The sequence below is a fragment of the Arthrobacter sp. 10N410 genome (assembly GCF_056394945.1).
In genome coordinates this window covers 621,786-677,255 of the sequence record NZ_JBFTIP010000003.1, presented here as the reverse complement: position 1 = coordinate 677,255, position 55,470 = coordinate 621,786, and the positions used below count along the sequence as shown (strand labels likewise).

The following is a 55,470-nucleotide window of genomic DNA, read 5'->3' as shown; positions in this document are numbered from 1 at the left end:
CGCATGCTGGGCCCCCTGCTGCGCGCCAGCCTGGAAAACGCCCTCGCCTCGGGAGAGTCGGCGCTGACCGGTCCGGTGGCGCGCGGGGATGTGGGGACTGTCGCCGCGCACTCGGAGGCGCTGCGCGAACTCGACGGCGGCTCCGGCGGCGATATTCTTGAGGCGTACCTGGCCATGGCCCGGGCAACGGCCCGCCGTGCGGGTAGCCGCGGGCTGTTGAAGCCGGAGCAAATCGACGGCATCAGGCAGGCGCTCGAGGCCCCCGACGCCGGCGGCCCGATTCCTGAGGAAGGACCCTGAGATGGCAATCCAGTTGGTGACCACGGCTGCGCAGCTGCGCACTGAAAGCGCGCGGCTGCTCACCGAAAAGCGCGGCACCTCGCAGGGGCTCGTGCCCACGATGGGCGCCCTGCACGAGGGACATGCCCGGCTCGCACGCACCGCCGTCGCGGAAAACGACGTCGTGGTGGCCAGCATCTTCGTCAATCCGCTGCAGTTCGGCGAGGCGGTGGACCTTGACCGCTACCCGCGGACGCTTGAGGCGGATTTGGCCCTGCTCGAGGCCGAAGGAGTAGACCTCGCCTTCGCGCCGGCGGTGGAGGAGGTGTATCCCGGCGGCGAACCCCTGGTGCGGATCACTGCCGGTGTGCTGGCCGACAAGTGGGAGGGAGCCTCCCGGCCGGGGCACTTCGACGGCGCCCTGACGGTGGTGGCGAAGCTGCTGCACTACGGCCTGCCCGCCTTGGGACAGGGCACCTACCGCGCCTATTTCGGCCAAAAGGACGCCCAGCAGCTGACCCTGGTCCAGCGAATGGTGGCGGACCTGAACTTCCCGGTGGAGATCGTCCCGGTGCCGATCGTGCGGTCCCCGGACGGGCTCGCGCTCTCCAGCCGGAACCGTTTCCTCTCGGCCGAGGAACGCGAGGCCGCCCTGGTGCTCTCCCGGGCGCTGCGGCTGGTCGAGGAACGCGCCAACGCCCACGAACCCCTGGACCTGGACTCCGCCCGGGCGCTCGTGGAATCCCAGCCCCTCGTGGAGCTGGACTACTTCGACGTCGTGGACCCGCGCACCCTTGAGCCGCTCGCGGAGAACTGCCGCGAGACGCCGTTCCGCGGCGAAGGACTGGTTCTCATCGCGGCCAAGGTCGGCCCGGTCCGCCTGATCGACAACGTGCCGCTGGACTCCTAGCCCTTCCCCGTCTCGGCCATCAGCTTGAGGTTTGCCAGGGTCTGCTCCCTGGCGCGCTCCTGCAGCCGTTCCACCAGCACCCGGTCGGCGAACTTCCCGATCGCCGCGCCCGGGACGTTGTACTCGATTTCCGCGGTGACCCGGGTGCCGGTTCCCGAGGGCTCGTAGTCCCACGTCTGCCATCCCTTGAGCGGGCCGTCGAATTCGAGCCGGACGTGCTGGCCGCCGCTGGGGGTCGGCTCGTTTTCCAGGACGCGCGTGGTGACCGGGAACGGAACCCCGGCCATCAGGTAGCTGTGCTCGACGACGGTCCCCGCCCGGCCGTCGCCTTCGACCTTCTTCGGCTCGCTGAGGTTCACCCACCACGACGCCCAGTGGTAGGGGTCGACGGCGATCTCGGTGACGCGCCCGACCGGCGCGTCGATCTGGGTGTCGAGCTTGATGTGGCCCATGGATCATCCTCTCGTGGAATAAGCCGGTGGAGTAAGTCGGGGGTGCGGGCGCCCGGAGGGGAGCCTCGGCCCGTTACCAGCCAACGCCCGCCGCCGGAAAGCGGGTAGGGGACAAAGGCCCCGGGCCGAGTTTCCGTCCCGCTGCGAATCGGAATAATTTATCGCCGCCGCCGGGAATTACCGCTGCGGGGGGCGGGTTGGAATTCGTAGTGGCGACCACGTGCGCCGAAACCCACTTCAACTCCCTGAGGGAATCCCCATGCCAGCAGATGCCCCTTCCAACGTCCAGGAGAACCTGGCGCAGCCGCCCCGGACCGCAGCCCTGCCCCCGGCGCCCGTGCAGCGCGCGGAGGCACCGGCGGCCGGGCCGGAGAAGCTGTCCCGGGAGTCCGTCACCATCATCGCCACCCTGCTGGTAGCCACCTTCGTGGTGATCCTGAACGAAACCATCATGAACGTGGCCCTGCAGCGGCTGATGGTGGACCTGAGGGTCGGTGCACCCACCGTGCAGTGGCTTTCCACCGGCTTCATGCTGACGATGGCCGTGGTCATTCCCACCACGGGCTTCATCCTGCAGCGACTCTCCACCCGGGCGGTCTTCATGCTGGCGATGGGGCTGTTTTCCGCCGGCACCCTGCTGGCAGCCCTCGCACCCGGTTTCGAAATCCTGCTTCTGGCCAGAATCATCCAGGCCGGCGGCACCGCCATCATGCTTCCGCTGCTGATGACCACCATCCTGACCCTGGTGCCGGTTGCGCGCCGCGGCGCCGTGATGGGCAACGTGAGCATCGCGATCTCGGTGGCGCCCGCCATGGGCCCGACGGTCTCCGGGCTGATCCTGCAGAATTTCTCCTGGCGGTTCATGTTCGTGTTCGTGCTCCCGATCGCGTTGCTCGCGTTTGCCATCGGAGCCAGGTTCCTGCGGAACATCGGCGACAACGAGAAGACCCGGCTCGATGCGCTCTCCGTCGTCCTGACCGTCCCGGCCTTCGGCGGCGTCGTGTACGGACTGAGCCAGATCGGCGGCGGCCAGGGCGGCCCCGCCACCCCGGCCGTGGCGGCGCTCGCCGTCGGCGTCGTGGCCCTGCTCGCCTTCGTCCTGCGCCAGCTCAGGCTGCAGAAGTCAGACGCGCCGCTGCTGGATCTGCGCGCCTTCAACTTCCGGATGTTCACCGTGTCCGTGCTGCTGCTGGTGGTCGCGATGATTGCCCTGTTCGGCGCCGTGATCCTGCTGCCCCTGTACCTGCAGGAAGTCCGCGGCCTGAAGTCGCTGGAAACCGGCCTCGCCCTGTTGCCCGGCGGCCTCGCAATGGGCCTGCTGGGCCCGGTCATCGGCCGGCTTTTCGACAAGTTCGGCCCATTGCCGCTGACCGTGACGGGATCGGTCCTGATGGTGCTTTCGCTCTGGCAGTTCTCCCGGCTGGACGCCCAGACGCCGGTCGGCTGGATCATCGCGCTGCATGTGACGCTGAGCCTGGGCCTGGCGCTGCTGTTCACCCCCGCGTTCACCACGGGGCTGAACCCGTTGCCGCCGCACCTGTACTCCCACGGCTCGGCCATCATGAGCACCCTGCAGCAGGTCGCGGGCGCGGCGGGCACGGCGCTGCTGGTCTCGATCTACGCGGTCGTCTCGGCGGGGTCCGGCATCGTCGCCGGAATGCACGCGGCGTTCCTGACCGCGGCCGCCATAGCGCTCGCTGCCGTGGTGCTGTCCGTGCTGATGCGCAAGACCGAAGGCGCGGCGGGCCCGGCGGCCCACTGACCCGGCAGCTGCTAGCCGGCGAAGAACTCGCTGAGTTCGGCGATGAGCTTGTCCGGGGCCTTGTTGACGCCGTCGTGGCCCATGCCCGGCAGGATGGTGTAGCTGGAGCCCGAGAGCACGTCGTGGATCTGCCCGCAGGCCACCCCGAAGTACGCCGGGCTCTTCTCGCCCACGATGATCAGGGTCTCCAGCGGCAGCTCCAGGAATGGTTCGGCCGGCATGTCGGCGGCGATGATCGCCTTGATCTCGCGGACGCCGGTCTTCATCAGCTCGCGCAGCTGCTTGCCGACAGGTGTGCCGGCGGTGAGCTTGTTCGCGAGCGTCAGCATGGATAGCGGCATCCGGGACAGCGCGCTTCCGGTCTCGAGGCCGCGGACCAGGACGGCGAGGGCCCGGTCGTCGTCGCCCGCCGCCGTCAGGCGCTCGTACTCTGCGGTCCAGTCCGCCGTGACGCTGTGGTTCACCGAAACGGCCGGGTCGTAGACGGCGAGGCGTTCCACCGGCAGGGTGCGTGCGGCATGCAGCGCCACCGCGCCGCCGAAGCTGTGCCCGAAGACGTCGGTACTGGCGGTGTGCTTCATCACGGCGTCCAGGTCGCGGATGTCCACGTCCAGGGTGTAGTCCTCCGGCTGCGGCGAGGACGAGCCGCGGCCGCGGCGGTTGAAGGTGTGGACCGGCCGGCCCAGCGCGGCGCTGAGCTTCTGCGCGAAACGGGTGTAGTCGGCCGCCGTCACCATCGAAGCCGGCACGACGACGACGCCGGAACCCGCCGCGGCAAGCTCCGCGCCCGTGCTGAAAAGCTCAAGGGTTCCGCCGTCGGGGGTTTTGATGTTCTCGCGGGTCATGCTCCGAGCCTAGCCGAGGCGCCCGGAACCGCACAGCAGGGTGCTGTCAGCTGCCCAGCCGGCCGCCGGAGATCTCGAGGTAGCAGGAGCCGCAGAGTGACTCGTACCAGGCGTCCTGCCCGTCGATGGCCACCTGGTCGCCGTCGAACACCACCTGATCGCCGATCCGGCGGGTGTTGAAGATGGCCTTGCGGCCGCACCGGCAGATGGTCTTGAGCTCCTCGAGCGTGTGCGCGATTTCCAGGAGCCGGAGCGAGCCGGGGAAGGCGCGGGTCCGGAAGTCGGTGCGGATGCCGTAGGCGAGCACGGGAACGTTGTCCAGCACGGCGATGCGGAAAAGGTCGTCCACCTGCTCCGGCTCAAGGAATTGGGCCTCGTCCACCAGCAGGCAGGCCACGGGGGGCGTGTCCACGTGCTGCAGCAACGCGTCGGGGTCATCCCCGTGCGCGTGCGCCGCGAACAGCTTCCGGGCGGACGCCCCGGACGGGATCAGGAAGTCCACCGAGCGGGTCATGCCCAGCCGGGATACGACGTCGGCGTCACCCTTGGTGTCGATGTCCGGCTTGGCGAGCACCACCCGCTGGCCTCGCTCCTCGTAGTTGAACGCGGCCTGCAGCAGGCCCGTCGACTTGCCGGAGTTCATCGCGCCGTAACGGAAGTAGAGCTTGGCCAAGGGGGTCCTTTCGACTTAGGTCGCCCCCGATTCTAGTGCCAGAAGTCAGCGGGCCGGCCGCAGCCGCCGCCGGACCCGGAGCCGCGCCGGGACCGCGTCGCCGTCGAGCAGGAACCTGGCCGCAATCAGCGCCAGCCGCCGGTTGCCGGGACGGATGGGGCCCTCGTGCAGCTGGCCCGGCACCACGGCAAACTCGATTGCCGGCACCGCCGCCGCGAGCTGCCGCCCGGTTTCGGCGAAGTAGTCCGGGCTCCACCCGCCGGTGAGCATCAGCGTGGGCATGGTGATGCCGGCAAAGTCGTCGAGCTCGGCGTCCGCGGCCAGCACCGCGCGCATCTCCTTCACGGCCGTGGGCAGCAGTTCCCGCATCTCCGCGCCCAGGCTGGTCCGGGCCGAGAGGATGCTGAGCATGCGCAGGGCGCCGAGCGGCAGCTTCGACACGGGACCGGCGGTTTCCAGCCCCTGGACCAGGTGGGCCCACGCGTGGTCCAGTTCACCGGCCGCCACCGATCGTTCCAGTTCCGGTCGCCAGCGGCTGGTCAGGTTCCCGGCGAGGGACACAGCCGCGTCGTAGGTCACCAGGCGGCGGATCGGCACGCTGCGTGCGGCCTGCAGCGCCACGAACCCGCCGTAGCTGTGCGCGAACACGTCCGTTGAGCCGGTCTGCCGCAGCACGGCGGCGAGGTCTGCAACCTCCGTGGCCGCCGAGTAGTCCGCGGGCTGCGGTGAGGACCCGGCCCGGCCGCGGCGGTTGTAACAGTGCACCGGGCGGCCCAAGAGCCGGCTCAGGCTCCGGGCGAACGAGCGGTAGAGGGCGTCCGTGACCAAGGTCCCATGTACCAGAACGATGCCGGCCGCCGCCGCAGGCGCGTCCCCGGGCGCCGCGCCGGCGGGCTCCGGGAAGTGCCCGGGCGCTGCCCCCGGGGCGGCTTCCGGCGCTGCTGCCGGGGCGCCCTCCGGGGCCTTTTCCGCGCTGGTCCGGAAGGTGTGCAGCTCGAGGTGCCCCTCGCCGTCGTCGGTCCGAATCGTCCACGTCTCCACAGCTGTGATTGTATTCCCGGTCCATTCCCGCGCCTGCCGCACCGGAGGGGGCCGGATGCCCGGTAAACTTGGGGATTGTGACTTCCCAAAACACCCCCGCCCCGAACACCGCCGAGCACTCCGACGCCAGCGAGCAGACGCTGGTCCGCATGGAAAAGCGCGCCAAGCTGATCGAACGTGGCATCGAGGCGTACCCGGTGGGAGTCGAGCGCACGCACTCACTGACGGAGATCCGCGAAAAGTACGCGCACCTCGTGGCCGACGAGACCACCGGCGACGTCGTCGGCGTGACCGGCCGCATTGTCTTCATCCGCAACACCGGTAAGCTCTGCTTCGCCACCCTCCAGGAGGGCGGCCTCGACGGCAAGGCCGTCCGGCTGCAGGTCATGCTCAGCCTGGCCAACATCGGCGAGGAAGCGCTCGCGGACTGGAAGTCCCTCGTGGACCTCGGCGACCACGTCTTCATCAAGGGCGAGGTCATCTCCTCCCGCCGCGGCGAGCTCTCCGTGATGGCCGAATCCTGGTCCATGGCGTCCAAGGCGCTGCGGCCGCTGCCTGTGCTGCACGCGGAGCTCAACGAGGAAACCCGCGTCCGCCAGCGCTATGTGGACCTGATTGTCCGCGACGAGGCCCGCGAAATGGTCTACACCCGGGCCGCGATCACGCGTTCCATCCGCGAAACCCTGCACCGCCAGGGCTACGTCGAGGTGGAGACGCCGATGCTGCAGCTGGTGCACGGCGGCGCCACGGCCCGCCCGTTCGAGACGCACATGAACGCTTTTGACCAGAAGATGACGCTGCGGATCGCCACCGAGCTGTACCTCAAGCGCACGGTGGTCGGCGGCATCGACCGTGTCTATGACATGGGCCGGGTCTTCCGCAACGAGGGCGTGGACTCGACCCACAGCCCCGAATTCACCACCCTGGAGAGCTACGAGGCCTGGGCCGACCAGTTCGTCATGGCGGACCGCATCAAGGAGATCATCCTGGACGCCGCCGACGCCGCCGGGGTGGGCCGCGTGCTGCAGACCGAGGCCGGCGAGATCAACCTCGACGGCGACTGGGCCTGGATGGCCGTGTACCCGGGACTCTCCGACTTCGTGGGCCAGGACATCACCCCGGAAACCCCCGTCGAGGAACTGCTGGCCATCGCCGCCAAGCACGAGGTCAAGGTCGACGCGGCCTGGGACGCCGAGAAGCTCGTGGTCGAGCTCTTCGGCGAGCTGGTCGAACCGACCCTGCTCAACCCGACTTTCGTCTATGACTACCCGCCCTCCGCGCAGCCGCTGGCCCGCCACCACCGCGAGGACAACCGGCTGATCGAAGCGTGGGACCTGATCATCGGCGGGATGGAGCGCGGCACCGCCTTCTCCGAACTGATCGACCCGGTCATCCAGCGCGAACGCCTCACCGAGCAGTCCCGCCGCTCCGCCGCCGGCGACGTCGAAGCCATGCAGCTGGACGAGGACTTCCTCCGCGCCCTCGAGTACGGCGCCCCGCCGATGGGCGGCATCGGACTGGGCATCGACCGGCTGGTCATGCTCTTCACCGGCGCCGGCATCCGCGAGACCATTCTCTTCCCGCTGCTGAAGCCCGAAGGCCACTGATCATGGAATACATTGCCGTCCTGCTCCCGTCCGTGGTCGTCGGGCTCATCTTCTGGTTCGCCATGAAGGCAATCTTCAATGCCGACAAATCCGAGCGCCAGGCCGAGGCCCGCGCCCAGGCGGAGGCGGCAGCCCGCGGGCCGGAGCAAAATCCCGCTCCCGGGACCGGGCATTCCCCCGAACAGCGCTAAAAGCTGGGGCTATTCCTTCCTGTGGACTTTCTTTGGAAGGGCTTTTCCGCTTTGACTCCCGGCCATAAAAGGATGGATACTTTTTTCAGATACATCCTGCTTTTCTAAATACTCGACCTTTTGAAAAGAGAGTTTTTATGGCACAGAAAGTTAAAATCATCCTTGTTGATGATCTGGATGGGGGATCCGCGGACGAAACTGTCCGGTTTGGCCTTGATGGCGTGAGTTATGAAATTGACCTGTCATCGGGCAACGCATCAGAACTCCGCTCGGCCGTCGAGCGGTACGTGGCCCACGCGCGCAAGACGTCGACCGGGCGGGCAACCCGGACTAAAGTTTCGAGCGGCCGCAATCAGGACTCGGCGCAGATTCGACAGTGGGCCCGGGACAACGGCTATGCGGTAAACAGCCGCGGCCGTATCCAAGCCGAAATTCAGGAAGCCTACCAAAAGGCAAATTCCTAGTACCTGCTTCCCGGAAGGGCGCGTCGGCTCGCCCCTTTCCTTCGACCATGCCCCTGCCCCCGCGGCGGGGGCATTGTCGTGTCCGGACGGCCGGTGCTGGCGGCAACTGTGCGTTCCCGCCCGGTTGCCTCCGGAAAATGCCTCAATAAGCCGAGGACACGCCGTGTCTTCAGGATTTGGGAAGAAGTAACCGGGCGGGAGCGCAGCCCTGACCGGGGCCGAGCCAGGGCCCCGGCCGGCCGGTATCCGTGGACCGCCGTGACGCCCGGGACCCGTCCGGGTTTCCCCCGTGGCGAACAAGCCACAAATCTCGAACTCCGCCACGTAGCATCAAAGTACGTCGTAGCTAGGAGTGTGGCGAAATGTTTGAGCGATTTACGGACCGTGCCCGTCGCGTAGTTGTGCTTGCCCAAGAAGAGGCACGCATGCTGAACCACAATTACATCGGCACCGAACACATCCTCTTGGGTCTGATCCATGAGGGTGAAGGTGTTGCCGCCAAAGCCCTCGAGTCCTTGAGCATCTCGCTCGACGGCGTCCGCGAGCAGGTTCAGGAGATCATCGGCCAGGGCCAGCAGGCCCCGTCCGGCCACATCCCCTTCACCCCGCGCGCCAAGAAGGTGCTGGAGCTCTCGCTGCGCGAAGCCCTGCAGCTGGGCCACAACTACATCGGCACCGAGCACATCCTGCTCGGCCTCATCCGCGAGGGTGAAGGTGTGGCCGCCCAGGTGCTGGTCAAGCTCGGAGCGGACCTGAACCGCGTCCGCCAGCAGGTCATCCAGCTGCTCTCCGGCTACCAGGGCAAGGAATCCGCCGGTGCCGGCGTTGGCTCCGGCCAGGCCGAAGGCACCCCCGCAGGCTCTGTCGTCCTCGACCAGTTCGGGCGCAACCTGACCCAGGCCGCACGCGAGAACAAGCTGGACCCGGTGATCGGCCGTGAGCAGGAAATGGAACGCGTCATGCAGGTCCTTTCCCGCCGCACCAAGAACAACCCGGTGCTGATCGGCGAGCCCGGCGTCGGCAAGACCGCCGTCGTCGAGGGCCTGGCCCAGGCGATCGTCCGCGGCGACGTGCCGGAGACCATCAAGGACAAGCAGCTGTACACCCTGGACCTCGGGTCCCTGGTGGCCGGCTCCCGCTACCGCGGTGACTTCGAAGAGCGCCTGAAGAAGGTGCTCAAGGAGATCCGCACCCGCGGCGACATCATCCTCTTCATCGACGAGATCCACACCCTGGTGGGTGCCGGTGCTGCCGAAGGTGCCATCGATGCGGCTTCGATCCTGAAGCCCATGCTGGCCCGCGGTGAGCTCCAGACCATCGGTGCGACCACGCTGGATGAGTACCGCAAGCACATCGAGAAGGATGCCGCCCTGGAGCGCCGCTTCCAGCCGATCCAGGTCAAGGAGCCCTCCGTCGCCGACGCGATCGAGATCCTCAAGGGCCTGCGTGACCGCTACGAGGCGCACCACCGCGTCACGATCACCGACGGCGCCCTCGCCTCGGCGGCCAGCCTCTCCGAGCGCTACATCTCGGACCGCTTCCTGCCGGACAAGGCAATCGACCTGATCGATGAAGCCGGCGCGCGGCTGCGCATCCGCCGGATGACCGCCCCGCCGGAGCTCAAGGTCATGGACGAGAAGATCGCGGCCATGAAGCTCGAGAAGGAATCCGCGATTGACGCGCAGGACTTCGAAGGCGCCGCCTCGCTGCGCGACAAGGAGCAGAAGCTCATTGCCGAGCGCGCCGAGAAGGAACGCCAATGGAAGACCGGCGGCATGGACGACATCTCCGAGGTGGATGAGGATCTCATCGCCGAGGTGCTGGCGAACTCCACCGGCATTCCGGTCTTCAAGCTGACCGAGGAAGAATCCTCGCGCCTGCTGAAGATGGAAGACGAACTGCACAAGCGCGTGGTCGGCCAGAACGAGGCCATCAGGTCCCTGTCCCAGGCGATCCGCCGTACCCGTGCAGGCCTGAAGGATCCGAAGCGTCCGGGCGGCTCGTTCATCTTCGCCGGCCCCACCGGCGTCGGCAAGACCGAACTGGCCAAGGCCCTCGCGGAGTTCCTGTTCGGCGAGGAAGACGCGCTGATCACGCTGGACATGTCCGAGTACTCGGAGAAGCACACCGTCTCGCGGCTCTTCGGTGCCCCTCCGGGCTACGTGGGCTACGAGGAAGGCGGCCAGCTGACCGAGAAGGTCCGGCGCCGGCCGTTCTCCGTGGTGCTGTTCGACGAAGTAGAGAAGGCGCACGCCGACCTCTTCAACTCGCTGCTGCAGATCCTGGAAGACGGCCGCCTGACCGACTCCCAGGGCCGCGTGGTGGACTTCAAGAACACCGTGATCATCATGACCACGAACCTCGGCACCCGGGACATCTCCAAGAGCGTCGCCACCGGCTTCCAGTCCGGGACGGACACGCAGACCGGCTACAACCGGATGCGCGCCCGGGTCACGGAGGAGCTCAAGCAGCACTTCCGCCCCGAGTTCCTGAACCGTGTTGACGACGTGGTGGTGTTCCCGCAGCTGACCCAGGACGAGATCATCGAGATCGTGGACCTGTTCGTCACCCGCCTGGAGAAGCGCCTCAAGGACAAGGACATGGGCATCGAGCTCACGCCCGCGGCCAAGGTGCTGCTGGCCACCCGCGGCTACGACCCGGCGATGGGTGCCCGGCCGCTGCGCCGCACCATCCAGCGCGAGATCGAGGACCAGCTCTCCGAGAAGATCCTCTTCGGCGAACTGCACGCCGGCGACATCGTGGTGGTGGACGTGGAAGGCGAAGGCGACGACGCGAAGTTCACCTTCGCCGGCAACGCCAAGCCGCGCATCCCGGAAATCGCTCCGAGCGTCTAGGCGCCAAGCGATAACGTTCCAAGTAAAAGGCCCCGGCCGCTTCCTTCAAGGAGGCGGCCGGGGCCTTTTTGCCGCTGGCGCCGCTTGCCGCGGGCGCTTCTTGCCGCGGGCGCTTCTATTTGACGTGGGACGGCCGTGTCAGGCGGTTACGGTGATCCATTCGCCGTCGATAGCCGCCTTCAGCCTGGCCAGCGGCGCCTGGGCCGGACCGTTGATCACGCTGCCGTCGGATCCCTTGAAGGAGGAGCCGTGGCACGGGCACTGGAAGTCTTCCCCGGCGGGGGCCACCGGGCAGCCGGCGTGGGTGCATGCCGCGTCGTACGCCAGGACGGTCTTGTCATCCGGCCGGAAGATCACCACCGTCTTGCCGTTGATTTTCCCGGTGGCCGTGCCGCCCACCGATACATCGCTGAGCTTGCCCACCTTGACCGCGGTGCCGGCCGGAACAGAGGGGCCGGCCGCCGTCGTCGCCGGGGTGCCGGTCGGCGAAGCGGTGCAGGCCGAGAGGGCCAGGGCGCTGCCGCCCAGGGCGCCAGCGCCGAGCAGCAGGGAGCGTCGAGGCAGGGACTTTTCAGGGTTCATGGACTCATCATGCCAACAGTCCCTGAGAGCCCGCTGCGATTTCGGCACCTTTGAATATGAAAGCAGTGTTTCACTCTGAGTGAACGGAGTGTGATCCGGCGCACAAGGGGTGTTGAATCGGGGGCATGGCTTCTTCCGATACGCAGACCCCGGCCGAACACCCCGAGACCCCGTTCCACGACCTGGACCACTACCTCGCCATCCCGAAGGTGAGCGGCTTGGCGCTGAGCCCCGACGGCGGACGGCTCGTCACCACCGTGGCCACGCTCAACGACAAGGGCACCGAATACCGTACCGCGCTGTGGGAGCTGGATCCTGCGGGCAAAAAGCAGGCCCGGCGGATCACGCGCAGTGCCAAGGGCGAGGCCGGCGCCGTGTTCGCGGCGGACGGCAGCCTGTACTTCACTTCTGCGCGCCCGGACCCCGAGAGCCCGGATGCAGAGCCGGTCAACGCCCTCTGGGTCCTCCCGGCCGACGGCGGAGAGGCCCGCGTCGCGCTCTCCCGGGCCGGCGGCATCGGCGGCCTCCTGGCCGCGAAAGAGGCCGACGCCCTCTTTGTCACGGCGTCAGTCCTCGCCGGTTCCACCGACGAGGAAAACGACGAGGAGCGCCGCAAGGACCGCAAGGACAACAAGGTGGCCGCAATCCTGCACAGCGGCTACCCGGTGCGCTATTGGGACGCGGACCTGGGCCCCGCGCAGCCCCGGTTGTTCGCCGTCGAGCCCGGTCCGGAGCCGGAGCCCGGGAAGCCGGTGACGGTCGACGCCCTCCCGCCGGTCAAGCTGCGCAACCTGACCCCCAACGCCGGAAACGGACTCCGTGAGGCGGATATCGCCGTCAGCCCGGACGGGAAGACGGTCTACAGCAGCTTCACCCGGCCGCTCGCCAATGCCGACTCCCGCACCGTGCTCGTGGCCGTCGACGTCGCCGCCGGCACCCGCCGGGTCCTGCTCGACACCGAGGGCATGAGCTACTTCCCCGGCCCGGTCAGCCCCGACGGCCGGACCCTGGTGGTGCTCAGCGAGACAGACACCACCCCGGAGCAGGCGCCCAGGATCGCGCTGCACCTCCTCGATGTCTCGGGCGACAGCGACGGCGGCGATGCGGCGCTGACGCCGCTCGCGCAAGGCTGGGATCGTTGGGGCCACCCCGCGGCCTGGCTTCCGGATGGATCGGCCGTGCTTGTGACGGCGGATGAAGACGGGGCTTCGCCGGTGTTCCGCATCGCCGTGCCCGGCAACGCCGGCGGGGAGGCTGCGCCCGTGCGGCTGACGGCCGACGCGGCCGCCTACACCGACGTCGCCGTCTCCCCGGACGGGCGAAGCGCCTATGCGCTGCGCAGTTCCTACGAATTTCCGGCGGAAGCCGTCCGGATCGACCTCGCCAGCGGCGACGTCACCCGGCTGCCGGCCCCGGCCGGGCGCCCTGCCTACCGCGGCACGCTCGAGCGGGTGGAGACCACCTCGGCGGACGGCAGCCGGGTGCCCGGTTACCTGGCCCTTCCGGAAGACGCATCGGCCGGAAACCCGGCACCGCTGTTGCTCTGGATCCACGGCGGCCCGCTGGGCTCCTGGAACGCCTGGACCTGGCGCTGGAACCCGTGGCTGCTCGTGGCCCGGGGCTACGCGGTGCTGCTCCCGGACCCGGCCCTGTCCACCGGCTACGGCCAGGATCACATCCAGCGGGGCTGGGGCGAGTGGGGCAAGGCTCCGTTCCTGGACCTGATGGCGATCACCGACGCCGTCGAGCAGCGCCCCGACATCGACGAGACACGCACCGCGGCGATGGGCGGATCATTCGGCGGCTACATGGCCAACTGGGTGGCAGGCCACACGGACCGGTTCAAGGCGATCGTCACGCATGCAAGCCTGTGGGCCCTGGACCAGTTCGGCCCGACCACGGACTCAGCGCAGTACTGGCTGAAGGAAATGACTGCGGAGATGGCCGCGGAGAATTCTCCGCACCTGCATGTGGAGAAGATCCGCACGCCGATGCTGGTCATCCACGGCGACAAGGACTACCGCGTGCCGATCGGCGAGGGGCTGCGGCTCTGGTACGAACTGCTCTCAAAGTCGCAGCTGGCGGCCGACGAGAACGGCGAAACCGACCACCGCTTCCTCTACTTCCCGGACGAGAACCACTGGATCCTGCAGCCGCAGCACGCCAAGGTCTGGTACGGCGTGGTCGAGCACTTCCTGGCCAGGAACCTGCTGGACAAGGACATCCCGGTGCCGGACGAGCTCGGTCTCTGAGCCGCCCGGCCCCGCCCCGGCCGGCCAAGGCCGGGCGGGGCGCAAGGGCCCGCGCCGTAGGATTGGGCTGTGACTGAGACGATCCGCATCCGCCCTGCCCGCACCGGCGACGTTGCCGCCATCAAGACCCTGGTGGCACCCTTGGCCGACCAGCGGATCCTGATGGCCAAGGAAACCGTCGCGTACTACGAAAGCCTCCAGGAGTTCCGGATCGCCGAAGCGCCCGACGGCGAGGTGATCGGCTGCGGCGCGTTGCACGTGATGTGGGAGGACCTGGCGGAGGTGCGCACCCTGGCCACCTCGGATGCGTGGCGCGGCAAGGGCGTCGGACACCTGCTGGTGGAACGCCTGCTGGAGGATGCGAAAGCGCTCGGCATCTCCCGCGTGTTCTGCCTGACCTTCGAAGTGGACTTCTTCAAGAAGCATGGCTTCGAGGTGATGGCGGACCAGACGGCCGTGGATCCGGTGGTGTACTCGGAGCTCCTGCGCTCACACGATGAAGGCGTCGCCGAATTCCTGGACCTCGCGCGGGTCAAGCCCAATACCCTGGGCAACACCCGCATGATCCGGACGCTCTAGGCGCTTCCCGCAGCTGCCTGAAACGGGGTCTTCCGCCAAATCAACTTGGTGGATAAACTGATCCCGGCCCGATGGGGCGGGCCGCCAGCTTCCGGAGGCAGAAATTGCAGAATCGCGTGATTTTTCCAGATTTCTCCGCATTCCAAATGACGGTGGACGCCGTTCCGGTGCAGCCGGACTCACCCGGTGGCGACCGCTGCGGGGGCGCCGATGCCGCCGCGCGCCGGCTCCAGCCCCGGGTGGCTCTCGGTCCGGACGCCTGGCCGAGCTTCGCGCCGGAGGCTGCACCCGGGCCCTGAGCGTCCCGGCAGTGGTTGAACCCGGAGCCTACCGCTGGCAGGGCCCCGGTAGTAGGGTCTAAGCAAGCAGCCAGGACAACCATCCAGGGAGCACAGCCATGAAGAAACTCATCAATGATCCCAAGGCCGTGGTCGACGAGTCAGTGGAGGGGTTTGGGCTTGCTCACGCCGACCTTGTGACTGTCTACCCGGATCCCAAATACATCGTCCGCAAGGACGCCCCGGTGGCAGGAAAAGTCGGGCTGGTTTCCGGCGGCGGCAGCGGCCACGAGCCCCTGCATGGCGGCTACGTCGGACTGGGGATGCTCGACGCCGCGGTTCCCGGCGCAGTGTTCACCTCGCCCACCCCGGACCAGATCCTGCCGGCCACGCTTGCAGTGAACTCCGGCGCCGGCGTCGTGCACATCGTGAAGAACTACACCGGCGACGTGCTGAACTTCGAGACCGCCGCCGAACTGGCGCAGGCCGAGGGCGTGGAGGTCCGTACGGTGCTGGTCAACGACGACGTCGCCGTGCAGGACTCGCTCTACACCGCAGGGCGCCGCGGCGTCGGCGGAACCGTCCTGGTCGAGAAGATCGCTGGGGCCGCCGCCGAACGCGGCGACAGCCTCGACGCCGTCGCCGCCATCGGTGACCGCGTCAACCAAAACGTGCGCAGCATGGGCGTGGCCCTGAGCGCGTGCACCGTGCCGCACGCCGGAGTGCCCAGCTTCGAGCTCGAGGACAACGAGATCGAGATCGGCATCGGCATCCACGGCGAGCCGGGCCGGCACAAGATTCCGATGGAGCCCGTCGACGGCATCACCGACCGCCTGCTGGATCCCGTCGTCAGCGACCTTGGCCTCGCCTCGGGGGAGAAGGTCCTGTTGTTCGTCAACGGCATGGGCGGCACACCGTTGAGCGAGTTGTACATCGTCTACCGCCGGGCCGCGCAAAGGCTTGCGGATCAGGGCGTCACCGTGGCGCGCTCGCTGGTGGGCAACTACATCACCTCGCTTGAGATGCAGGGCTGCTCCATCACCGTGCTGCGCCTCGACGAGGAGATGACCGGGCTCTGGGACGCGCCCGTCCACACCGCCGCCCTGCGCTGGGGCGTCTGAACGTGGGGCTGGACGTCGGCTGGGCCGTGCGGTGGCTGACGCTCTCCGCCGAGGCAATGGCCGAGCACAGGGTCGAACTCATTGAGCTGGACCGGCCGATCGGTGACTCCGACCACGGCGAGAACATGGACCGCGGCTTCAAGGCCGTGATGGACAAACTCGCCGAAGCGCCCCCGGAAACTGCCGGGGCGGCACTGAAACTCACCGCCATGACCCTGATGTCGAAGGTCGGCGGCGCCGCCGGGCCGCTCTATGGAACAGCCTTCCTGCGGGCCGCGACGGCCCTCGGGGACGCTGCCGACATTGACGCCGCCACGCTGGCAGCGGCGCTGCAGGCGGCCCGCGACGGCATCGTGGCCCGCGGCAAGGCCGAATCCGGCGACAAGACGATGGTGGATGCCTGGACTCCTGCCGTGGATGCCTCGGCGGCCGCCGCCGGCGACGGCGACGTCCGCAAGGTCCTGGCCGCGGCGGCCGATGCGGCCGAGGCCGGCGCTGTTTCCACCGACCCGATGCTGGCCCGGAAGGGCCGCGCCAGCTACCTGGGGGAGCGCAGCATCGGCCACCGCGACCCCGGAGCCGTATCCAGTGCCCTGATCCTGCGCGCCGCCGTGGGGGCCGCCGGATGACGGTCCGGCTCGTCGTCGTCTCGCACAGCGAAAAGATCGCCGACGGCGCCGTCGAACTCGCCGCCCAAATGGCGCCCGATGTCATGATCGTGGCGGCCGGCGGCACCGACGACGGCCGGATCGGAACCAGCCTGGAGAAGGTGATGGCCGCGCTGGAACGGGCGTCCGGGGGAAGCGGCATCGTGGTGCTCACCGACCTCGGTTCCGCCGTCATGACAGCGGAATCGGCGGTGGAGTTCGCCGCCGATCCGGAGTCAATCCAGCTGGCCGATGCCCCGCTGATCGAGGGACTCGTCGCGGCAGCCGTTTCCGCCCAGACGGGGGCCGACGCCGGAACCGTGAAGGACGCGGCCGAAGCCGTCTACCGCCCGCCGGCCCACCCGCACGGGCCCGAACACGCGCACCAGCAGCCGCCGGATGCCCAGGGCGACTTCGAACTCGTCAACCAGGCCGGGATGCACGCACGGCCCGCGGCGAAGATTGCCGGCGGCCTGGCCGGGATGGATGCCGACGTCACCATCAACGGGGTCGACGGTGCATCCATGACGGAACTTATGATGCTTGGCGCCGGGAAAGGAACCGTGCTGCACATCGAAGCCAGCGGGGCGGACGCGGGCAAGGCGGTCGACTACCTGGGCGGGCTGATCAAGGCAGGCTTCGGCGAGCCCTAGGTGTAGTTGGGACCAGGTCAGCCGGGCAGCCGCAGACCGCCCGGGTGCAGCTCGGCCAGGCCGTCGCTGAGCAGCCCGGCAAGGGCCCGTTCCAGCTGCTCGGGCGCCGGGTTCAGCCGGTGCAGCGCCGCGAGCGGGACCCCGATCCCGTCGGCGTCGAAGCCTAGGTCCGCGGGGGCCTGTTCCAGCAGTTCGCGGGCCACCGGTGATTCGGCCAGGCGCAGGACGGCCATCACGGCTCCGCGCACCTGACGGTCCGTCCCGTGCCAGGCCTGCCCCTTTGGCGTGTAGGTGGGGGGAGGTTCGCCGGCGGCGAGCCAGGCACACGCGCCGCGGACGGGGCATTGACCGCACTTCGGCGCCCGGGCCGTGCAGACCAGCGCCCCCAGCTCCATCACGGCGGCGTTCCAGCGCACCGAGGCGGCATCTTCGTCGGGCAGCAGCTCCGCGGCCAGCCGCATTTCGCCGGCCGTCAGGGCCGGCGCCGGCAGCGCGGTCCCGGTGAACAGCCGAGCGTGGACCCGGCGGATGTTGGTGTCCACCACGGTCGCCCTGCCGCCGAAGGCGAACGCGGCGACGGCGGCGGCCGTGTAGCTGCCCACGCCGGGAAGCTCCAGCAATTCCGGGTAACTGCCGGGAACCGCGCCGCCATGGTTGTCCACGATCGCGGCGGCGGCCGCGTGCAGCCGGAGCGCCCGCCGCGGATACCCCAGCCGGCCCCAGGACCGGACAGCCTCCCCGGCGGGCTCCCGGGCGAGATCGGCCGGCGCGGGCCAGCGCCGCAGCCATTCCTCCCACACGGGCAGCACCCGGACCACGGGGGTCTGCTGGAGCATGATTTCGCTGACCAGCACACCCCAGGCGGAGCAGTCCGCCGCCCGCCAGGGCAGATCGCGGGCGGTGTCACGAAACCAGGAGTCCAGGGCGGCGTGCAGCTCGGCGAGCGGCACAGCCGGCACAGCCGGCACCGGCGGGAGGGCCGCGGCGGCGGGGAGGGCGGGGGAATCGGCTAAGGCTTTGATCGAACCAGCTTAATAGAGACGGGCACCATAGTGCGGCCAGCGGCGTGGTGGGCCGGCATAACCCGCGGCGTTATCTAGCCTAGAAGGATGGTCAGGCAAGGCAACTCAGGAACGCACGGTTCGGGACCGAAGGCTTCCGCCAAGGCAAAGACCAGCGGCAGGCCGGCCCGGAAACCCCTCAGCCCTGTCTACCGCCGACGCCGGCTCTTCGTCGGAGCCGCCCTGGTGCTGGTGCTTTCCCTCGCTGTCGGCGGTTTCGCTGCGATTTCCAGCGTCCTCAACGGCGAAAGACCGGCGGCCACGTCCGGTGACTCGACCCAGACGGCCAAGCCCGGCAGCACCCCCGCCAGCACGGAGGCGTCCGCCGGGGCCCCGCCGACGGCGGGAGCTGGCTGTGACGAGACGCTCCTGAAGGTCACCGCGGCCACGGACAAGGCCGCCTACGCGGCTGGCGAGAACCCGCTGCTGACCCTCAAGGTCACCAACGGCAACAAGGTTTCGTGCGAGGTCAACCTTGGGACCTCGCAGATGGAGTACCTGATCACCAGCGGCTCGGACCGGATCTTCTCGTCCCGGGACTGCCAGGCGGAGAGCAGCGACCTGGTCAAGACCATCCGCCCCGGCGGCAGCGAGACGGCGAACTTCCCGTGGAACCGCAACCGGTCCACTGAGGGCTGCAAGGTCGTGGACGCCCAGCCGGGCGGCGGCGGTGCCTACTACGTCTTCACCGCCAGGCTCGGCAACAAGACCAGCCCCAAGGCCGTCTTCCAGCTCGGCTAGTCCACTTCGACTGCTCCGCAGGTGCCGTTTTGCGGGCCGAAAAGGGCGGTTACGGAGCAGCGGACAGGGGTTAGGCGGGGCCCAAAGGAACCGGTCTAGAGGAACCGGTCCAGCAGGCTGGCCTCGGCCATCCGGCTCAGGCCTTCGCGGACCGTCCGGGCGCGCTGGTCGCCGATGCCGTCCACCGTCATGAGGTCATCAATGGTGGCAGCCATCAGGAACTGCAGCCCGCCAAAGTGGTCCACCAGGCGGTCGGCAACGGCTTTCGGCACCGCCTTGAGCCCGGAAAGCAGGCGGTATCCGCGCGGCTGCACGACGGCGTCGAGGTTCGCCTCACCGCCGGCGAAGCCGACAATGCCAGCGATCTTGCCCAGGTCGATGAGCTCGGTGGGGCCCAGGTTCACCAGGGCCTTGACGGCGTTTTCGATATCCGCGGCGGAGGCGCTGGGGCCCGAGTAGTCCCGGATGATCACGTCGCTGCCCGGCCCTCGGCCTACCGTCAGTTCGTCCAGCTGGAGTGAGAGCAAACGGCCGTCCTCGCCGAGTTCCAGCACATACTGGGAGATCTCCTCGGAGATGCGCCGCACCATCTCCTGGCGCTGCAGGGTCACGGCCACGTCGCGGACCGTCACCATGGCTTCGATCTCCAGGGCCGACAGCGAACTGGTCACCTGGTCCAGGCGGGAGCGGTACCGCTCCAGTGTGGCGAGGGCCTGATTGGCGCGGGCCAGGACCTTCTCCGAGCCTTCCAAGGTGTGGCGCAGGCCGTTGACGTAAAGCGCGATGATCTGCATCGACTGGCTCACGGAGATGACCGGAACGCCGGTCTGGATGGCAACGCGCTCAGCGGTCCGGTGCCGGGTTCCCGTCTCCTGGGTCTCAATGCTCGAATCGGGCACCAGCTGGACGCCGGCCCGCAGGATGTTGCTCGCATCCTTGTCGCAGACAATGGCGCCGTCCATTTTGGCCAGTTCACGCAGCCGGGTGGGGGAGAAGTCGATGCCGATTTCGAAGCCACCCGAACAGATGGATTCGATGGTCCGGTCGATGCCCAGCACGATCAGGGCGCCGGTACGTCCGCGGAGGATTCGCTCCAGGCCGTCCCGCAGGGCCGTCCCCGGCGCCACCCTGGCCAGAGTCGCCTTAAGTGCATCCTCGGGACTCCGAGCCATAGGTATTCCCTTTCAAAGGTGCAGGCCGCAGCCCGCAAGTGCGCCGGTTTTGATGACAAATCCATCAGCGGCCGGCAAGAACAAAAGTGCCCGGTTTCCCGTATGCACCATCATAGGGGCAACGGCGGGCTGTTTCCGCACGGTCAAGCCTCAAAGTGCCCCATTTACGTCTGCCCGGGGGTCCCGCGCAGACGGCCGTCCGCCCGCCGGCGGAACCCGCGTTTTCGGTCGTCCGCCCGGGCCTGCCGCCGCCTGCGATAAACTTGATGCCTAGGGTGTACCGCGGGCTCTCCGCGCCGTGACCCGTTCCCAGCCGCAGCGAAAGTAGCACCGTGTCCCAAGAAGTCCACAGCCCCGCCAGAGTCCACGAGATTCACAAGCAGGCAGCCCGGCGCCGGACCTTCGCAGTCATCTCCCACCCCGACGCCGGCAAGTCCACGCTGACCGAAGCCCTGGCCCTGCACGCCAAGGTGATCGGCACCGCCGGCGCGTCCAGCGGCAAGGCCAACCGCAAGGAAACCGTCTCCGACTGGATGCAGATGGAGAAGGACCGCGGCATCTCGATCAGCTCGGCAGCGCTGCAGTTCGCCTACCGCGACACCGTCATCAACCTGCTGGACACCCCGGGCCACGCCGACTTCTCCGAGGACACCTACCGGGTGCTGGCCGCCGTGGACTGCGCCGTGATGCTCGTGGACGCCGCCAAGGGCCTGGAAACCCAGACCATGAAGCTCTTCGAGGTCTGCAAGCAGCGGAACCTGCCCATCATCACCGTGATCAACAAGTGGGACCGGCCCGGCCTGGACGCCCTGGCCCTGATGGATGAGATCACCGAACGGACCGGCCTGCAGCCCATGCCCCTGACCTGGGCGGTCGGCATCTCCGGCGACTTCCGCGGCGTCTGGGACCTGCGCAACGACCGCTTTGCCCAGTTCAAGCGCAACAATGCCGGCGCCAACATCGCCCTGACGGAGTACTTCACCCCGGAGGAGGCCGCCGCCAGCCAGGGCGGCGACTGGTCCAACGCCGTGGACGAGGCCGGCCTGGTGATCGAATCCAACCTGGCGTTCGACGTCGAGGCCTTCCACGCCGGCAAGGCGACGCCTATCCTGTTCAGCTCCGCCGCGCTGAACTTCGGCGTGAAGGAAATCCTCGATGCCCTCGTGGACTTCGCCCCTCCCGCTGCCCCGCGGCCCGACGTTGAGGGCGCCGCGCGCCCCGTGGACGCCCCGTTCGCCGGGTTCGTCTTCAAGGTCCAGGCCGGCATGAACAAGGCCCACCGTGACCACGTCGCGTTCATCCGGGTCTGTTCCGGCGTCTTCGAACGCGGCATGGTGGTCACGCAGGGACGGACCGGGAAATCATTCGCGACGAAGTACGCCCAGCAGGTGTTCGGCCGCGAACGCGAGGTGATCGACGAGGCTTTCCCCGGTGACGTCGTGGGCCTCGTGAACGCCTCCTCGCTGCGCGTGGGGGACAGCCTGTTTCTGGAGCAGCCGGTGGAGTTCCCGGCGATCCCGCTGTTCGCCCCCGAGCACTTCCAGGTGGCCCGCTCCAAGGACCCCAGCCGCTTCAAGCAGTTCCGCCGCGGCATCGAACAGCTGGAGCACGAGGGCGTCATCCAGGTGCTCCGTTCCGACATCCGTGGCGACCAGGCCCCTGTGCTGGCCGCCGTCGGTCCTATGCAGTTCGAAGTGGTTGAGGACCGGATGGCACACGACTTCAGCGCCCCGATGCGGCTCGAACGGCTGCCCTACTCGCTGGCCAGGATCACGACGGCGGACGCCATGCCCACGCTCGCGAACGTACAAGGCGCCGAGGTGCTGCTGCGTTCCGACGGCGAGTATCTGGCCCTGTTCAACGACGTCTGGGCGCTGCGCCGGATCGAGAAGAACCACCCGGATCTGACGCTGGTGCCGATCGGCACGCACAACCCGGCTAAATAGCCTTCGCGAGCCCCGCCGGGGTCCCGGAAATTTCCCGCCCGCAGGTCTTCCGGAATCCGCATTCCGCGGTAACATAAGTAACCTTGCTAATTTCGCGGGCGCTTGTCGATCTGGCCGGCTTTTGGGACTGCTCTGTCCGATTCCATGTGCGGACCCGTATTGAGGGAACAAGAAAACTCGTTGACAATATCTATGGAATCCGGCCTCCTGCTCAGCGGGCGGTACCGGATCGAGGCCCTCATTGGCAGGGGAAGCCAATCAACTGTTTACCGGGCGCACGACGAACTGCTGCAGCGCGAGGTGGCGGTCAAGCTCTTCCGCAACGACGTGGACGATCTTGAGCACACCCGTCGCCAGGGCCAGGAAGTGCGGATCCTCGCGGGGATGAGCCACCACGCACTGGTGACCCTGTTCGACGCCGGCGCCGACCTCAGCAATCCGGAGTCCCGGCTGACCTACCTCGTGATGGAACTCGTCCGCGGCCAGGACCTGCGCCACCGGTCCCTGCAGGGCCCGCTCTCCGCCGCGCACATGGCCCACATCGGCTACGACCTGGCTGACGGGCTCTCCTACATCCACCACCACGGGATCGTGCACCGGGACATCAAACCGGCCAACATCCTCCTGGTGGACTACAGCAACGACGACCGCCGCCCCCGGGCCAAACTGACCGACTTCGGCGTCGCGGCCATCCTGGGGCACAACCGCGCGGACGACGACGGCGGCACCTCCGGGACCCCGGCCTACCTGAGCCCAGAGCAGGCCGGGGGTGAACCGGCCGGCCCGGCCAGCGACATCTACTCGCTCGGACTCGTGCTGCTTGAGGGGCTGACCGGCAAGATGGCCTACCCTGGCGCGCCGATCCAGTCCGCCGTCGCCCGGCTGCTCCACGACCCGCAGATCCCGGAGGAGCTCGCCCCGATGTGGGTGGCGCTGCTGTCCTCCATGCTGTCCCGCGATCCGGCCACCCGGCCGGACGCCCGCGAGGTTTCCCTTGCCCTGCGCCAGGAAGTCATCAACGGCGCCGGCCGTCACCGGCAGAACAGTGCGTCGGCGGCGAACGACGAGGACGGCCGGATGCGCGCCGTCGAGCGGTACCGGATCCTGGACACCCCGGCGGACGGCGCCTTTGACCGGATCGCGGCGCTGGCAGCCCGCGTGTTTTCGGTGCCGGTCGCGATTGTCAGCGTCGTGGACCACGACCGGATCTGGTTCAAGGCCCACCACGGCACCGAAGTCACCCAGATCGGCAGGGATCCGGGGCTTTGCGCCTCGGCGATCCTGCAGGACGGGCCCTGGATCATCGAGGACGCCGCGAGGGACGCACGGACCCTGGCCAACCCGCTCGTTGCCGGGGATTTCGGGCTGCAGTTCTACGCCGGAGTTCCGCTGCGCACCCCGGACGGCTTCAACCTCGGGACGTTCTGCATCCTGGACCGGGAGCCGCGTGCGTTCAGCGCCGAGGACACCCGGACACTCGAGGACCTGGCCGCGATCGTCATGAACGACCTTGAAATGCGGCTGCACAGCCGCGAGGCGATCGCCAGCTAGCGCGCGCCGGCGTCGCCAGCTAGCGCTGGTCGCCGGGTCAGCGCCTGCCGGCGTGCAGCGCGAGCTCAAGCTCAAACCGCGCCACCGGGTCCTCCAGCGCGTCCCCGAACAGTTCGCGCAGCTGGGCCGCCCGGTAGCCGACGGTCTGCGGGTGGATGCCCAGTTCGGCGGCCACCGGCGCCCGCTGCCCCCAGTGCCGCAGCCAGGACAACAGGGTTTCGGCGAGCCGTTCGCGCTGCGCCGGGCGGAGCCCCTCGAGCGGGGCCAGGCGGCGGTTGGCCAGCTCGGTGATGGCGGAGGGCTCGGCGCCGAGGATCACCGCCGCGAGATGCTCATCCGCCCAGATCGGCGGGTCCTCCGGACCGTCCCGGTGCGGCAGCACCGATGCCGCCAGCACGGCCAGCCGCAGGGACTCGGGGACCTTCTCCCAGCCGCCGGCCGGACCCACGGAGGCGCCGCGGCCCCGGAGTGCCTTGTCGAGGTCCTTCCGGGCGGACTTGGAGTTGCGGACCGGGACCAGAGCCACGGCGTCGGTCTCGCGTTCGATCACCAGGGTTCCCGGGCCCAGCCGCAGCCGCAGCCCGGCGGCCCGGTCCACCGGCAGCGTCACGACCGTCATGCGCGGGGGCAGGGACCAGTCCGCCATCGCCGCCGTCTGGCGCAGCGCCGCCTCGTCCGCCTGCCCCAGCAGCAGCAGGTCCAGCAGCTCGGTACGGCGCCGGTCCACCGCGCCGGCACGTTCGGACTGCTCAAAAGCGTAGGCCTCGGCACTGACCGCGGAGAGCTCATCGATGTAGGCCAGGATCGATTCGCCGAGGTCCACCACCACGTTCTGGCCCAGATGGTGTTCCACCGAGACCTTGGACATCTCCCGGAACGTCACGCGGGCCCCCATCCGGTAGGCGCTGAGCAGGGCATCCATGCTCCTGCCCTGCCGGAACTCGCCGCTGCCCAGGCCCGCCACCAGCTGCCGGCTCTCTTCGGAAAGCGCCGGCAGCGTGGTGCCCGGAAGCTGCAGGAAGCGGTCCAGGGCGGCCGCGACGCCGCGCCGCAGCCCCCGCCCGAAGCGGCCCTCGATCGGCCGGGCATAGGCGGGAACCAGCTGTGGCACGGCGTCGATGATGGCCTCCACGATGCCGGGCATCCTGGGCCGGAGCATGTCGCTGACCTCCTTCGGCAACGCCAGCCACGGCGGATCGTAAGCGGGGTAGCCGGAGTGGCCGGCGGGAGGAGCATCCATGACGGGTATCCCAAAATTGTTTCGTGGAGATAGTTTCTTTGAGTCGATCGTATGCCTTGGGTGAAGAATTATGACCCAACCTGACATAGGCTTAGTAGATGATCCGGCTCCGTAAGCTGGCGCGCGCCGCATCTCTACTGACCACCCCACTAGCTCCAGAAGACATTCTGTCGCTGTTCAACCCCGTGTTTTCTGCCCGCCAGTTGCGCGGCGTGGTTACCCGGGTGGTTCCAGAAACGGCCGATTCCGCCACCATTTTCTTCCGTCCCGGCCGAGGCTGGCAAGCGCACCGCGCAGGCCAGTGGGCCCGCATCGGCGTCGAACTTAACGGCGTGCGCCACTGGCGGTCCTACTCGCTCAGCGCGCCCGCCGGCGAGGACCCCGCCATCACCGTCACGGACATGGGGGCCGTCTCCGGGACCCTGGTCCGCACCACCAAGCCGGGCGACGTCCTTTTCCTCGCGCCGCCGCAGGGCGACTTCGTCCTCCCCGAACACCCGCGCCCGCTGCTGATGCTCACCGCGGGTAGCGGCATCACCCCGGTGATGTCGATGGTCCGCACGCTTGTCCCGCACCGTCCCGATGCCGACGTGGTCCTCATCCACACGGCGCGGACGGCGGCCGACGCCATCTTCCGCGAGGAACTGGCCGAACTCGCAGACCAGTTCCCCAACTTCAAGGTCACCCACTGGTTCACCGGGGAACGCGGGCGGCTCGACTTCAGCACCGCGGCGGGACTCGACGCGCTGTGCCCGGACTGGCGGGACCGCGCCGCCTACGCCTGCGGCCCCGAGGGCTTCCTCGACGACGCCGAGGCGCTCTGGGAATCCGAGGCCGCGCCCGGCACCAAGGACACGGCCGCAACCCTGACGATCGAACGCTTCAGCACCAACCTGGCCGGCGGCGAGGGGCACGACGGCGGTCTGGTGACCTTCGAAGCCTCCGACCGTGAAGTCGAAGCCGACGGCGACACCCCCCTGCTCGACGTAGGTGAGGACGCCGGCGTGCTGATGCCGAGCGGCTGCCGGATGGGCATCTGCCACAGCTGCCTCATCCCGCTCCGGGCCGGCCAGATCCGTGACCTGCGCACGGGCGAAGTCCACGGCGAGCCCGGCCAACTAATCCAAACGTGTGTCTCGGCAGCCGCCGGACCCGTTAACCTCGACCTCTGAGGAGAAACCACCACATGACCACACTTGCTGACAAGCCGGATACTGCCGAAAGCGGCAACACTGGCGCCCAGTCCGGATCCGCCGTCGTTGCCGCCGCAAAGAAGCGGCCAGGGGCGCTCGCCGAGACGGGCAGCCCGCTGCTCCGGCCGCCCGCCGCAGCGCACCTCTCGGACGAGCAGGTGGCGGAGCTGGGCCGCGAACTTGACGCGATCAAGGACGACATCCTCGCCAAGCGCGGCTCCTCGGACGCCGCCTACATCCGCCGCATGATCAAGATCCAGCGCGGCCTGGAGATCTCCGGCCGCGCTGCGCTCCTGGTCAGCAAGAACAAGGCCGCCTGGGTCACCGGCACCACGCTGCTGAGCTTCGCCAAGATCCTGGAAAACATGGAGCTGGGACACAACATCCTGCACGGCCAGTGGGACTGGATGCGGGACCCGGACATCCACTCCACCACTTGGGAGTGGGACTTTGTCACCCCGGCGCGTTCCTGGCAGCACACCCACAACGACCTGCACCACCGGTGGACCAACGTCGTCGGCAAGGACAACGACATCGGGTACAACCTGCTGCGCATGGATCCGCAACAGGAATGGAAGCCCTTCAACCTGGGCAACCCGCTCTACAACGCGCTGCTGGCGCCGGTCTTCGAGTGGGGCATCGCGATCTATGACCTCGAACTCGTGGACTACAAAGAGGGCAGGAAGTCCAAAGAAGCCCTGAACAAGGACCTCAAGGCGCTGGGCCGCAAGGCCCTCAAGCAGTTCACCAAGGATTACGCCGCCACGCCCGCCGTCGCCATGCTCACCGGCTCCGGCAAGCAGGCCCTCTACGGCACGCTGACCGCCAACGCGGTCCGCAACGTCTGGGCCCACGCGGTGATCTTCTGCGGGCACTTCCCGGACGGGACGGATACGTTCACCGAGGAAATGGTCGACGGCGAGACCCGCGGCGACTGGTACGTGCGCCAGATGATCGGCTCGGCCAACATCTCCGGCTCCAAGTTCATGCACCTGATGACCGGCAACCTCTCGCACCAGATCGAGCACCACCTGTTCCCGGACCTGCCGTCCAACCGCTATGCCGAGGTGGCCCCGAAGGTCCAGGAGATCTGCCGCCGCTACGGCCTGCCGTACACCACGGGCCCGATCTGGAAGCAGGTCGGCTCCACTTGGGCCAAGATCTTCCGGCTGGCCCTGCCGCCGAAGAAGGCCTAGGCGCCCGGGTCCGCCGGGGGAGGCGGCAGACGCTAAGAGGTGCTGCTGAGAACCGACTCCTGGTGGACCCGGGGGAGCTCCTCGAAGGCGGGCTTCCCAAACCCATATCCCTGGAACAGGCGGATGCCGGTTGCCTTCAGGGCCAGGAACTCCGCTTCAGTCTCAATGCCTTCCGCGAGCACCGTGATGTCCAGCTCCCTGGCGATGCCGACGATGCCGGCGACGACGGTCTGGCGGGCCGGGCTGGAGTCGATCCCTCGGATGAGTTTCATGTCGACCTTGATCAGGTCGGGCTGGAAATCGACCAAGAGGCCAAGTCCCGCATGGCCGGCGCCAAAATCGTCGATGGCGGTGGTGAAACCGTGCTTGCGGTACTCGGTGATGATGTTCGTGAGGTGTGCCGTGTCCGAGACCTCCTCATTTTCGGTGAATTCGAACATGATCGACGACGTCGGAAAGCTGCATCGCGCGGCTGCCTGCAGCGTCGCACGAAGGCATGCAGCCGGTTCGTAGACCGCGTTGGGCATGAAGTTGATCGACAGCATCAGCTCCTCACCCGCAGGAAAGAGGCGGGATGCCAGCTCGATTGCCTTGACGCGGCAGGCCTGGTCAAAGCGGTACTTCTGCTCCGGTGAGACTTTTGACAGAACGTCATAGGCGCCCTCGCCCGACAAGCCTCTGACCAGGGCCTCATAGCCCCACACGCGGCCGGCGACGGCGTCGTAGATCGGCTGGAAAGCCATGCTGAAATCAAAGTCGAGTCTCGGAGAAGCCGTGCAGCCGTCACATGCCATGTGGGGGTCCTTTCGATGATTACGTCCACTGTAGGGCAACAGCCGCAGCCGGGAACCCGCCGTGTCCGGGGTGAAATGCGCGTGTCGCGGGCCTCCTCCGCCCCGCTGTAACGGACCCCTGTCCCTGGTGCGGCGGCCGGCTCAGGCCTTGACCGCCACCCCCAGGACGTGGGCCAGCGGCGGATTGCCGGGCAGCACCGCGAAGCCGAAGCGGTCCAGTGACTCGACTGCCAGGCCGGCCCGGACGATGGTGGACGGGGTGTCCCGGTTGGGGTGGCAGCCGCCGGCCAGGCGGCTCCAGAGCGGTGTGAGCAGGTCCTCGGCCAACCCCAGCACGCGGTGCGTGGAGCGGACGTGCTCATAGAACAGCAGCTGGCCGCCCGGCTTGAGGACCCGGACGGCTTCGGCCAGGGCAGCGGACGGCTCGGCCACGCTGCACAGCACGAGGCTCGAGACGACGACGTCCACCGAGCCGTCCGCGGCCGGCAGCGACTCGGCGACCCCGTCCAGGACGGTGATCGGCACCGGCGCCGTCGCTGCGGCGGCCAGGGCCAGCGCCAGGAGCGTGGGGTCCGGTTCGAGCGCCAGCACCCCCGTCACCGCGGGCGGATAGAACGGGAAGGTCGCGCCGTAGCCTGCCCCGATCTCGACGACGGCGCCGTGGGCCGCTTCGACGAGGCGCCGCCGGTGGTCGGCCGCCCCGCGGGCGTCCATCCGGGGCCCGACGCGGGCATACGAGCGTCCGAACGACGGGGTGTGGGCATCCATGGGCGTCCTTTGGTTCAGCGGACCTGGGCCGGATTGAGCTTAAGGCGCCGCAGCAGCTGTGCATTCAGCGCCACCACGATCGTTGAGGCGGACATCAGCACCGCTCCGGCCGCGGGGGAGAGGACGACGCCGGCGAAGGCAAGGGCGCCGGCGGCCAGCGGGACGGAGACGATGTTGTAGCCGGTGGCCCAGATCAGGTTCTGCCACATCTTGCGGTAGCTGGCCCGGGAAAGGTCCAGCATGGACAGGACGGCACGGGGATCGTTTCCGGCCAGGACGACGCCGGCGGACTCCATCGCGACGTCGGTACCGGCGCCGATCGCGATGCCGACTTCGGCCCGGGCCAGCGCGGGGGAGTCGTTGACGCCGTCGCCCACCATCGCCACCTTCAAGCCGCGGGACTGCAGTTCGGCAACTTTCTTGTCCTTATCGGCCGGCAGGACCTCGGCGAAGACCTCGTCGATGTTGAGTTCCTCGCCAACGGCGCGGGCGACCTGACGGGCGTCGCCGGTGATCATGGCGACCTTGATGCCACGGTCCTGCAGGGCCTTTACGGCCTGCCGGGACTCGGTCCGCACGGCGTCCTCGAGGCTCACGGCCCCCAGGATTTTATCCCCGTCAATGACGTGGAGCACGGCCGCGCCGCGGTCCATCCAGGCCCGGGTGGCAGTTGCGAGTGCCTGCGGTTCTTCCGCTTCGAGGTCGCGGAGCAGGGCCGGGCCGCCGACCTGGATGGTCCTGCCGCCGACCGTGGCGCGGACGCCGCGGCCGGTCATGGACGAAAATCCTGTAGCCGCCGGAATCTGCAGGCCCTGCTGCCGTGCCGCCCGGACGATTGCACGTGCCACCGGGTGCTCGCTGTCTGCCTCGACGGCCGCGGCCAGCGCCAGGAGGCTGTCCCGGTCCACGCCGTCGGCGGTGGCGACGTCCTTGAGGGCGGGTTCGCCCTTGGTGAGGGTCCCGGTCTTGTCGAAGAGGACGACGTCGACGGTCCGCATCCGTTCCAGTGCCATCCGGTTCTTGATCAGGACTCCGGCCCGGGCGGCCTGTTCGGTGGAAATCGCAATGACCAGCGGGATGGCCAGGCCCAGGGCATGCGGGCAGGCGATCACGAGCACGGTGACGGTGCGGGTGACGGCGTCGGGAATGCTGCCCAGCAGGGACCAGACGATGAACGTGATGACGCCGGCGCCGGCGGCGAAGTAGAATAGGAATGCTGCAGCCCGGTCGGCCAGGGCCTGGGCCTTGGACGAAGAGGCCTGCGCCTCGGCCACCAGCCGCTGGATCCCGGCCAGGGCGGTGTCATCCCCGACGGCGGTGACCTGCACGCGGACCGTGTTGTCCGTGGCCACGGTCCCGGCGACGACCTTGTCTCCGGGTGAGCGGAGCACTGTCTTGGATTCGCCGGTGATCATCGACTCGTCGAACTCGGCCTGGCCGTCGACGACCACGCCGTCGGCCGGCATCCTGGCTCCGGAGCGGACCAGGACGGTGTCCCCTGCCAGGAGTTCGCTGACCTTGACGGTCTCCGTGCCCGCTGCGGTGATCCGGTCCGCCTCGTCCGGCAGCAGTGCGGCGAGGGCATCGAGCGCGCCCCGCGCCGAGCCGAGGGCGCGCATCTCGATCCAGTGCCCCAGCAGCATGATCGCCACCAGCAGGGCCAACTCCCACCAGAAGTCGAGGTCAAACCCCCCGATGCCCAGGCTCGTGACCCACGAGGCGACGAAAGCGACGCTGATGGCCATGGCGATCAGCAGCATCATGGCCGGTTTGCGGCTCTTCAGTTCATCCAGGCCGCCCTTGAGGAAGGGCTGCCCGCCATAGAAGAAGATGACGGTCCCCAGCACCGGCGGGATCCAGGCCGAACCGGGGAAAACCGGAGGCACATAGCCGAGCAGGTGTCCGAACATGGGGCTGAACAGCACCACGGGGACCGCCAGCGCCAGCGTCAGCCAGAACCTGTTCTTGAACATCGCGACGCTGTGGCCGGCATGCTGGCCGTGGCTGTGCACAAGGTGCTCATCGTCCCGGCCGGGCTGTGGCTGGACGTGGCCGGAGTGGCCGGTGCCGGCCCGCAGTTGGTCTGTCTGTCCGCTGTGCTGGTGGTCCATGGTTCCTGCCTCCGGAGAAGTCGTGGCTGTCCTGTTACCGACTTCAAACATACCCCCGGGGGGTATGTTTGGCAAGAGCGTCGTTGCATCGGCCGGGCACTCCGAACCCGGGGTCAGCGCACCTCGATGACGCCCATCATGCCGAGGTCCTCATGGTCCAGGATGTGGCAGTGGTAGACGGAGCGGCCGGTAAAATCCCGGAATGCGATCCGGACCGTGCACTGGCCGTTGGCCGGCACGTTGACTACATCCCGGAGAACCGCCGTCTCCAGGGCGCGGCCATTCTCCGCTATGAGCTGCATCGGCCACACGTGCAGGTGGAAGGGGTGGTCCATGGGGCTGCGGTTGACCAGGACCCACTCCTCAACCGTCCCGGCGGCAACGGTGGTGTCCGTCCTTCGCTCGTCGAAGACCAGGCCGTTGATGGTGAAGCCCATCATTCCCGCGCCCATTCCCTGACCCGACCCCGGCCCCATGGGAGTGGCGAGCACCAGCTGCCGGCGCGCGGCGACGGCGGCGGAGCGCAACTCAGGCGGGGCGGCCCCGGCTGAAATGACGGGGGCTGGCGGGGCCGGGTCGCCGGCCACGTCCAGCGTTGCCAAGGTGGTGCCGGCCGGATCCGCCGGCCCGTCCTGCTCCGCCGGCAGGCCCGGACCCATGCGGCGCCGGCTCATGCCGGGCATGGTCCCGCGGTCATAAGGCATCGCGCGCAGTTCGGATTGCCCGAGGGCGGCCGTGACCAGCAGATCCGCCCGGTTCCCCGGCGCCAGCAGCACTTCCTGAACGTCCGACGGCGACCGGAACCGTCCGGAGTCCATGCCCAGGAGCTGCAGCTTTTGCCCGTCCAGCCGCAAGCGCAGGTACCGGGCCACGCAGCAGTTCACAATGCGCCACCGTTCCCGTTGCCCCGGCCGCGCGCCCAAACGGGGATTGGCTTGGCCGTTCACCAGCAGGAGCGCACCCTCGCGCCCGGCCATCCGGTCCTGCTGCGAGGCCTCGGCCACGTTCCCGGCACCATCCAGGCTGGTGTCCGAGACGAGCAGTACGCGTTCGGCGCTCGCGGGCACCGGCACGGGATCTTCGACGATGATGGCGCCGAAGAGGCCCGCGAAGATCTGGTCGGAGACCCGGCCGTGGTGATGCGGGTGGTACCAGTACAAGCCCGGCGGGTGCCCGGCCGGGAGCCGGTATTCATAGTCGAAGCTGCTGCCAGGGTCAACGGCCACGAACACGTTGTCGCCGTTGCCCTGGGGCGAGACGTGGAGTCCGTGCAGGTGCAGGTTGCTGGGTTCGGCCAGCTTGTTGACCAGTTTGAGCCTGAGCACGTCCCCGGCGCGCAGCCGGAGGGTGGGCCCGGGGATGCTGCCGTTGTAGCCCAGCGCCCCCGCCTGCCGTCCGGCCAGCGGGAACTGGCCCGGGGCAGCCTGGAGGCTGGCTTCCAGGAGGCCACCCGAACTGCTGAGCGCCGAAGGCTGCCCCAGGGGCTCCCCGGTCACCGGCGACGGCCGCGAGTTGAGGGTCCACCACAGGCCGGCGCCCCCGGCAACGGTGCCGGTAAGGCCGGCCCCGCCCAGCAACAAGGCGCTGCGGCGGCTGATAGCAGGCACTACGGCCCCTCGCCGAGTTCCTTAACGTGCTCGCGGTACTGCTCTGCCGTCAGTTCGCCTCTCGCGAAGCGCTCATCGAGGATGAGCCGGGCCTGGCTCCTGCCGCCCGGGGTTCCAGGGCTCCGGCCGGGCGTGCCCGGCTGGGGGGAGGGCCCGGGTTGGCCGTAGGGACTTGGTTGGCCGTAGGGACCGGGGTGTCCCGGCCCGGGTTGCGCTCCGTGGCCGGGCCCGCCGAAGATCCGGACCGCGAGCAGCACCAGCACCGCGACTCCGACGAGGAAGAGCACGCCCCACAGCCACATCCACCACAGGTTCTGCCCGTAACCCCACATCATGACTGTTCCCTTCGCCAACGGAAGTTACTGATCCCATGGTGCTCCCGCCGGGACAGTAGCGCTAGGGTCCTAAGTCGCCCTCCGACCAGGCGCCGTCAGCTGATGAGCAGGCTCAAGGCCTCGGCCAGGTGGCTGACTTCCCGGACCGAGAAGCCCGCCGGGACCGGGCCTGGCCCGTTGGGGCTGGCGGGTACCACGGCGTGCGTGAACCCCAGCCGGTGCGCTTCCTGGATGCGCTGGTTGATCCCAGGGACCGGACGGACCTCGCCGGCCAGGCCCACCTCGCCAAACGCGATCAGCCGCTGCGGAAGCGGCTTCTTGGCCTTCGCCGAGGCAACCGCCAGGGCCACGGCGAGATCCGTGGCGGGTTCGCTGAGCTTCACCCCGCCCACGGTCGCGACATAGGAGTCATCCTTGTGCAGCAGGCAGCCGGCGCGCTGCTGCAGCACGGCCAGGAGCATCGCCACCCGGGAGCTGTCCAGGCCGCTGGTGGCCCTGCGCGGCTGCGCGTTGGCGCTTTCGGCGAGCAGGGACTGGACCTCTGCCAGCAGCGGCCGGCGGCCCTCCAGCGTCACCGTGATGCACGTGCCGGACACCGGGTCCTTGGTACGGGAGACAAACAAGCCGCTGGGATCGGCCAGGCCGACGATGCCGTCCTCGTTCAGGTCGAAGCAGCCGACGTCGTCGGTGGGGCCGTAGCGGTTTTTCACCGCGCGCAGCAGCCGCAGCCGGGAGTGCCGCTCGCCCTCAAACTGGCAGACCACGTCCACCAGGTGCTCGAGCAGCCGGGGCCCGGCGATGGAGCCGTCCTTGGTCACGTGCCCCACCAGCAGGGTGGTCATGTTGCGGCGCTTGGCGGCGGCGATCAGCGAGGCCGCGACTTCGCGGACCTGGGAGACGCCCCCGGCGCTGCCTTCGACGTCGGCGCTGCTCAGCGTCTGGACCGAGTCCACAACCAGCAGCCTCGGCTCCAGTTTTTCCACCTGCCCCAGCGCCTGGCCGAGGTCCGTTTCGGCGGAGAGGTACAGCGATTCGGCGACGGCGTCGATCCGGTCCGCGCGCAGCTTCACCTGGGCGGCCGACTCCTCGCCGGTGACATAGAGGACGTCCTGGGCGGTGCGGGCGAACTTGGCCGCGACGTCCAGCAGCAGCGTGGACTTGCCCACGCCGGGCTCGCCGGCCAGCAGGATCACGGCGCCGGGAACCAGTCCGCCGCCCAGCACGCGGTCCAGTTCGTCTACCCCGGTGGGGAGGAACGCTGCCGTCGTGGCATCGACGTCGGCGATGCGGCGGGCCGGCTCCAGGACGGTGGTCGCCGCCGTCGTCCGCGCCACGGCGGCGCCGGTCTCTTCAACGGTGCCCCAGGCCTGGCACTCGCCGCACCGGCCCACCCACTTGGCCGTGGTCCAGCCGCACTCCGCGCACTTGTAGCCCGGCGCCTTGGCGGCGCGGGAAGTCTTTGTTGCCATTGCTCCACCCTAACCGGGGGCACTGACATTCAGGCCCGGGGACCGCTGGCCGGCAGCCGGGGTTAGAGGGCGGGCAGGATGTCCCGGGCCTCGTTCGGATCCATGCCGGCGGCTTCGAGCAGGTCCACCATGAGCGGGCGGAAGAGCATAACCACGGTTTCCCCCTCAAGCCGCTGCACGTCCAGCAGGCGCGGGTGCAGCCGGCCCGCCGTTTCGCTCAGTTCCACCCGGGCCGTGCGCAGGTGGGCGCGACGGACGCCGTCGTGCACCTCCGCCAGCCCCAGGCCGAGTTCATCGATCGCCGCGGCAGTCTCCTGCAGGACCTCGGCAATGTTCTCGGTGGCCTCGTCCGAGAGCGCGGCGTGGTTGATCGCGCTGGTCAACCGGCGCGCAAACACGCGGCTGTTGCGCAGCGCGAGGTCGATGAAGTCCACCGACTGCGCCAGCCGGTCCAGCTCGTCCCGGTACCGGCGGTAGGCGGGGGCCAGGGTGGCCACCTCGCCGGAGGAGCGCAGCGTCTGGCGCATCGCATCGACCAGGGGCTGGCAGTTGCGCCCCCGGATCAGCGCATGCCAGGCCTGGGTGGAGTCACTGTGGGTCAGGGCCGAGGAGCACTCGCGCAGGACCTCCGCTAGTTCGTGGAGCAGTTTCTTCACGTCGTTGCGGGGTTCGCGCCGCGGATCCTTGGGGATCAGGAAAGTCACCAGGAGCGCGCAGACGCCGCCCACGACAGCGTCGATGCTCCGGGTGAACGGTCCTCCGGCGGGAGCCGGCAGCAGCACCACCAGCAGGGACTGCAGCCCAAGCTGGGTGGTGAAAATAGTTCCGCTGTCCAGGAAGCGCGCCAGTAGAATCGAGAAAAGGAGCACGACGGCGGCCTGCCAGATTCCCGCGCCCAGCCAGTGCAGCAACAGGTCGCCCACCACAATGCCGATGGTGCAGCCCAGGCCTACCTCCACGACGCGGCGAAGCCGCGGATCACGGGAGAAGCCCAGGGCGATCAGGGAGGAGGTGGCGGCGAACAACGGCCCGGTGTGGCCCAGGACGTACTCGGCGAAGGCGTAGGCCCCTACCGCGCAGGCCGTCATCTGGAGCGCAGGCACCAGCGAATTACGGCTCCGGACAAATCCGGTGCGGACCCGGCCGCGCAGGAATCGTGCGCTTGCGGTGAACCCAGTAGCGGAGGCCATGCCCACCAGTCTATTTGCTGTCCGCGGTGCCAAGGTTGCGGGACGCGGCCCCTAAGGCTGTGACGCAGCTAACGCAAGACCGACCCGTCCGTCGTCGACCAATGGTCCGACGTCGTTAACCCTCCGTTCACTTTGGACCCCAATTCTCTTCACCTGGGGCACCTAACTTCGGTAAAGGTACAAAACGTATCCACCGTCTTTATTGCTCGGACGTCTCCGGTCCGACACGCATCTGAATAACCCTGGAAGGGGTACATCTAGTGAAGGCATCACGCTTCGGCCGCAACGCGGCCATTGCTGTTATCGCAGCCGGCGCACTCGCGCTCACCGCTTGCGGTTCGGACAACGCAACAAACACCACTGCGGGCACCCAGGCGGCCTCTGGCTCCAAGGTCACCGGCACGCTGACCGGCATCGGTTCCTCCGCGCAGGGTGCGGCCATGGACGTGTGGAAGACCAACTTCGCCTCCGCCAACCAGGGCGCGAACGTGCAGTACTCCCCGGACGGTTCCGGCGCAGGCCGCAAGGCCATCCTCGACGGCTCGGCCCAGTTCGCCGGCTCCGACGCCTACCTCAAGGACGAGGAAGTCGCCAAGGCCAAGGACCAGTGCGGCCCCGACGGCGCCATCGAGGTTCCCGTCTACATCTCGCCGATCGCCATCGCGTTCAACGTGCCTGGCGTGACGGACTTGAAGCTGGACGCAACCACTGCGGCCAAGATGTTCCGCGGCGAGATCGCCAAGTGGAACGACCCCGCCATCACCGCGCTGAACCCGGACGCCAAGCTGCCGGACCTCAAAGTCACCCCGGTCAACCGCTCTGACGACTCCGGCACCACCAAGAACTTCACCGAGTACCTCTCCGCAGCGGCTCCCGCCGTCTGGAAGGACAAGGCTGACGGTGTCTGGCCGGCTTCGCTGAAGGGCGAGAACGCCAAGGGCACCTCCGGCGTCGTCAAGACCGTCACCGACACCGCCGGTGCGGTCACCTACGCCGATGACTCGGCCGTTAGCGGCAAGCTGGGCACCGCCCAGATCAAGGTTGGCTCCGAGTTCGTCAAGATCTCCCCGGAAGCGGCCTCCAAGGCCGTTGACCTGGGCAAGCCTGTCGAGGGCCGCGGCGCCAACGACCTTGCCATCAAGCTGGACCGCACCACCACCGAAGCCGGCGCCTACCCGCTGGTCCTGGTCTCCTACCACGTTCTCTGCAGCACCTATGCCAAGCAGGAAACCGTTGACCTGGTCAAGGCCTTCGAGAAGTACGTACTTTCCGCAGAGGGCCAGAAGGCCGCTGCCGAGTCCGCCAAGTCGGCTCCGCTGTCCTCCGCCCTGTCCGAAAAGGGTGTCAAGGCGATCGAATCCATCAAGGTCAAGTCGTAAGGTTTGAATTGAACGGTCGAGTTCCCCGCCCCGCCGTATGGCAGGGCGGGGAACTTAGCCGCGTCACCCGCAGTTCCGCTACGGGCCGTTCCACGACGTTCCGTACATCCGCAACACCGACACCGAAGGGCCAGGTATGACCTCCACCTCCCTGACCAAACCCCAGGGCGCAGGCCGTGCCGGGGACAAAGTCTTCTCAGGGGCCACCCTGGCAGCGGGCTGCCTGATCCTCGCCGTCCTGTTTGGGGTTGCGCTCTTCCTCGTCATCCAGGCGATTCCCGCGTTCACCGCCCCGGCCGCCGATATCCAGGGCGGCGAGGGCTTCTTCGCCTACATCTGGCCGATCGTCATCGGGACCCTCATCGCGGCCGTCATCGCGCTGGTCATCGCCACCCCCGTGGCCATCGGCGTCGCACTCTTCATCTCGCACTACGCCCCGCGCCGGCTGGCGTCCGGCCTTGGCTACGTAGTGGACCTGCTGGCCGCCATCCCCTCGGTGGTCTACGGTGCGTGGGGCGCCGCCTTCCTGGCGAAGGAAATCGCGCCCGCCTACGACTGGCTCGCGAAAAACCTGGGCTGGCTGCCGATCTTCCAGGGCCCGGCGTCCGCCACCGGCAAGACCATCCTGACGGCAGGCATCGTGCTCGCGGTGATGGTCCTGCCGATCATCACCTCGCTCTCACGCGAAATCTTCCTGCAGACCCCCAAGCTGCACGAGGAAGCCGCACTGGCCCTTGGCGCCACCCGCTGGGAAATGATCCGGATGGCCGTACTGCCGTTCGGCCGCCCGGGCATCGTCAGTGCCGTGATGCTGGGCCTGGGCCGTGCCCTTGGCGAAACCATGGCCGTCGCGCTCGTGCTCTCCTCCGGCGCCCTCACGGCAAGCCTGATCCAGTCCGGCAACCAGACCATCGCCGCCGAGATCGCCCTGAACTTCCCCGAAGCCAGCGGCCTGAAGGTCAGCACGCTGATCGCCGCCGGGCTGGTGCTCTTCGTCATCACCCTCGGTGTGAACATGATTGCCCGGTGGATCATCACCCGGCACAAAGAATTCTCGGGAGCCAACTAAATGACCTCCACCCTGACCCCGGTGCGCAAACGCTCGGCCCTGACCAAGGGGCAGCTGCCCAAGGCCGCGCCGTACATCGTCCTGGCCCTCGCCCTCGTCATCGGTGCCGCCATCCTGGCCCTGGTCGGCTTCAACGCCTTCGGCTGGGGCATCGTCTCGGCGCTGCTCTTCACCGCCGGGCTCGTCGGCTGGAGCGCCGTAGTTGAGGGCTCGCGCAAGGCTAAGGACAAACTGGCCACCTGCCTCGTCGCCGGAGCCTTCATTATTGCCCTGCTGCCGTTGATCTCGGTGATCTGGACCGTGCTGGTCAAGGGTCTGCCGGGACTGGTGGACCCCGGCTTCCTGACCACCTCGATGAACGGGGTCACCGGCGCCTACGACAACAAGGCGGTCGAACAGGGCGCCCCCGTGCTGGGCGGTATCTACCACGCCCTGGTCGGCACCGTGCAGATCACCCTGCTCGCCACCGTCATCTCGGTCCCGGTGGGCCTGCTGACCGCGATCTACCTCGTCGAATACGGCGAGGACCGGGCGCTGGCCCGTGCCATCACCTTCTTCGTCGACGTGATGACCGGCATCCCCTCAATCGTGGCCGGCCTGTTCGCCGCAGCGTTCTTCTTCGCCGTCGTCGGCCCGGGCACCAAGACCGGTGCCGTTGCCGCCGTCGCACTTTCGGTGCTGATGATCCCGGTGGTGGTCCGCTCCAGCGAGGAAATGCTCAAGATCGTGCCGAACGAACTACGCGAAGCCGCCTACGCCCTCGGCGTCCGCAAGTGGCGGACCATCCTCAAGGTGGTCACCCCGACGGCGATTTCCGGCATCGCCTCCGGCGTCACCCTGGCCATTGCCCGCGTGATCGGCGAAACCGCCCCGATCCTGGTCACCGCCGGCTTCGCCACCTCCATCAACAACAACGTGTTTGGCGGCTGGATGGCCTCGCTGCCCACCTTCATCTACACGCAGATCCTCAACCCGACCTCGCCGTCCAACCCGGGTCCGTCCGACCAGCGCGCCTGGGGCGCGGCCCTGGTCCTCATCATCCTCGTGATGCTGCTCAACCTGGCCGCCCGCCTGGTGGCCCGCATCTTCGCCCCGAAGGCCGGCCGCTAAGGCCACCGCAGGCACCCGGCCCCACCACCACAAGTGAAGGAACAGCATGTCTAAGCGCATCGACGTCAAAGACCTGAACGTCTACTACGGCAAATTCCTGGCCGTCGAGGACGTCAACATCAACATCGACGCCAAGTCCGTCACCGCCTTCATCGGCCCCTCCGGCTGCGGCAAGTCCACCTTCCTGCGCACCCTGAACCGGATGCACGAAGTCATCCCCGGCGCCCGGGTGGAAGGCGAAGTGCTGCTCGACGGCGACAACCTCTACGGTCCCGGCGTGGACCCCGTGACGGTGCGCTCGCAGATCGGCATGGTCTTCCAGCGGCCCAATCCGTTCCCCACCATGTCCATCCGGGACAACGTGCTGGCCGGCGTGAAGCTGAACAACCAGAAGATCTCCAAGGGCGAGGCGGACTCGCTCGTGGAGCGCTCCCTGCGCGGCGCCAACCTCTGGAACGAGGTCAAGGACCGCCTGGCCAAGCCCGGCTCCGGGCTCTCCGGCGGCCAGCAGCAGCGCCTCTGCATCGCCCGCGCCATCGCCGTGGAGCCCCAGGTGATCCTGATGGACGAGCCCTGCTCCGCGCTGGACCCGATCTCCACGCTCGCCATTGAGGACCTCATCAACGAGCTCAAGGACGAATACACGGTGGTGATCGTGACCCACAATATGCAGCAGGCTGCCCGCGTCTCGGACAAGACGGCGTTCTTCAACATCGCCGGCACCGGCAAGCCCGGCAAGCTGATCGAGTACGGGGACACCCACACCATCTTCAGCAACCCCTCCGTGAAGGCCACCGAGGATTACGTCTCCGGCCGCTTCGGATAAGAGCAGCCGACGGGTCCCTAGAGCCCCGCGAGGGGCGACAGGGCGAGTTCCAGCACAAAGGCCGCCGCGGCGGTGACCAGCGGCGTCAGTGCCCAGAAGGCGAGGATCCGCAGCACCAGCCGGCGGTTGGTCGCCGTGTATCTCTGGTTGGTGCCCGCCCCCAGCACCGCGGAGGTCACGGTGTGGGTGGTGGAAATCGGCCAGTGCAGGCCGATCGCGCCCACCAGCAGGATGGCGCTGCTGTAGAGCTGAGCGACGAAGCCGCGCAGGGGGTCGACCCGGATCATCCGGTAGCCGATCGTGTAGGATATCCGCCACCCGCCTGCGAGTGTGCCTGCCGTCAGCATGGCCGCGGTCAGGAGCGCCACCCAGACGGGGGTGGTGCCGCCGTCGGGGAGCCCCGCGGCCAGCATCGCCAGGATCAGCACGGCGCTGGTGCGCTGGCCGTCCTGCAGGCCGTGGCCGAAAGCGACGGCGCCCGCGGCGATGGCCTGGGCGCGCCTGGACCTGGTATTCACGACACTCGGCGGTGTGTAGCGGGCTGCCCACGTGGCGGGCCAGACCAGCAGGTAGGCGCCCGCGAAAGCGATGACCGGGGAGAGCAGCAGGGGCAGCACTACTTGGAAAAGCAAGGACTGGTCCACGCCCAGGACCGAGTGTCCGCCTACCGCAACGCTGGCGACGCCCGCCCCGGCCAGGCCCCCCACGAGCGCGTGTGTCGAGGAGGCCGGGATGCCGCGCCACCACGTGAAGAGGCCCCAGAGCACGGCGCTCAGCAGGCCGGCGATGAGGATGGTCAGGCCGTTGCCGCCGGGCGGAAGAACCACCCAGGTCCGGCTGACCTCCAGCGCCAGGGCTGCGCTCAGCCCGGCGCCGATGAAGTTGAACAGCCCGGCCAGGAGCACCGCGACGGTGGGGGTCAGGGCACGCGTCCGGACCGCGAGGGCAACCGAGGAGGACGCGTCGCGGAAGCCGTTGAGAAAGGCGAACGCCCCGGCGAAGAGCACCACCAGGGCAAAGAAAACGACGGACACCTCAGGATTCCTTGACGATGATGCTGCCCACCTGGGTGGCGATCCGCCGCATGTCCTTGGTGACTTCCACGAGCTGGTCCGCGATGTCGCGGTTGCGCGCGTACTGCGCCGACTTCATGTCCTTGATCATGTCCGCCACCCAGACCCGGTGGGTGCGCTCAGCCCGTTTGGTGAGACGGAGGACCTCGATCCAGTAGTCCTCCAGGTCATCGAGGTTGTTCAGCTGGCGCATGGCGTCAACGGTGAGTTCGGCCTGCCGGCTGATGATTTCCAGCTGGTCGGCCGCGCGTTTGGGCAGCCGCTCCAGCTTGTACAGGAAGACGAGGTCCGCGGCGGCGTCGAGCTTCTCCATTGCCTCGTTGAGGTAACGGGAGAGCGCATACATGTCCTCGCGGGGGAGCGGATTCAGGAAGCTGGTCCGCATGTGGGTCAGGAGGGCAAAATGCAGTTCCGCCGACTTCGCCTCGTGGTCGTGCATGTCCTCCACCAGCCGCGCATGTTCGCTGGCGGGCGCGCCAAGGATCTCCGAGAGGGTTCCCGTGGCCACGGCTATCTGGTGGGCCATCTGGGACAGCAGGTTCAGCCCTGCGGGCTCCTGGGGGAAAAGGCGCAGCTTCACGTGGGGTTACCGGTCTCCGGACGAGGCTTACACGGGCGTTGTCTGCCGGCCCTGGAACGTGACGATGGCCCGCGCATGGGGTTTACTTTACCGCCCGGACTTCGGCCGGCGGGAACGGCCGGCCGGGGCAGGCGCCGGGCCGGCCGGAACGGGCCACTGGCAGCGGGCATGAAAATGGTGCCGAACCGGATACGCCTCTCGGCGGTAGGCCGCTCTAGGCGGCTAATTGTTGAAGCCCGGGGGTTTCGCGGCTCGGCACCGCCTTTAGTTTTCTACTTCGGGGGGACCAAGTCAACATTGACAGCAGGGCCCCGGCGTGCGTATTGACAGTGCCCGCACGGCGGGGTTGGACGGCCGATTTCCGGCGCCCACCAGCCGCCGGAGGGCTCAGTCCAGCTCGCCCAGCCGCCAGGCGTTGGCGGCATGTTCGAGGTCCTCGGCGGTCTTGACCAGGAGGTGTGAATTCCGCGTCAGCTTGCTCGCATGATTGGCGTTGCTGTGCTCCGCGCCGTCGGCAAGTGTGGCCTGGCCCAGCGCCACCACCCGGCAGAATGCCGCCGAGCGCTCCAGTGCGACGTCGAACTCCCCGTCGAAGGCGCCGGAGAGGATGGCGTCCGCCATCGACTTCATTTCCTCGGCGCCCGGAGGCTCGGCTGCGCCGGCCACCACGTGGGACACCTGGGCGGTGTCCTTGCCCGCTCTGAAGTAGACCGAAATCCGTTCCGGATCCCGGATCGTGGCGGCCCGCAGCGCGTAGAGCCGCCAGAGCGCGCCCGGGAGGGACCGCGCCGGGCTCTCCGCCCACATTTCGGCTATGGCATCGAGGCCCTGTTCATCAGCGAGTTTGACCAGCCGCCGCGTGACCTTGGGGTCGTCGCTGTCCCGCCCGCGGCGGACGAGCGCCTGGGCTGCGAGGTGGGCCGCCTCGGAAACCCGCGCCGGGTCCGCACCCCCGGCGAAAGGCTCAAAGTCGATCGGCGCAAAGGGCTTCGGCTTGTGGTGACGGTGCGGTCCGGGGCTGCTGGCTCCTGCTTGCTCGCTCATGCCACCACGCTACTCCTGTGCATTCCGGGAATCGAGCATGCCCCCGTGTGCGGGGACAACGCCCGGGAAGCGGACGATGCCGGCGCGTCGGGCCCGGTGACAAAGCTCGCCTGCGTCTGGGGTACAGTATTAACGTCCAGAAATGGACTGGGCCGACGCGCCTGTCAACAGCGGATTTTCCGCCGGTTGGGGCTGTCGGCTGGGGCCTTTAGCTCAGTTGGTAGAGCATCGGACTTTTAATCCGTGGGTCGTGGGTTCGATCCCCACAGGGCCCACTCTTTTAGCGAAGAGTGGAAAAACCCCCGGCATCCTGGCGACAGGACGCCGGGGGTTTTTTGCGTCCGGGGACTGACGCGCCAGCCCGCGCCGTCCCCGTGCAGTAAGCAAGCCTGCCTAGTAGTTAGATCGGCTAGGATTATCGGATGAACTCGGACAGTGCAGCAGGCTCAGGGTACTGGTATGGGCCGGATGAGCGGCTTGACCCGCCCACCGCGGTGTTGCAGGCCCTCCGCGGCTACCGCGCCGCCGAGGTTGCCACCAGGCGCTCGACGCGGGACTCGATGGGCATGGGGGAAACCGACCTGCTGGCCCTTCGCTATCTGCTGCGCGCCCAGGCCGCCGGGGAGCGGGTGGGCCCCAAGGACTTGAGCCGGACGCTGGGCATCACGACGGCGTCCACCACCTCCCTGATCGACCGGCTCGTCGGCAGCGGCCACGTGCGGCGCGAGCCCCATCCCACGGACCGCCGCTCCCTGGTGATCGTGCCGACCGCCGCGACGGATTCGGAAGTCCGCGAGACGCTGGGGGAGATGCACCGCAGGATGCTGGCGGTGGCCGAAGAGCTCAGCGCGGAGGAGAGCCGCATCATCGTGTCCTTCCTGCGCCGGATGGCCGATGCCCTCACCGAACAGGTCGAGCGCCACTAAGCCGACAGGAACATCCGCGAAGATTATCTAGACAGCAACTAGCTAGTTGGACTAGTGATATGTATGCTTACTACTTGTGTTGGATAATCGTTTTTGTGGAGGAGTCGTGGCTGAGTTGTTGACGATCACCGGAATCCCGGGAGCCGGTGCGGCCCCTCTGGGTGCGCCGGACTCCCCGGCAGAGCCGGGCGCCGCGGCCCCCGTCCTGCCTTTGACCACCGCCAGCAAGGCGCCGAGCCATTGCGGAGCTCCGATGGAGTGGACTGCCCCGGCGCTGGACGCCATGTCCGCTTACTCGTTCGACGCCGGCATCGGCTCCGCGGAGCTGCCGCCGGTGTGGCGTTGCTCCTGCGGTTTCCAGCTTGATGGCATTGTCCACACTTCCAACGCGCTGGCCGCGCTTTCGTGACCGCCCTTCCAGTGCTCGCGGTGGCACACAGCCGCCCCGCGTCCGGAGCGGCAGCAGCGTCCGGCGCCGGCCTCAATGCCAGGGTCCTGCCGCTGCCGGACGCTCCCGGCGGACGCTTCCTGGTCCACGAGCTCCTGGGACGCGGGGCGACTGCCACGGTGTTCCGCGGAACAGACCTGCTCAACGACCGTCCGGTCGCCATCAAGGTGGCCGAGGGTCCCGCCGAGAAGCACGCCAACCGGATCCACGCAGAAGCGCGCGTACTCGCCTCCCTGGATCACCCCGCCGTGGTCCGCTTCATTGCCGCCGGCACGGTCCCGCCCGGTGACCAGTGGGCGGGCCGGCCCTTCCTGGTCGAAGAATTCGCCTACGGGGGCAGCCTGGCCGAGCGGATCCGCGGCGGCGCCACCGGGCCGGAGGAAGTGGCCGGCTGGGCCGCCGCCGCATTGTCCGGGCTGGGGCACGTCCACGCGCGCGGCCTGGTCCACCGGGACATCAAGCCCGCAAACATTCTGCTCAGTGCGCTCCGGAGGTGCTCGGTACGAATCGCCGACTTCGGGATCGCCACGCCGGCCGGGACAGCCCCTGAACCGGGGGATTCGTCGGGCACCGTGCATTACATGAGCCCGGAGCAGGCGGCCGGTCAGCCCGTCAACGCTGCCACGGATGTCTATGCGCTGGGACTGGTGCTGCTGGAGTGCCTCACCGGCGTGAAGGCCTATCCCGGGACGCCGGTCGAGTCGCTCGTGGCCCGCACCCTGCGGGGACCGGAAATTCCGGCCCAGCTCGGTGCCGGCTGGGTGTCGCTGCTGACGGCCATGACGGCGATGGACCCCGCGGCGCGGCCCTCGGCGGCGGCGGCCCACAAGCTGGCAACGCGGCTGGCCCGTGCACTCCCGCCGCTCCGTCTGGTCGGCTGAGGCGCTGACCGACTCGAGGGTCGACTCCCGGTACATCAGAAGGCCGGCCTGCACGCTCAGTGCAGGCCGGCCTTCGGCGTTCTTCCTGTGTCCGTCGGACCCCGGTGCTAGCCGGCGGTGATCAGGTGGGTGAAGTGGTCATACCGGAAGGTGACCGGGCCGCCGTCGTGCACAAGGCTGAGGTTTCCACCGCCCGGGACTCCGCCTGCGCCGTAGTTCTCGGCCCAGGAACGGTTGAGCGCGGCCTTGAACGAGTAGGTGCCGGCCGGCAGCTCCGGGAACGTCAGCTTCCAGACGAGGTCCGCCGGATCCAGCGAGAGCTGGGCCTGCGGGCAGTCCGGCATCCAGTCGCCCGGGCAGCCCAGCTCCGAATCGAGGTCCCCGGCAGCCGCCACCGCGGCCGGCTGCTGCGAGGCGTAGACCGGGCTCATCACATGGGTGCTGTTGTCGTAGCGGAAGGTCACCGCGCCACCCGGGTGGTTCAGCACGATGTTGCTGCCGTTGGCGCCGCCCCCCGCGCCGTAGTTCTCGTCCCAGGAGCCGTTAATGGCGGCCTTGAATTCGTAGCTGCCGGCGGGCAGGTCGGGAACGGTCAGGCGCCAGACCTTGTCCGCCGGATCCAGCTTGAGGAAGGCTGCCGGGCAGGCCGGCTGCCAGTCCCCGGGGCAGCCCATTTCCGAGTTGAGGCTGCCCGCAATGGTGACCGAATTGGGCTGGGGGAGGTCCCCCGCGACCACCGTGCGGACGTCGCTGACCACTTCGCCGGCGCCCGGCACCGTCAAGAGCGCGCGATAACGCAGCTGGGTGCCGTCCGGCAGTGACAGGGCCGCCAGGTCATCCACGGCGGTGTAGTCGGGGGAGGAGCTGTCCTCGCCAAACTTCGTCCAGGTCCCGCCGCCGATGCTGCGTTCGAACCGGACCACGTAGTCGGCCTTTTCCGGGCTGGCGACGGCACTGACCTCGACCTTGCCGCGGACGCTGCTGCCTTCCTTGGGGTTCACGATGCTGAGCACCGGGGACGGGACGGTGACGCTGCGGGGCTGGCTCACCGAGGTGTGCGCCCCGTTGTCCAGCACCACGGCGCGGTACTCCACGGCGGTGCCGGCTTTCAGGGCGGAGACGTCATGGAAGACCTGGTAGGGCGCCGTGTCGTCAGTACCGATTGGGGCCCATGCGCCGCCCGCCGTGCGGGCCTGGAAGGTGACCTCGTAGAAAGAGGTGCCGTCGACGTCGGCCGCGACGCGTACGCGGCTGTTGTCCGCGGCAGAGGCTGCCGGCGCCTGCAGGCTTACGGCCGGCGCTGCCTTGGAGTGCGGGATGCGGCCGGCGGACTCGTAGACGACGGCGGAGAGCGGCGGAACCGTGACCGTCAGCTTCCCGTCCGCCGCGGTCTTGGCCTCGGCGCTTGCCTCCCCGTAGATCCGGTTGAAGGTGCGCTTGCCCACGTAGGTGGGGACCGCTGCGGTCTGGGCCTGCTTGCTGTTGTTGATGGAGACAACGTACTCGCGCTGGTCCTTGGCGTCGGTCCGGGAGAAGGCGTAGATGCCGGGCCCGTCGGACGCGTACCGGTTCTGGTGCGCGCCGTTGCGCAGCGCCGGGTGTTCGGTGGTCAGGGCCGCGAGTTCGCTGATGTCGCGGTACAGCGGGTGGGCGGTGTTGAAGTTGTCGCCCGCATGCGTGGCGTCGGTGCCGAGCAGGTCATCGTCGAGGTAGTCCGGGACCTTGCTGGCAAACATCGTCTGGCGGGCATCCTGGTCCCCGCCGGGGCCGGTGAAGCCCTGTTCATCACCGTAGTAGACCACCGGGTTGCCGCGGGAGAAGTACATCAGCTCGTGGGCGAGCCGGTCCCGCGCGACGCGTTCGGCGTCGTCCGCGCCTGGGTTGTCCGCGGTGATGAAGCTGCCGATCCTGCCCATGTCGTGGTTGCCCAGGAACGTGGGGAGCTCGTAGACGTTGGAGTCGGCGTCGGTGTACCAGTCATCACCGGCGAAGAAGGTCTCCAGCTCCTTGGCGCCCTGGCCGCGCGAGGCGAAGTTCCGGGCCGCCTCCTGGAACGGAAAGTCGAGCACGGCCTGCATCTTGTTACGGGTGGTGAACTGGGAGGTGAAGCTCTTGGAGGTGTCGAAGACCTCGCCGAACATGAAGAATTCGTCCTTGCCGTGCGCCTTGGCGTAGGCGAGGACGCGGGGGCCGAACTGCTGCCAGAACTCGTCGTTGACATGCTTCATGGTGTCGATCCGGAAGCCGTCCACGCCGAAGTCGCCGATCCACTTCTCGTAGATGTTGACCATGCCGTTGACCACCTTCGGGTGCTCGGTGAACAGGTCGTCGAGGCCAAAGAAGTCGCCGTAGGAGGAGTTTTCGCCCTCGAAGGTGGTGTCGCCGCGGTTGTGGTAGAGCGTGGTGTCGTTGAGCCAGGCCGGGACCTTGAGGTTCTCTTCGCCGGGCGCGAGTTTCGGCGTGTACGGGAACGAGGTGGCCGCATCCAGCTTCGGGAAGGTGCCCGTGCCGGCGTAGTCACGGTCGTCGAACGGTTCGCCCGCGGCGGTCAGGTAGGGGGCGGCGTCCTTGGACTTGTACGCCGTGCGGTCGCCCTGCTCGTAGCCGATCACGTCGGCGGTGTGGTTGGTGATGATGTCGAAGTAGACCTTCATGCCGCGGGCGTGCGCCTCGTCGATGAGGGTCTTCAGCTCGGCGTTGGTGCCCAGGTGCGGGTCGATCTGGGTGAAGTCGGTGACCCAGTAGCCGTGGTAGCCGGCCGACTGGTCCTCCGGCTGGACGGCCTTGTTCTTGAAGCTCGGAGTCAGCCAGATCGAGGTGGTGCCGAGGCCCTGGATGTAGTCGATCTTGTCCCGCAGGCCCTTGAGGTCGCCGCCGTTGTAGAAGCCCTTCTTGGTCGGGTCGAAGCCGGAGACCATTGGGTTGGGACCCAGGCCGCCGTCGTCGTTGGCGGCGCTGCCGTTGTTGAAGCGGTCCGCCATCACAAAGTAGAACCGCTCGTCGGTGACCGGCCCGCGGAGCGAATGCGCAGCCGACGGGGCGCCCGGGCCCCGGGGGTCGGGGGCGGCCTGGGCGGGGACGACGGCGACGGCGGCGGCGGCCAGCGCCGCCACGAGGGCGACGCCGGCGCGGGCGGTGTGGTGGCGCCCTGCGCCGCGCCTCAAACGGGGCGGCCTGGGCAGGCTGGAGCTGCGGGTGAACACGATGGAGACCTTCCGGGTGAGCGACGTTGCCTCGACGAAGGGACGGATGCGGGAGACCGGCTACTGAGAGCCAAGTCACAATTGTAAGCGCTTGCACATGGATTTTCCAGCAAATATTCAGCCAGGGGTCCCCTGGCCGGTGCGATTCGGTTCGCGGGATATTCCGCGGGCAAGGCGTAGGGCCGCGGTGCCGCTTTGGATAGCATGGGCCTTTCAGGGCGGCTGCGGACACGGCTGCCGGAGGGCGCGGCGGAAGGGCGTGATGCCATGCGGACCATGCCCCCGCGGCCGGCGGAGGTGATCAGCCGGCTCCGTAGCGCCGGCTGCGTCTTCGCCGAAGAAGAGGCCGCCCTGCTGGTGGCCGCGGCGGCCACGGACGAAGAACTGGAGACGCTGGTCCGGCAGCGGGTCGCGGGGGTGCCGCTGGAGCAAGTGCTGGGCTGGGCGGAGTTTTGCGGCCTCCGCATCGCCCTGGACCCGCAAGTCTTTGTGCCCCGCCGCCGCACCGAGTATCTCGTCCGGCGGGGAACAAAAGTCCTGCAGGCGCGCCGGGCGGCCGGGGCATTGGGGATTCCAGTCGTCGTCGACCTCTGTTGCGGCTCCGGTGCCGTAGCTGCCGCGCTGGCGGCTGCGGCGGGGCCGCTGGAGCTGCATGCTGCCGACATCGATCCTGCGGCGGCGGCCTGCGCGCGGCGTAACGTGCTCCCGCTGGGCGGAGAGGTCCACGAGGGCGATCTGTACGGGGCGTTGCCGGACCGGCTGCGCGGCCGGGTGGATCTTCTGGCGGTGAACGCGCCTTACGTTCCCTCCGGGATGATCGGGACCATGCCGCCCGAAGCGCGCCTGCACGAGCCGCGGACTTCGCTCGACGGCGGCCCGGACGGATTGGAACTGCAGCGGCGTGTGGCCGCCGCGGCGCCGGAGTGGCTGGCGCCGGGCGGCCACCTACTGATTGAGACGAGCCGGCAGCAGGCGCCTCAGACGGTCCGAATCTTCGCCGGGAGCGGGCTCTCCGGCCGGGTCTTCAGGTCCCGGAAGCGGGACGCCACCGTCGTACTGGGCGCGGTTGCTGCCAGACGCTCAAGGCAGGGCCGTTAGCGGGGACCCGTTAGTGCTTGTCCGGGTCGACATTGGTTGCCGGTCCGGCCGGCGTAGCGCCGCCTTCATCCGACCAGTCCTGCCCGGTCTCATCGTTCAAAGCCGGATCCGAAGCGACGTCGGAGGCCGTGTCCACGGCGGCGTGGGCGCCGCCGGAGGTCCCCAGGTTGGCCGTGCCGGGGTGGGTGCTGTGTGCGGGGATCGCGCCGCCGGCCTGCGTGCCCGCTGCGGCCGGGGTCGCCGCGGACGTCGTCCCCGAGGGTGCGGGGCTCCCGGCTGGGGTCTCGTCCCGGTGGACGGCGGAGCTGATGACCGTGCCCGCGCGGCGGGCGGCCTCGGTGAGCTGGCTGGAAACCTCGGGGGCCTTTTCCTTGACCGCTTCCGTCGCGTCCGCCACCTTGTCCTGGACCGGCTTGCTCTGCCAGAGGCCCGCTGCCCGCGCTTTCAGCTTTTCGTAGGCTGCCCGCCCGGAACGGGATCCAAGGACGTAACCTGCCGCGAGGCCGGTGCCGAAAAGAAGTTTGGCTTTCATGCTGTACTCCTGCTCTGTGTTCTCTGGAAGGGTGCTCTTGAAGTCGTGTTGAAATGTCGACGGGTATCAAAAAACCGGCCCCAGGAAATAATCCCGGGACCGGTTTTCCGGTCACACCGTTTTAGCGGTGCGAGCGCTTGGTGATCATGCCGTAGACCAGCAGTACGATGATCGCACCGCCGATCGCCAGCAGCCACGTGGTCAGCGAGAAGAATTCCTGCAGTCCCGTGCCGAAGATAGCGCTACCGATGAGGCCGCCCAGGAGGGCGCCCACAACACCGAGGATCAGCGTGATGACCCAGCCACCGCCCTGACGTCCCGGCAGGATAGCCTTAGCAATTGCTCCGGCAATAAGACCCAGAATAAGAAATGCGAAAAAACCCATTTTATCGGCCCTTCTCTTTCATTGAGGAGACACCCGGGTTGCCGGGTGCGCTTCATCCTTCTGCCTAAATACTAATCATGCTTACTATCAAAACGCCACTCGACACCCGGAAAAGTTTGGGAAACCCTTGTATTCACAGGGAATTTCGGGAGTGTCGGGCGGTCAAAAACGCCCGTCCCAAGCGCGCCGCCGGCCGCCGCAGTCCTCACCACGCGTAGTCCTCCGGGGCGGTCCGGTGGCCGGGGAAGATCGCGTCGAGGCGCCCCAGGGCCTCGACGTCGAGCTGCACCAAAAGGGAGCGCAGGGCGGCGCCGAGCTGCTCCCGGGTGCGCGGGCCGACGACCGGCGCCGTGACAGCCGGCTGGTGCAGCAGCCAGGCCAGCGCCAGTTCCCCCGGCTCGTGCCCGAGTTCGTCCGCGAGGTCCTCGTACCGGCGGATCTGGTTCCGGTGCTTCTTCAGGGCCTCAAGCGAGCGGCCTTCACTCCGGCGGACACCCTCGTGCTCCTGCTTGAGAACTCCGCCGAGCAGGCCTCCATGCAGTGGAGACCACGGCAGGATCCCCAGGCCATAGTGCTGGGCGGCCGGAATTACCTCGAGTTCGGCGTTGCGGGTCAGCAGGTTGTAGATGGACTGCTCGCTGACCAGGCCGTTCGAATGCCGGCGGGAGGCCGCTTCCTGCGCCCGGGCCAGGTGCCAGCCCGCGAAGTTGCTGCTGCCCGAGTAGAGGATCTTTCCCTGCTGCACGGCGACGTCAACTGCTTGCCAGATTTCGTCCCACGGCGTGTTCCGGTCCACGTGGTGAAACTGGTACAGGTCGATGTAATCCGTCCGGAGGCGCCGGAGGCTTGCGTCGAGGGCGTGGCGGATATGCAGCGCGGAGAGCCGGGACTCGTTAGGCCGGTCAGCCATTGTGCCGTAGACCTTGGTGGCGAGCACCGTCCGTTCCCGGCGCTCGCCGCCTTTGGCGAACCAGCGGCCTAAAATCTCCTCGGTCCAGCCGCGGTGCGTGGAGCCGCCGTAGACGTTGGCCGTGTCAAAGAAATTGATCCCGGCGTCCATCGCGGAATCCATCATCACGTGGGCGTCCGATTCCTCGGTCTGCGGCCCGAAGTTCATGGTGCCCAGGCAGAGGCGGGAGACTTTCAGGCCGGAACGGCCCAGCTGGGTGTACTCCATGCGCCGCCCTCCCGGACGTCAGCGCTCCAGGCGGAACCCGAGCTTGATGGTCACCTGCCAGTCGGCAACCTGGCCGTTTTCGAGGTGTCCGCGGATTTCCTTGACTTCGAACCAGTCCAGATTCCGCAGGGTTTTTGCAGCCTCGGAGATGCCGTTGCGCACGGCGGCGTCCACGCCTTCATTCGAGGTCCCGACAATTTCAGAAATGCTGTAGGTGTGATTAGACAACTTCGCTCCTCGGGATCGTCATCGGTCTGCTGTCCCCGGCCGTTGGCCGGAGGCCGTCCCTGCAGATTAGCCGACACAGCCCGGCCGTACTAGGGGTGCGCCGCGTTGGTCGGCGATCCGAAGACCGGACCCGGTTCGGGCCGCTTGGGGGCGGGAGGGGCGCTTCCGTCGCGCGGCCGGACGCGCCGCATCATCCAGGGCAGCAGGTAATGCGTGGCCCAGGCCAGGTCGCCGGCCCGGGTCTCCCGCCAGTTGCCGACGGGCAGCGGCTTGGGCTGCAGCGGCTGCAGGCTGTGCGTGACCTGCAGGGTGTCCAGCACCATGCCGGCGATCGTGTGGTGTCCGAGCGGGGAAAAATGCAGCCGGTCCGGATCCCACATCCTGGGGTCGCTCAGTTGCCGCAAGGCCCACAAGTCCGCGATGACGCCGTGATGGCGGGCGGCGATGGTCCGGATGTTCTCGTTGAAGACGGCCACCTTGCCGCGGATGTGGCCGAAGACCGGGGTGTCGCCCCAGTCCGGCCCGGTGAAGAGCACGACGGTTGCCCCCGCGGCGGAGAGGGCCGCGACCGCTGCATCGAGGCTTACCGCGAGCCGGTCGGGATCGCGCCGGTGGAAGACCAGGTCATTGCCACCCGCGGACAGCGTGACGAGGTCCGGTTTCAGGGCGATCGCCGGGCCGAGCTGCTGGTCCACGATCTGCTGCAGCACAAGGCCGCTGACGGCCAGGTTGGCGTAGGAAAAATCCCCCCGTGCGGCACTGAATTCCTCCGCGATCCGGTCCGCCCAGCCCCTCATTCCGCCGGGGCTGAGGGGCTCGGGATCGCCCAGGCCGGCTGTGAACGAATCTCCCAGGGCGACGTAGCGTTTCCAGGGGCCCGGACCGGCGCTGGTGGCGCCTTTGCGGGCCATTACCGGATCACCGAAGCTGGCCGCGTTCACACCCCCAGAACTACGCCCGTGAGCCCCCGTCCGGTAGGTACTTACGTCCCTACCGGAGAGGATTTCGCCGCGGTTTAGGCCCGGCCAGGGGACGCTTATACCACTAGGGGTATGTGAAATACCAAGGGGGGTATATCATGGAATGTAATCCGTCTACTCCGGGAGGCACCCATGGAACTCGATCCCACCGACATGAAGTCCGTTATTAACCGCCTGCGCCGCGCCCAGGGCCAGCTCGCGGCGGTCACTCGCATGATCGAAGAGGGGCGGGACTGCAAGAGCGTCGTCACGCAGCTTGCCGCCGTCTCCAGTGCCCTGGACAAGGCCGGATTCTCCATCATTGCCACCGGTCTGCAGCAGTGCATGCAGCAGGAGGACCCGAGCCTGGACCGTGCCGAACTGGAGAAGCTTTTCCTCTCGCTCGCCTGAGCGCATCCATCACCGGAGGCCAGGACCAGCTGATGGTCCTGGCCTCTTGCGTTCCCTCCGGCTGGGCCGACAATGGAGGAAAAGCGGCCGGTTGCCCGTGCCGCGACGGTAAGGAGCGCCATGCAGCAGCCCGCAGGCGGCCCGGCACCAGCCGTGCCGGAGCGAGACCTGGTCATCGACCTGGCCCGGTTCTTCTGCCTCGCGCTGGTGGTTATTGCCCACACGATGATGGTCAGCCCGGTCCTGCACCCGGACGGCACCGTGAGCTCCGACAACACCCTGGGGAACCAGCACTGGTTCGAACCCGTGGTCTGGGTGCTCCAGGTGATGCCCCTGTTCTTCGTCGCCGGCGGCGTCACCGGACTGTATTCCTGGCGCCGCCTGCGGTCCCAGGGCGGCAGCGCCTTCGAATTCGTCCAGGGCAGGCTCCTGCGGCTGATCCGCCCGGCCGCCGTGCTGCTGTCGGTCATGTTCACCGGCCTGTGGGCCGCACGGCTCAGCGGCGTGGACCCGCAGGTGATCCAACTGCTGGCCGCCGGCGCGGGCATGCCGCTGTGGTTCCTGGCCGCCTACCTCGCGGCGCAGCTGAATCTGCCCTGGCTGGCCGCACTCCATGCCCGCGCACCGTGGCTGACCCTGGCCGCCCTCCTCTGCCTGGTGGTGGCCGTGGACTGCCTCCGCGGCGCGCTGCCTCAACTGGCCTACGCCAACATGGTCTTCCTCTGGTGCGCTGTGCAGCAGCTTGGCTTCATCCTGGCCGACGGGAAACTGCGGGGCCTGACGCCTTCGGGGCTGCTCGGCATCGTGGCGGTGAGCAACCTGACGCTCGGCGCCCTGGTGGTGCTCCGGCTGTACTCCGGGAACATGCTGGTCAACCTCAACCCGCCCAACCTGACCCTGTTCCTGCTTGCCGTCTCCCAGGCCGCCGGGCTGCAGCTTCTCCGGCCTCTCCTCGCCCGGCTGGCCGGCCTCGGCCCGGTCCGCGGGGTCCTGGCCCGGGTGGGACGACGGTCCATGACCGTCTACCTGTGGCACCTGCCGCTGCTGGCAGCGATGTCCGGTCTGCTGCTGCTCACCGATTTTCCGAAGCCGACCGGGGGGACCGCGGCGTGGTGGTGGACCCGGCCGCTGGTGCTGTTAGGCGTCGTCGCCCTGCTGCTGCCCGTGCTGGCGCTGTTTGGGCGGCTGGAGGAGCAGCCGACGGCGCCGGGCAGCTCCCGCGCGCGGCCTGCGGCTGCCGTGGTGACGGCCGCCGTCGTCGTCTTCATCCCGGTGGCCGACGCGGCACTGAACGGGCTCACGGTAGGGCTGCTCGGCGGCGGTGCGGCCTGCTTCGCGCTCGCCGTGCTGCTGCTGGGCCGCGTTCCGACCCGTAACGCCGAAGCCAGTGATTCCGGTGGATCCGGACGGCCATTGCCACACCCGCCATTACGTGCCAATCTCGAACCATGACGGAGAACTCGGCAGAAACTGAAGACACGTTCAGCCCGGACGTCTCCACCACCCGCAATGATGACCTGCACCGCTATGAGCTGCATGTTGGCGGCAAGCTCGCGGTCCAGGTGCGCTACATCGACAGGCCGGGCCATGTGGACTTCATCCACACCGAGACAGCCGAGCAATTCAAGGGCCAGGGGCTCGCCGGGGTGCTCGCGCACTTCGCCCTGGACGACGTGGTGGCTTCCGGGAAGCGGATCATCCCGCACTGCCCCTACATCTACCGCTACCTGCGCAAGCATGACGCCTACAACCAGTGCATTGACTGGCCGGATCAGGCGCCAGCCGGGGCGTAACCGCTTGTGAGCGGGGCGACAATTTCGTATGGTTTAGCTTGAGTTATGCAGTTGGCTCAAGGACGTGTCATTTGGAGAACCCCGTGAACCACAAACTGCGTGTGCTTGTCCGTGTTGATGTCGATCCCGGACACGTGACTCTGGAAGTCACCGGTTGCCTGACCCAGGCAAACTACCCCGCCCTGCTGCACATCATGCGGCGAGCCAGCCGACTGGCCTCCGGCTCGGACGTCAGCATCGATCTGCACGGCGCCTCCCACCTCGACCCGGAGATCCTGCTCTACCTCCGGCAACTCGCTGCAAACCAGGCCCCCGCGGCGCCCCAGGAGCCCGTGGCTGCCGCCGTCGGCCTTGCGGCAGGCGGTAGCGAGGGCTTCCGGCTTCTCCTGCAGGAACCGGCCGAGCTGCCCATTTGCCTGGTTCACGTCGGTTCCGACGGCGAGGTCCTGGCCGGGCTGGACGGCGAGATCACCGGGGCCGTCACCGGCCAGCTCCTTGGCGAGGTCGCCGACCTCGACGTCGAGGGACCCACGCCGGACGATGCGGGCACCGCCGCTGCGCCCGGCCCTGACCTCATCGACGGCCTTGAGCTCTCCGATTACTTCGAGGGGACACTGGATCCGGCCGCCACGGTGCAGGCGCTCTCCGACGCGGCCCTGGGTCAGCTGGCCGACGCCCTGTACCGCCACCTGGATACCCCCAGCCCCTCCTTCGGCGCCCACACCTGGTACGAGCTCGCCGCCGAAGAGCTGCAACAGCGCTACCGCGCCATGGACGAGGCTG

Annotated in this window: 53 protein-coding genes and 1 tRNA gene (2 of these 54 running past the window's edge); 30 read left to right on the top strand and 24 right to left on the bottom strand. The window is 68.3% G+C overall.

The genetic code is table 11. The annotated features are described in order from the left end of the window. A protein-coding gene (locus tag AC1DB8_RS10875; RefSeq protein WP_441418137.1) for a Rossmann-like and DUF2520 domain-containing protein crosses the window boundary here: on the top strand, positions 1 to 300 show its 3' portion. Its footprint begins 621 nt before the window's first position; only the last 300 of its 921 coding nucleotides appear in the window; the start codon falls outside the window, past its left edge; its stop codon occupies positions 298 to 300. A gap of 1 nt (position 301) precedes the next feature. Then, positions 302 to 1,189 carry a pantoate--beta-alanine ligase gene (gene panC, locus AC1DB8_RS10870; protein WP_476893005.1) on the top strand — a complete coding sequence of 296 codons (888 nt, stop codon included), beginning with the start codon at positions 302 to 304 and terminating at the stop codon, positions 1,187 to 1,189. On the opposite strand, the gene AC1DB8_RS10865 is transcribed toward panC, so the two are convergent. Further along, positions 1,186 to 1,641: an SRPBCC family protein gene (locus AC1DB8_RS10865; RefSeq protein WP_441418135.1), complete on the bottom strand. Its 456-nt coding sequence runs from the start codon at positions 1,639 to 1,641 to the stop codon at positions 1,186 to 1,188. The two genes, panC and AC1DB8_RS10865, sit on opposite strands and share 4 nt — an antisense overlap. 259 nt (positions 1,642 to 1,900) lie before the next feature. Between AC1DB8_RS10865 and AC1DB8_RS10860 the strand changes: the two genes are divergently transcribed. Beyond that, the gene (locus AC1DB8_RS10860; protein WP_476893004.1) at positions 1,901 to 3,403 is read left to right on the top strand and encodes an MDR family MFS transporter; all 1,503 of its coding nucleotides are present in this window, start codon (positions 1,901 to 1,903) and stop codon (positions 3,401 to 3,403) included. Positions 3,404 to 3,414: 11 nt separating this feature from the next. On the opposite strand, the gene AC1DB8_RS10855 is transcribed toward AC1DB8_RS10860, so the two are convergent. The 3 genes from AC1DB8_RS10855 to AC1DB8_RS10845 are packed head-to-tail and all read right to left on the bottom strand — an operon-like array spanning position 3,415 to position 5,962. Then, on the bottom strand, positions 3,415 to 4,248 hold the full coding sequence (locus tag AC1DB8_RS10855; protein ID WP_441418133.1) for an alpha/beta fold hydrolase: 834 nt from the start codon (positions 4,246 to 4,248) through the stop codon (positions 3,415 to 3,417). Between the two features lie 46 nt (positions 4,249 to 4,294). After that, a complete protein-coding gene (locus AC1DB8_RS10850; RefSeq protein WP_441418132.1) occupies positions 4,295 to 4,921 on the bottom strand; it encodes a thymidine kinase in 627 nt (208 codons plus the stop codon). Positions 4,922 to 4,966: 45 nt separating this feature from the next. Continuing rightward, complete coding sequence (locus tag AC1DB8_RS10845) at positions 4,967 to 5,962, bottom strand: alpha/beta fold hydrolase (protein WP_476893003.1); 996 nt, start codon at positions 5,960 to 5,962, stop codon at positions 4,967 to 4,969. Between the two features lie 77 nt (positions 5,963 to 6,039). Between AC1DB8_RS10845 and lysS the strand changes: the two genes are divergently transcribed. From lysS to AC1DB8_RS10825, 4 genes are all read left to right on the top strand, one after another. Next, positions 6,040 to 7,569: a lysine--tRNA ligase gene (gene lysS / locus AC1DB8_RS10840; protein ID WP_175323910.1), complete on the top strand. Its 1,530-nt coding sequence runs from the start codon at positions 6,040 to 6,042 to the stop codon at positions 7,567 to 7,569. 2 nt (positions 7,570 to 7,571) lie between these two features. Then, the gene (locus tag AC1DB8_RS10835; protein WP_441418130.1) at positions 7,572 to 7,760 is read left to right on the top strand and encodes a hypothetical protein; all 189 of its coding nucleotides are present in this window, start codon (positions 7,572 to 7,574) and stop codon (positions 7,758 to 7,760) included. 137 nt (positions 7,761 to 7,897) lie between these two features. Continuing rightward, positions 7,898 to 8,224, top strand: coding sequence for a histone-like nucleoid-structuring protein Lsr2 (locus AC1DB8_RS10830; protein ID WP_175323908.1), 327 nt, complete (start codon positions 7,898 to 7,900; stop codon positions 8,222 to 8,224). A gap of 362 nt (positions 8,225 to 8,586) precedes the next feature. After that, positions 8,587 to 11,079, top strand: a complete 2,493-nt coding sequence (locus AC1DB8_RS10825) for an ATP-dependent Clp protease ATP-binding subunit (RefSeq protein ID WP_441418128.1) — start codon at positions 8,587 to 8,589, stop codon at positions 11,077 to 11,079. 138 nt (positions 11,080 to 11,217) lie between these two features. On the opposite strand, the gene AC1DB8_RS10820 is transcribed toward AC1DB8_RS10825, so the two are convergent. Next, a complete protein-coding gene (locus AC1DB8_RS10820; protein ID WP_476893002.1) occupies positions 11,218 to 11,661 on the bottom strand; it encodes a Rieske (2Fe-2S) protein in 444 nt (147 codons plus the stop codon). A 125-nt stretch (positions 11,662 to 11,786) separates the two neighbouring features. Here AC1DB8_RS10820 and AC1DB8_RS10815 point away from each other — a divergent pair, with 125 nt between their 5' ends. The 5 genes from AC1DB8_RS10815 (at position 11,787) to dhaM (ending at position 17,191) form a co-directional block, all read left to right on the top strand. Then, on the top strand, positions 11,787 to 13,913 hold the full coding sequence (locus AC1DB8_RS10815; protein WP_476893001.1) for a S9 family peptidase: 2,127 nt from the start codon (positions 11,787 to 11,789) through the stop codon (positions 13,911 to 13,913). Between the two features lie 69 nt (positions 13,914 to 13,982). After that, positions 13,983 to 14,492, top strand: coding sequence for an amino-acid N-acetyltransferase (locus AC1DB8_RS10810; RefSeq protein WP_476893000.1), 510 nt, complete (start codon positions 13,983 to 13,985; stop codon positions 14,490 to 14,492). 397 nt (positions 14,493 to 14,889) lie between these two features. Continuing rightward, the gene (gene dhaK, locus AC1DB8_RS10805) at positions 14,890 to 15,891 is read left to right on the top strand and encodes a dihydroxyacetone kinase subunit DhaK (RefSeq protein WP_441418124.1); all 1,002 of its coding nucleotides are present in this window, start codon (positions 14,890 to 14,892) and stop codon (positions 15,889 to 15,891) included. Between the two features lie 2 nt (positions 15,892 to 15,893). Further along, entirely contained in the window at positions 15,894 to 16,520 is a 627-nt protein-coding gene (gene dhaL / locus AC1DB8_RS10800; protein WP_476892999.1) for a dihydroxyacetone kinase subunit DhaL, read from the top strand. After that, the gene (dhaM, locus tag AC1DB8_RS10795; RefSeq protein WP_476892998.1) at positions 16,517 to 17,191 is read left to right on the top strand and encodes a dihydroxyacetone kinase phosphoryl donor subunit DhaM; all 675 of its coding nucleotides are present in this window, start codon (positions 16,517 to 16,519) and stop codon (positions 17,189 to 17,191) included. The genes dhaL and dhaM overlap by 4 nt, the downstream gene beginning before the upstream one ends. Before the next feature lie 17 nt (positions 17,192 to 17,208). On the opposite strand, the gene AC1DB8_RS10790 is transcribed toward dhaM, so the two are convergent. After that, the gene (locus AC1DB8_RS10790; RefSeq protein WP_441418181.1) at positions 17,209 to 18,045 is read right to left on the bottom strand and encodes an HhH-GPD family protein; all 837 of its coding nucleotides are present in this window, start codon (positions 18,043 to 18,045) and stop codon (positions 17,209 to 17,211) included. 255 nt (positions 18,046 to 18,300) lie between these two features. Here AC1DB8_RS10790 and AC1DB8_RS10785 point away from each other — a divergent pair, with 255 nt between their 5' ends. Next, positions 18,301 to 18,993, top strand: a complete 693-nt coding sequence (locus AC1DB8_RS10785; protein WP_441418121.1) for a hypothetical protein — start codon at positions 18,301 to 18,303, stop codon at positions 18,991 to 18,993. A 95-nt stretch (positions 18,994 to 19,088) separates the two neighbouring features. On the opposite strand, the gene disA is transcribed toward AC1DB8_RS10785, so the two are convergent. Next, positions 19,089 to 20,165 (bottom strand): DNA integrity scanning diadenylate cyclase DisA, encoded by a 1,077-nt coding sequence (gene disA / locus AC1DB8_RS10780; protein ID WP_441418120.1) that lies wholly within the window; start codon positions 20,163 to 20,165, stop codon positions 19,089 to 19,091. Between the two features lie 332 nt (positions 20,166 to 20,497). Here disA and AC1DB8_RS10775 point away from each other — a divergent pair, with 332 nt between their 5' ends. Both AC1DB8_RS10775 and AC1DB8_RS10770 read left to right on the top strand, forming a co-directional pair. Then, a complete protein-coding gene (locus AC1DB8_RS10775) occupies positions 20,498 to 22,111 on the top strand; it encodes a peptide chain release factor 3 (RefSeq protein WP_476892997.1) in 1,614 nt (537 codons plus the stop codon). Between the two features lie 192 nt (positions 22,112 to 22,303). Further along, positions 22,304 to 23,662 carry a protein kinase domain-containing protein gene (locus AC1DB8_RS10770; RefSeq protein ID WP_476892996.1) on the top strand — a complete coding sequence of 453 codons (1,359 nt, stop codon included), beginning with the start codon at positions 22,304 to 22,306 and terminating at the stop codon, positions 23,660 to 23,662. A 37-nt stretch (positions 23,663 to 23,699) separates the two neighbouring features. Here AC1DB8_RS10770 and AC1DB8_RS10765 read toward each other — a convergent pair whose 3' ends face one another. Beyond that, positions 23,700 to 24,902, bottom strand: a complete 1,203-nt coding sequence (locus AC1DB8_RS10765) for a PucR family transcriptional regulator (RefSeq protein ID WP_476892995.1) — start codon at positions 24,900 to 24,902, stop codon at positions 23,700 to 23,702. Between the two features lie 98 nt (positions 24,903 to 25,000). Here AC1DB8_RS10765 and AC1DB8_RS10760 point away from each other — a divergent pair, with 98 nt between their 5' ends. After that, positions 25,001 to 26,074: a ferredoxin reductase gene (locus AC1DB8_RS10760; RefSeq protein ID WP_441418116.1), complete on the top strand. Its 1,074-nt coding sequence runs from the start codon at positions 25,001 to 25,003 to the stop codon at positions 26,072 to 26,074. A 14-nt stretch (positions 26,075 to 26,088) separates the two neighbouring features. After that, on the top strand, positions 26,089 to 27,291 hold the full coding sequence (locus AC1DB8_RS10755; RefSeq protein WP_441418115.1) for a fatty acid desaturase family protein: 1,203 nt from the start codon (positions 26,089 to 26,091) through the stop codon (positions 27,289 to 27,291). Between the two features lie 32 nt (positions 27,292 to 27,323). Here AC1DB8_RS10755 and AC1DB8_RS10750 read toward each other — a convergent pair whose 3' ends face one another. The 7 genes from AC1DB8_RS10750 to AC1DB8_RS10720 form a co-directional block, all read right to left on the bottom strand. After that, entirely contained in the window at positions 27,324 to 28,034 is a 711-nt protein-coding gene (locus tag AC1DB8_RS10750; protein ID WP_476892994.1) for an EAL domain-containing protein, read from the bottom strand. 192 nt (positions 28,035 to 28,226) lie between these two features. Continuing rightward, positions 28,227 to 28,853 (bottom strand): class I SAM-dependent methyltransferase, encoded by a 627-nt coding sequence (locus AC1DB8_RS10745; protein ID WP_476892993.1) that lies wholly within the window; start codon positions 28,851 to 28,853, stop codon positions 28,227 to 28,229. 14 nt (positions 28,854 to 28,867) lie between these two features. Beyond that, positions 28,868 to 30,964 carry a copper-translocating P-type ATPase gene (locus AC1DB8_RS10740; protein ID WP_441418112.1) on the bottom strand — a complete coding sequence of 699 codons (2,097 nt, stop codon included), beginning with the start codon at positions 30,962 to 30,964 and terminating at the stop codon, positions 28,868 to 28,870. A gap of 113 nt (positions 30,965 to 31,077) precedes the next feature. Continuing rightward, positions 31,078 to 32,571: a multicopper oxidase family protein gene (locus AC1DB8_RS10735; RefSeq protein WP_441418111.1), complete on the bottom strand. Its 1,494-nt coding sequence runs from the start codon at positions 32,569 to 32,571 to the stop codon at positions 31,078 to 31,080. Then, positions 32,571 to 32,906, bottom strand: coding sequence for an SHOCT domain-containing protein (locus tag AC1DB8_RS10730; RefSeq protein ID WP_441418110.1), 336 nt, complete (start codon positions 32,904 to 32,906; stop codon positions 32,571 to 32,573). Before AC1DB8_RS10730 ends, AC1DB8_RS10735 begins: the two co-directional genes overlap by 1 nt. A 95-nt stretch (positions 32,907 to 33,001) precedes the next feature. Next, the gene (gene radA / locus AC1DB8_RS10725) at positions 33,002 to 34,375 is read right to left on the bottom strand and encodes a DNA repair protein RadA (RefSeq protein WP_441418109.1); all 1,374 of its coding nucleotides are present in this window, start codon (positions 34,373 to 34,375) and stop codon (positions 33,002 to 33,004) included. Positions 34,376 to 34,437: 62 nt separating this feature from the next. Continuing rightward, complete coding sequence (locus AC1DB8_RS10720) at positions 34,438 to 35,565, bottom strand: FUSC family protein (RefSeq protein WP_441418108.1); 1,128 nt, start codon at positions 35,563 to 35,565, stop codon at positions 34,438 to 34,440. A gap of 260 nt (positions 35,566 to 35,825) precedes the next feature. On the opposite strand from AC1DB8_RS10720, the gene pstS reads away from it, so the two are divergent. From pstS to pstB, 4 genes are all read left to right on the top strand, one after another. Continuing rightward, entirely contained in the window at positions 35,826 to 36,944 is a 1,119-nt protein-coding gene (gene pstS / locus AC1DB8_RS10715; protein WP_476892992.1) for a phosphate ABC transporter substrate-binding protein PstS, read from the top strand. A 136-nt stretch (positions 36,945 to 37,080) separates the two neighbouring features. Continuing rightward, a complete protein-coding gene (gene pstC, locus AC1DB8_RS10710) occupies positions 37,081 to 38,013 on the top strand; it encodes a phosphate ABC transporter permease subunit PstC (RefSeq protein ID WP_441418106.1) in 933 nt (310 codons plus the stop codon). After that, positions 38,014 to 39,123 carry a phosphate ABC transporter permease PstA gene (gene pstA, locus AC1DB8_RS10705; protein ID WP_476892991.1) on the top strand — a complete coding sequence of 370 codons (1,110 nt, stop codon included), beginning with the start codon at positions 38,014 to 38,016 and terminating at the stop codon, positions 39,121 to 39,123. It abuts the gene before it with no gap. A gap of 46 nt (positions 39,124 to 39,169) precedes the next feature. Then, the gene (gene pstB / locus AC1DB8_RS10700; RefSeq protein WP_441418104.1) at positions 39,170 to 39,949 is read left to right on the top strand and encodes a phosphate ABC transporter ATP-binding protein PstB; all 780 of its coding nucleotides are present in this window, start codon (positions 39,170 to 39,172) and stop codon (positions 39,947 to 39,949) included. A 17-nt stretch (positions 39,950 to 39,966) separates the two neighbouring features. Here the strand turns inward: pstB and AC1DB8_RS10695 are convergent, their stop codons facing one another. The 3 genes from AC1DB8_RS10695 to AC1DB8_RS10685 all read right to left on the bottom strand — a co-directional run bounded on the left by AC1DB8_RS10695 (position 39,967) and on the right by AC1DB8_RS10685 (position 42,646). After that, the gene (locus AC1DB8_RS10695; RefSeq protein WP_441418103.1) at positions 39,967 to 40,983 is read right to left on the bottom strand and encodes an inorganic phosphate transporter; all 1,017 of its coding nucleotides are present in this window, start codon (positions 40,981 to 40,983) and stop codon (positions 39,967 to 39,969) included. A gap of 1 nt (position 40,984) precedes the next feature. Next, on the bottom strand, positions 40,985 to 41,602 hold the full coding sequence (locus AC1DB8_RS10690) for a DUF47 domain-containing protein (protein WP_476892990.1): 618 nt from the start codon (positions 41,600 to 41,602) through the stop codon (positions 40,985 to 40,987). A 387-nt stretch (positions 41,603 to 41,989) separates the two neighbouring features. After that, positions 41,990 to 42,646 (bottom strand): hypothetical protein, encoded by a 657-nt coding sequence (locus AC1DB8_RS10685; protein ID WP_441418101.1) that lies wholly within the window; start codon positions 42,644 to 42,646, stop codon positions 41,990 to 41,992. A gap of 202 nt (positions 42,647 to 42,848) precedes the next feature. Here AC1DB8_RS10685 and AC1DB8_RS10680 point away from each other — a divergent pair. The 4 genes from AC1DB8_RS10680 (at position 42,849) to AC1DB8_RS10665 (ending at position 44,901) form a co-directional block, all read left to right on the top strand. After that, positions 42,849 to 42,921: transfer RNA gene (locus AC1DB8_RS10680), tRNA-Lys, on the top strand. A 147-nt stretch (positions 42,922 to 43,068) separates the two neighbouring features. Next, a complete protein-coding gene (locus tag AC1DB8_RS10675) occupies positions 43,069 to 43,572 on the top strand; it encodes a MarR family winged helix-turn-helix transcriptional regulator (RefSeq protein ID WP_441418100.1) in 504 nt (167 codons plus the stop codon). A gap of 106 nt (positions 43,573 to 43,678) precedes the next feature. Beyond that, entirely contained in the window at positions 43,679 to 43,981 is a 303-nt protein-coding gene (locus AC1DB8_RS10670; protein ID WP_441418099.1) for a hypothetical protein, read from the top strand. After that, a complete protein-coding gene (locus tag AC1DB8_RS10665; protein WP_476892989.1) occupies positions 43,978 to 44,901 on the top strand; it encodes a serine/threonine-protein kinase in 924 nt (307 codons plus the stop codon). Before AC1DB8_RS10670 ends, AC1DB8_RS10665 begins: the two co-directional genes overlap by 4 nt. A 107-nt stretch (positions 44,902 to 45,008) precedes the next feature. Here the strand turns inward: AC1DB8_RS10665 and AC1DB8_RS10660 are convergent, their stop codons facing one another. Beyond that, complete coding sequence (locus AC1DB8_RS10660) at positions 45,009 to 48,104, bottom strand: alpha-amylase family glycosyl hydrolase (protein WP_476892988.1); 3,096 nt, start codon at positions 48,102 to 48,104, stop codon at positions 45,009 to 45,011. A gap of 267 nt (positions 48,105 to 48,371) precedes the next feature. On the opposite strand from AC1DB8_RS10660, the gene AC1DB8_RS10655 reads away from it, so the two are divergent. Next, on the top strand, positions 48,372 to 49,202 hold the full coding sequence (locus tag AC1DB8_RS10655) for a putative protein N(5)-glutamine methyltransferase (protein ID WP_476892987.1): 831 nt from the start codon (positions 48,372 to 48,374) through the stop codon (positions 49,200 to 49,202). A 10-nt stretch (positions 49,203 to 49,212) separates the two neighbouring features. On the opposite strand, the gene AC1DB8_RS10650 is transcribed toward AC1DB8_RS10655, so the two are convergent. The 5 genes from AC1DB8_RS10650 to AC1DB8_RS10630 all read right to left on the bottom strand — a co-directional run bounded on the left by AC1DB8_RS10650 (position 49,213) and on the right by AC1DB8_RS10630 (position 52,435). Continuing rightward, positions 49,213 to 49,734 carry a hypothetical protein gene (locus AC1DB8_RS10650; protein ID WP_476892986.1) on the bottom strand — a complete coding sequence of 174 codons (522 nt, stop codon included), beginning with the start codon at positions 49,732 to 49,734 and terminating at the stop codon, positions 49,213 to 49,215. 121 nt (positions 49,735 to 49,855) lie between these two features. After that, on the bottom strand, positions 49,856 to 50,119 hold the full coding sequence (locus AC1DB8_RS10645; protein WP_175322464.1) for a GlsB/YeaQ/YmgE family stress response membrane protein: 264 nt from the start codon (positions 50,117 to 50,119) through the stop codon (positions 49,856 to 49,858). A gap of 205 nt (positions 50,120 to 50,324) precedes the next feature. Beyond that, the gene (locus AC1DB8_RS10640; RefSeq protein WP_476892985.1) at positions 50,325 to 51,296 is read right to left on the bottom strand and encodes an aldo/keto reductase; all 972 of its coding nucleotides are present in this window, start codon (positions 51,294 to 51,296) and stop codon (positions 50,325 to 50,327) included. Between the two features lie 18 nt (positions 51,297 to 51,314). After that, the gene (locus AC1DB8_RS10635) at positions 51,315 to 51,524 is read right to left on the bottom strand and encodes a dodecin (RefSeq protein ID WP_175322466.1); all 210 of its coding nucleotides are present in this window, start codon (positions 51,522 to 51,524) and stop codon (positions 51,315 to 51,317) included. 89 nt (positions 51,525 to 51,613) lie between these two features. After that, on the bottom strand, positions 51,614 to 52,435 hold the full coding sequence (locus AC1DB8_RS10630; protein WP_476893037.1) for an SGNH/GDSL hydrolase family protein: 822 nt from the start codon (positions 52,433 to 52,435) through the stop codon (positions 51,614 to 51,616). Positions 52,436 to 52,636: 201 nt separating this feature from the next. Between AC1DB8_RS10630 and AC1DB8_RS10625 the strand changes: the two genes are divergently transcribed. The 4 genes from AC1DB8_RS10625 to AC1DB8_RS10610 all read left to right on the top strand — a co-directional run. After that, the gene (locus AC1DB8_RS10625; protein ID WP_138767747.1) at positions 52,637 to 52,894 is read left to right on the top strand and encodes a metal-sensitive transcriptional regulator; all 258 of its coding nucleotides are present in this window, start codon (positions 52,637 to 52,639) and stop codon (positions 52,892 to 52,894) included. Between the two features lie 120 nt (positions 52,895 to 53,014). After that, complete coding sequence (locus AC1DB8_RS10620; protein WP_476892984.1) at positions 53,015 to 54,346, top strand: acyltransferase family protein; 1,332 nt, start codon at positions 53,015 to 53,017, stop codon at positions 54,344 to 54,346. Next, positions 54,343 to 54,687 carry a GNAT family N-acetyltransferase gene (locus AC1DB8_RS10615; RefSeq protein ID WP_441418093.1) on the top strand — a complete coding sequence of 115 codons (345 nt, stop codon included), beginning with the start codon at positions 54,343 to 54,345 and terminating at the stop codon, positions 54,685 to 54,687. The genes AC1DB8_RS10620 and AC1DB8_RS10615 overlap by 4 nt, the downstream gene beginning before the upstream one ends. A gap of 83 nt (positions 54,688 to 54,770) precedes the next feature. Then, positions 54,771 to 55,470, top strand: the 5' portion of a protein-coding gene (locus AC1DB8_RS10610) for a hypothetical protein (RefSeq protein ID WP_476892983.1). Its footprint extends 110 nt past the window's final position; the window shows 700 of its 810 coding nt (coding positions 1-700); its start codon is at positions 54,771 to 54,773; the stop codon falls past the right edge of the window.

What these genes read in the sequence shown, in the direction of transcription:
- panC (WP_476893005.1), top strand. Translation starts at nt 302, where the DNA reads ATGGCAATCCAGTTGGTGACCACGGCTGCGCAGCTGCGCACTGAAAGC.
- AC1DB8_RS10865 (WP_441418135.1), bottom strand. Translation starts at nt 1,641, where the DNA reads ATGGGCCACATCAAGCTCGACACCCAGATCGACGCGCCGGTCGGGCGC.
- AC1DB8_RS10860 (WP_476893004.1), top strand. Translation starts at nt 1,901, where the DNA reads ATGCCAGCAGATGCCCCTTCCAACGTCCAGGAGAACCTGGCGCAGCCG.
- AC1DB8_RS10855 (WP_441418133.1), bottom strand. Translation starts at nt 4,248, where the DNA reads ATGACCCGCGAGAACATCAAAACCCCCGACGGCGGAACCCTTGAGCTT.
- AC1DB8_RS10835 (WP_441418130.1), top strand. Translation starts at nt 7,572, where the DNA reads ATGGAATACATTGCCGTCCTGCTCCCGTCCGTGGTCGTCGGGCTCATC.
- AC1DB8_RS10830 (WP_175323908.1), top strand. Translation starts at nt 7,898, where the DNA reads ATGGCACAGAAAGTTAAAATCATCCTTGTTGATGATCTGGATGGGGGA.
- AC1DB8_RS10825 (WP_441418128.1), top strand. Translation starts at nt 8,587, where the DNA reads ATGTTTGAGCGATTTACGGACCGTGCCCGTCGCGTAGTTGTGCTTGCC.
- AC1DB8_RS10820 (WP_476893002.1), bottom strand. Translation starts at nt 11,661, where the DNA reads ATGAACCCTGAAAAGTCCCTGCCTCGACGCTCCCTGCTGCTCGGCGCT.
- AC1DB8_RS10815 (WP_476893001.1), top strand. Translation starts at nt 11,787, where the DNA reads ATGGCTTCTTCCGATACGCAGACCCCGGCCGAACACCCCGAGACCCCG.
- dhaK (WP_441418124.1), top strand. Translation starts at nt 14,890, where the DNA reads ATGAAGAAACTCATCAATGATCCCAAGGCCGTGGTCGACGAGTCAGTG.
- dhaM (WP_476892998.1), top strand. Translation starts at nt 16,517, where the DNA reads ATGACGGTCCGGCTCGTCGTCGTCTCGCACAGCGAAAAGATCGCCGAC.
- AC1DB8_RS10785 (WP_441418121.1), top strand. Translation starts at nt 18,301, where the DNA reads ATGGTCAGGCAAGGCAACTCAGGAACGCACGGTTCGGGACCGAAGGCT.
- disA (WP_441418120.1), bottom strand. Translation starts at nt 20,165, where the DNA reads ATGGCTCGGAGTCCCGAGGATGCACTTAAGGCGACTCTGGCCAGGGTG.
- AC1DB8_RS10770 (WP_476892996.1), top strand. Translation starts at nt 22,304, where the DNA reads ATGGAATCCGGCCTCCTGCTCAGCGGGCGGTACCGGATCGAGGCCCTC.
- AC1DB8_RS10765 (WP_476892995.1), bottom strand. Translation starts at nt 24,902, where the DNA reads ATGGATGCTCCTCCCGCCGGCCACTCCGGCTACCCCGCTTACGATCCG.
- AC1DB8_RS10760 (WP_441418116.1), top strand. Translation starts at nt 25,001, where the DNA reads ATGATCCGGCTCCGTAAGCTGGCGCGCGCCGCATCTCTACTGACCACC.
- AC1DB8_RS10755 (WP_441418115.1), top strand. Translation starts at nt 26,089, where the DNA reads ATGACCACACTTGCTGACAAGCCGGATACTGCCGAAAGCGGCAACACT.
- AC1DB8_RS10750 (WP_476892994.1), bottom strand. Translation starts at nt 28,034, where the DNA reads ATGGCTTTCCAGCCGATCTACGACGCCGTCGCCGGCCGCGTGTGGGGC.
- AC1DB8_RS10745 (WP_476892993.1), bottom strand. Translation starts at nt 28,853, where the DNA reads ATGGATGCCCACACCCCGTCGTTCGGACGCTCGTATGCCCGCGTCGGG.
- AC1DB8_RS10740 (WP_441418112.1), bottom strand. Translation starts at nt 30,964, where the DNA reads ATGGACCACCAGCACAGCGGACAGACAGACCAACTGCGGGCCGGCACC.
- AC1DB8_RS10730 (WP_441418110.1), bottom strand. Translation starts at nt 32,906, where the DNA reads ATGATGTGGGGTTACGGGCAGAACCTGTGGTGGATGTGGCTGTGGGGC.
- radA (WP_441418109.1), bottom strand. Translation starts at nt 34,375, where the DNA reads ATGGCAACAAAGACTTCCCGCGCCGCCAAGGCGCCGGGCTACAAGTGC.
- AC1DB8_RS10720 (WP_441418108.1), bottom strand. Translation starts at nt 35,565, where the DNA reads ATGGCCTCCGCTACTGGGTTCACCGCAAGCGCACGATTCCTGCGCGGC.
- pstC (WP_441418106.1), top strand. Translation starts at nt 37,081, where the DNA reads ATGACCTCCACCTCCCTGACCAAACCCCAGGGCGCAGGCCGTGCCGGG.
- pstA (WP_476892991.1), top strand. Translation starts at nt 38,014, where the DNA reads ATGACCTCCACCCTGACCCCGGTGCGCAAACGCTCGGCCCTGACCAAG.
- pstB (WP_441418104.1), top strand. Translation starts at nt 39,170, where the DNA reads ATGTCTAAGCGCATCGACGTCAAAGACCTGAACGTCTACTACGGCAAA.
- AC1DB8_RS10685 (WP_441418101.1), bottom strand. Translation starts at nt 42,646, where the DNA reads ATGAGCGAGCAAGCAGGAGCCAGCAGCCCCGGACCGCACCGTCACCAC.
- AC1DB8_RS10675 (WP_441418100.1), top strand. Translation starts at nt 43,069, where the DNA reads ATGAACTCGGACAGTGCAGCAGGCTCAGGGTACTGGTATGGGCCGGAT.
- AC1DB8_RS10655 (WP_476892987.1), top strand. Translation starts at nt 48,372, where the DNA reads ATGCGGACCATGCCCCCGCGGCCGGCGGAGGTGATCAGCCGGCTCCGT.
- AC1DB8_RS10650 (WP_476892986.1), bottom strand. Translation starts at nt 49,734, where the DNA reads ATGAAAGCCAAACTTCTTTTCGGCACCGGCCTCGCGGCAGGTTACGTC.
- AC1DB8_RS10645 (WP_175322464.1), bottom strand. Translation starts at nt 50,119, where the DNA reads ATGGGTTTTTTCGCATTTCTTATTCTGGGTCTTATTGCCGGAGCAATT.
- AC1DB8_RS10640 (WP_476892985.1), bottom strand. Translation starts at nt 51,296, where the DNA reads ATGGAGTACACCCAGCTGGGCCGTTCCGGCCTGAAAGTCTCCCGCCTC.
- AC1DB8_RS10630 (WP_476893037.1), bottom strand. Translation starts at nt 52,435, where the DNA reads ATGGCCCGCAAAGGCGCCACCAGCGCCGGTCCGGGCCCCTGGAAACGC.
- AC1DB8_RS10625 (WP_138767747.1), top strand. Translation starts at nt 52,637, where the DNA reads ATGGAACTCGATCCCACCGACATGAAGTCCGTTATTAACCGCCTGCGC.
- AC1DB8_RS10620 (WP_476892984.1), top strand. Translation starts at nt 53,015, where the DNA reads ATGCAGCAGCCCGCAGGCGGCCCGGCACCAGCCGTGCCGGAGCGAGAC.
- AC1DB8_RS10615 (WP_441418093.1), top strand. Translation starts at nt 54,343, where the DNA reads ATGACGGAGAACTCGGCAGAAACTGAAGACACGTTCAGCCCGGACGTC.